Annotated in this window: 53 protein-coding genes (2 of these 53 cut by a window edge); 27 read left to right on the top strand and 26 right to left on the bottom strand. The window is 63.4% G+C overall.

Annotation, left to right across the window (positions count from 1 at the left end; all coding sequences use genetic code 11):
* Positions 1-212 carry the 3' end of a S66 peptidase family protein gene (locus ACN6NG_RS26645; RefSeq protein ID WP_063422771.1) on the top strand. It extends 730 nt beyond the left edge of the window, so only the last 212 of its 942 coding nucleotides appear in the window; the start codon falls outside the window, past its left edge; its stop codon occupies positions 210-212.
* 118 nt (positions 213-330) lie between these two features.
* Here the strand turns inward: ACN6NG_RS26645 and ACN6NG_RS26640 are convergent, their stop codons facing one another.
* The 5 genes from ACN6NG_RS26640 to leuS form a co-directional block, all read right to left on the bottom strand.
* Positions 331-1,647, bottom strand: a complete 1,317-nt coding sequence (locus tag ACN6NG_RS26640) for a lytic murein transglycosylase (protein WP_049275591.1) — start codon at positions 1,645-1,647, stop codon at positions 331-333.
* Between the two features lie 60 nt (positions 1,648-1,707).
* Positions 1,708-1,872, bottom strand: a complete 165-nt coding sequence (gene arfA / locus ACN6NG_RS26635) for an alternative ribosome rescue factor ArfA (RefSeq protein WP_016501800.1) — start codon at positions 1,870-1,872, stop codon at positions 1,708-1,710.
* Between the two features lie 117 nt (positions 1,873-1,989).
* Positions 1,990-3,027 (bottom strand): DNA polymerase III subunit delta, encoded by a 1,038-nt coding sequence (holA, locus tag ACN6NG_RS26630; protein WP_063422772.1) that lies wholly within the window; start codon positions 3,025-3,027, stop codon positions 1,990-1,992.
* 39 nt (positions 3,028-3,066) lie between these two features.
* Positions 3,067-3,672: an LPS-assembly lipoprotein LptE gene (locus ACN6NG_RS26625; protein WP_197864387.1), complete on the bottom strand. Its 606-nt coding sequence runs from the start codon at positions 3,670-3,672 to the stop codon at positions 3,067-3,069.
* A 61-nt stretch (positions 3,673-3,733) separates the two neighbouring features.
* The gene (gene leuS / locus ACN6NG_RS26620; protein ID WP_049276284.1) at positions 3,734-6,340 is read right to left on the bottom strand and encodes a leucine--tRNA ligase; all 2,607 of its coding nucleotides are present in this window, start codon (positions 6,338-6,340) and stop codon (positions 3,734-3,736) included.
* A gap of 228 nt (positions 6,341-6,568) precedes the next feature.
* Between leuS and ACN6NG_RS26615 the strand changes: the two genes are divergently transcribed.
* The gene (locus ACN6NG_RS26615) at positions 6,569-6,883 is read left to right on the top strand and encodes a hypothetical protein (protein WP_063422775.1); all 315 of its coding nucleotides are present in this window, start codon (positions 6,569-6,571) and stop codon (positions 6,881-6,883) included.
* Positions 6,884-7,018: 135 nt separating this feature from the next.
* Positions 7,019-7,780 (top strand): YdcF family protein, encoded by a 762-nt coding sequence (locus ACN6NG_RS26610; RefSeq protein ID WP_059394413.1) that lies wholly within the window; start codon positions 7,019-7,021, stop codon positions 7,778-7,780.
* A 129-nt stretch (positions 7,781-7,909) separates the two neighbouring features.
* Here the strand turns inward: ACN6NG_RS26610 and lnt are convergent, their stop codons facing one another.
* From lnt to ACN6NG_RS26590, 4 genes are read right to left on the bottom strand one after another with little or no spacing between them, the layout of a single operon-like run.
* Entirely contained in the window at positions 7,910-9,427 is a 1,518-nt protein-coding gene (gene lnt, locus ACN6NG_RS26605) for an apolipoprotein N-acyltransferase (protein ID WP_063422776.1), read from the bottom strand.
* A gap of 8 nt (positions 9,428-9,435) precedes the next feature.
* Complete coding sequence (locus ACN6NG_RS26600) at positions 9,436-10,275, bottom strand: HlyC/CorC family transporter (protein ID WP_016501793.1); 840 nt, start codon at positions 10,273-10,275, stop codon at positions 9,436-9,438.
* A gap of 25 nt (positions 10,276-10,300) precedes the next feature.
* The gene (ybeY, locus tag ACN6NG_RS26595) at positions 10,301-10,774 is read right to left on the bottom strand and encodes an rRNA maturation RNase YbeY (RefSeq protein WP_063422777.1); all 474 of its coding nucleotides are present in this window, start codon (positions 10,772-10,774) and stop codon (positions 10,301-10,303) included.
* Complete coding sequence (locus tag ACN6NG_RS26590; RefSeq protein ID WP_016501791.1) at positions 10,767-11,765, bottom strand: PhoH family protein; 999 nt, start codon at positions 11,763-11,765, stop codon at positions 10,767-10,769. Before ACN6NG_RS26590 ends, ybeY begins: the two co-directional genes overlap by 8 nt.
* Positions 11,766-12,040: 275 nt before the next feature.
* Here ACN6NG_RS26590 and ACN6NG_RS26585 point away from each other — a divergent pair, with 275 nt between their 5' ends.
* Positions 12,041-12,367, top strand: a complete 327-nt coding sequence (locus ACN6NG_RS26585) for a DUF1820 family protein (protein ID WP_041167902.1) — start codon at positions 12,041-12,043, stop codon at positions 12,365-12,367.
* A 3-nt stretch (positions 12,368-12,370) separates the two neighbouring features.
* On the opposite strand, the gene ACN6NG_RS26580 is transcribed toward ACN6NG_RS26585, so the two are convergent.
* The 4 genes from ACN6NG_RS26580 to ACN6NG_RS26565 form a co-directional block, all read right to left on the bottom strand.
* Positions 12,371-12,916 (bottom strand): tetratricopeptide repeat protein, encoded by a 546-nt coding sequence (locus ACN6NG_RS26580; RefSeq protein WP_049275629.1) that lies wholly within the window; start codon positions 12,914-12,916, stop codon positions 12,371-12,373.
* A gap of 283 nt (positions 12,917-13,199) precedes the next feature.
* Positions 13,200-14,483 (bottom strand): glutamate-1-semialdehyde 2,1-aminomutase, encoded by a 1,284-nt coding sequence (gene hemL / locus ACN6NG_RS26575; RefSeq protein ID WP_063422778.1) that lies wholly within the window; start codon positions 14,481-14,483, stop codon positions 13,200-13,202.
* A 17-nt stretch (positions 14,484-14,500) separates the two neighbouring features.
* On the bottom strand, positions 14,501-15,124 hold the full coding sequence (thiE, locus tag ACN6NG_RS26570) for a thiamine phosphate synthase (RefSeq protein WP_063422779.1): 624 nt from the start codon (positions 15,122-15,124) through the stop codon (positions 14,501-14,503).
* 13 nt (positions 15,125-15,137) lie between these two features.
* Entirely contained in the window at positions 15,138-15,935 is a 798-nt protein-coding gene (locus ACN6NG_RS26565) for a hydroxymethylpyrimidine/phosphomethylpyrimidine kinase (protein ID WP_049275631.1), read from the bottom strand.
* A 265-nt stretch (positions 15,936-16,200) separates the two neighbouring features.
* Here ACN6NG_RS26565 and ACN6NG_RS26560 point away from each other — a divergent pair, with 265 nt between their 5' ends.
* Positions 16,201-18,189, top strand: coding sequence for a sensor histidine kinase (locus ACN6NG_RS26560; RefSeq protein WP_474317026.1), 1,989 nt, complete (start codon positions 16,201-16,203; stop codon positions 18,187-18,189).
* A gap of 456 nt (positions 18,190-18,645) precedes the next feature.
* The gene (locus ACN6NG_RS26555; protein WP_474317023.1) at positions 18,646-18,942 is read left to right on the top strand and encodes a DUF3077 domain-containing protein; all 297 of its coding nucleotides are present in this window, start codon (positions 18,646-18,648) and stop codon (positions 18,940-18,942) included.
* Between the two features lie 112 nt (positions 18,943-19,054).
* On the opposite strand, the gene ACN6NG_RS26550 is transcribed toward ACN6NG_RS26555, so the two are convergent.
* Entirely contained in the window at positions 19,055-19,441 is a 387-nt protein-coding gene (locus tag ACN6NG_RS26550) for a hypothetical protein (protein ID WP_474317022.1), read from the bottom strand.
* Positions 19,434-20,840, bottom strand: a complete 1,407-nt coding sequence (locus ACN6NG_RS26545; protein ID WP_474317019.1) for a PAAR domain-containing protein — start codon at positions 20,838-20,840, stop codon at positions 19,434-19,436. Before ACN6NG_RS26545 ends, ACN6NG_RS26550 begins: the two co-directional genes overlap by 8 nt.
* A 266-nt stretch (positions 20,841-21,106) precedes the next feature.
* On the opposite strand from ACN6NG_RS26545, the gene ACN6NG_RS26540 reads away from it, so the two are divergent.
* The 3 genes from ACN6NG_RS26540 (at position 21,107) to ACN6NG_RS26530 (ending at position 25,047) form a co-directional block, all read left to right on the top strand.
* Positions 21,107-22,759, top strand: coding sequence for an acyl-CoA dehydrogenase family protein (locus ACN6NG_RS26540; RefSeq protein WP_474317017.1), 1,653 nt, complete (start codon positions 21,107-21,109; stop codon positions 22,757-22,759).
* Positions 22,760-22,893: 134 nt separating this feature from the next.
* Positions 22,894-24,408 carry an AMP nucleosidase gene (gene amn / locus ACN6NG_RS26535; protein ID WP_259375049.1) on the top strand — a complete coding sequence of 505 codons (1,515 nt, stop codon included), beginning with the start codon at positions 22,894-22,896 and terminating at the stop codon, positions 24,406-24,408.
* Positions 24,409-24,414: 6 nt separating this feature from the next.
* A complete protein-coding gene (locus ACN6NG_RS26530; protein ID WP_063422784.1) occupies positions 24,415-25,047 on the top strand; it encodes a pseudouridine synthase in 633 nt (210 codons plus the stop codon).
* A 115-nt stretch (positions 25,048-25,162) separates the two neighbouring features.
* Here ACN6NG_RS26530 and ACN6NG_RS26525 read toward each other — a convergent pair whose 3' ends face one another.
* Both ACN6NG_RS26525 and ACN6NG_RS26520 read right to left on the bottom strand, forming a co-directional pair.
* Positions 25,163-25,366 carry a DUF2788 domain-containing protein gene (locus ACN6NG_RS26525; protein ID WP_003249787.1) on the bottom strand — a complete coding sequence of 68 codons (204 nt, stop codon included), beginning with the start codon at positions 25,364-25,366 and terminating at the stop codon, positions 25,163-25,165.
* Positions 25,367-25,420: 54 nt separating this feature from the next.
* Complete coding sequence (locus ACN6NG_RS26520; RefSeq protein ID WP_016501780.1) at positions 25,421-25,897, bottom strand: Lrp/AsnC family transcriptional regulator; 477 nt, start codon at positions 25,895-25,897, stop codon at positions 25,421-25,423.
* Positions 25,898-26,293: 396 nt separating this feature from the next.
* Here ACN6NG_RS26520 and ACN6NG_RS26515 point away from each other — a divergent pair, with 396 nt between their 5' ends.
* A complete protein-coding gene (locus tag ACN6NG_RS26515; RefSeq protein WP_474317012.1) occupies positions 26,294-27,130 on the top strand; it encodes a DUF6515 family protein in 837 nt (278 codons plus the stop codon).
* Between the two features lie 123 nt (positions 27,131-27,253).
* Here the strand turns inward: ACN6NG_RS26515 and ACN6NG_RS26510 are convergent, their stop codons facing one another.
* Positions 27,254-28,123, bottom strand: a complete 870-nt coding sequence (locus ACN6NG_RS26510) for a cation diffusion facilitator family transporter (protein WP_474317009.1) — start codon at positions 28,121-28,123, stop codon at positions 27,254-27,256.
* Positions 28,124-28,149: 26 nt separating this feature from the next.
* Positions 28,150-28,569: a hypothetical protein gene (locus ACN6NG_RS26505; protein ID WP_016501777.1), complete on the bottom strand. Its 420-nt coding sequence runs from the start codon at positions 28,567-28,569 to the stop codon at positions 28,150-28,152.
* Between the two features lie 117 nt (positions 28,570-28,686).
* Here ACN6NG_RS26505 and hrpB point away from each other — a divergent pair, with 117 nt between their 5' ends.
* Positions 28,687-31,215 carry an ATP-dependent helicase HrpB gene (hrpB, locus tag ACN6NG_RS26500; RefSeq protein ID WP_474317007.1) on the top strand — a complete coding sequence of 843 codons (2,529 nt, stop codon included), beginning with the start codon at positions 28,687-28,689 and terminating at the stop codon, positions 31,213-31,215.
* Between the two features lie 36 nt (positions 31,216-31,251).
* Here hrpB and ACN6NG_RS26495 read toward each other — a convergent pair whose 3' ends face one another.
* On the bottom strand, positions 31,252-31,908 hold the full coding sequence (locus tag ACN6NG_RS26495; protein ID WP_474317005.1) for a hypothetical protein: 657 nt from the start codon (positions 31,906-31,908) through the stop codon (positions 31,252-31,254).
* A 167-nt stretch (positions 31,909-32,075) separates the two neighbouring features.
* Between ACN6NG_RS26495 and ACN6NG_RS26490 the strand changes: the two genes are divergently transcribed.
* The 5 genes from ACN6NG_RS26490 to ACN6NG_RS26470 all read left to right on the top strand — a co-directional run bounded on the left by ACN6NG_RS26490 (position 32,076) and on the right by ACN6NG_RS26470 (position 36,514).
* On the top strand, positions 32,076-32,840 hold the full coding sequence (locus ACN6NG_RS26490) for a DUF2076 domain-containing protein (RefSeq protein ID WP_474317003.1): 765 nt from the start codon (positions 32,076-32,078) through the stop codon (positions 32,838-32,840).
* Positions 32,841-32,998: 158 nt separating this feature from the next.
* Positions 32,999-33,478, top strand: a complete 480-nt coding sequence (locus ACN6NG_RS26485; RefSeq protein ID WP_016501691.1) for an NYN domain-containing protein — start codon at positions 32,999-33,001, stop codon at positions 33,476-33,478.
* A 9-nt stretch (positions 33,479-33,487) separates the two neighbouring features.
* Positions 33,488-34,093 (top strand): 3'-5' exonuclease, encoded by a 606-nt coding sequence (locus tag ACN6NG_RS26480; RefSeq protein ID WP_049275210.1) that lies wholly within the window; start codon positions 33,488-33,490, stop codon positions 34,091-34,093.
* 122 nt (positions 34,094-34,215) lie between these two features.
* A complete protein-coding gene (gene yedA, locus ACN6NG_RS26475) occupies positions 34,216-35,136 on the top strand; it encodes a drug/metabolite exporter YedA (protein WP_474316999.1) in 921 nt (306 codons plus the stop codon).
* A 55-nt stretch (positions 35,137-35,191) separates the two neighbouring features.
* A complete protein-coding gene (locus ACN6NG_RS26470; RefSeq protein WP_016501688.1) occupies positions 35,192-36,514 on the top strand; it encodes a DEAD/DEAH box helicase in 1,323 nt (440 codons plus the stop codon).
* Positions 36,515-36,549: 35 nt separating this feature from the next.
* Here the strand turns inward: ACN6NG_RS26470 and ACN6NG_RS26465 are convergent, their stop codons facing one another.
* The 3 genes from ACN6NG_RS26465 to pmrG all read right to left on the bottom strand — a co-directional run bounded on the left by ACN6NG_RS26465 (position 36,550) and on the right by pmrG (position 39,705).
* A complete protein-coding gene (locus ACN6NG_RS26465; protein ID WP_474316996.1) occupies positions 36,550-37,791 on the bottom strand; it encodes a TIGR03862 family flavoprotein in 1,242 nt (413 codons plus the stop codon).
* 148 nt (positions 37,792-37,939) lie between these two features.
* Complete coding sequence (locus tag ACN6NG_RS26460) at positions 37,940-38,854, bottom strand: histone deacetylase family protein (RefSeq protein ID WP_063422792.1); 915 nt, start codon at positions 38,852-38,854, stop codon at positions 37,940-37,942.
* A 164-nt stretch (positions 38,855-39,018) separates the two neighbouring features.
* On the bottom strand, positions 39,019-39,705 hold the full coding sequence (gene pmrG, locus ACN6NG_RS26455) for a lipopolysaccharide core heptose(II)-phosphate phosphatase PmrG (RefSeq protein ID WP_474316994.1): 687 nt from the start codon (positions 39,703-39,705) through the stop codon (positions 39,019-39,021).
* 179 nt (positions 39,706-39,884) lie between these two features.
* Between pmrG and ACN6NG_RS26450 the strand changes: the two genes are divergently transcribed.
* The 4 genes from ACN6NG_RS26450 to ACN6NG_RS26435 all read left to right on the top strand — a co-directional run bounded on the left by ACN6NG_RS26450 (position 39,885) and on the right by ACN6NG_RS26435 (position 43,149).
* Positions 39,885-40,454, top strand: coding sequence for a GNAT family N-acetyltransferase (locus tag ACN6NG_RS26450; protein WP_049274282.1), 570 nt, complete (start codon positions 39,885-39,887; stop codon positions 40,452-40,454).
* 96 nt (positions 40,455-40,550) lie between these two features.
* Positions 40,551-41,420: an acyl-CoA thioesterase II gene (tesB, locus tag ACN6NG_RS26445; RefSeq protein WP_043201433.1), complete on the top strand. Its 870-nt coding sequence runs from the start codon at positions 40,551-40,553 to the stop codon at positions 41,418-41,420.
* Positions 41,417-42,007, top strand: a complete 591-nt coding sequence (locus ACN6NG_RS26440; protein WP_016501683.1) for an HAD family hydrolase — start codon at positions 41,417-41,419, stop codon at positions 42,005-42,007. The genes tesB and ACN6NG_RS26440 overlap by 4 nt, the downstream gene beginning before the upstream one ends.
* A 131-nt stretch (positions 42,008-42,138) precedes the next feature.
* Complete coding sequence (locus ACN6NG_RS26435; protein ID WP_063422794.1) at positions 42,139-43,149, top strand: zinc-dependent alcohol dehydrogenase family protein; 1,011 nt, start codon at positions 42,139-42,141, stop codon at positions 43,147-43,149.
* A gap of 58 nt (positions 43,150-43,207) precedes the next feature.
* Here the strand turns inward: ACN6NG_RS26435 and ACN6NG_RS26430 are convergent, their stop codons facing one another.
* On the bottom strand, positions 43,208-43,909 hold the full coding sequence (locus ACN6NG_RS26430; protein WP_474316988.1) for a FadR/GntR family transcriptional regulator: 702 nt from the start codon (positions 43,907-43,909) through the stop codon (positions 43,208-43,210).
* Positions 43,910-44,170: 261 nt separating this feature from the next.
* On the opposite strand from ACN6NG_RS26430, the gene ACN6NG_RS26425 reads away from it, so the two are divergent.
* The 3 genes from ACN6NG_RS26425 (at position 44,171) to ACN6NG_RS26415 (ending at position 48,791) form a co-directional block, all read left to right on the top strand.
* Entirely contained in the window at positions 44,171-45,523 is a 1,353-nt protein-coding gene (locus ACN6NG_RS26425; RefSeq protein WP_353457044.1) for an MFS transporter, read from the top strand.
* Positions 45,524-45,542: 19 nt separating this feature from the next.
* The gene (gene gudD / locus ACN6NG_RS26420; protein WP_474316986.1) at positions 45,543-46,898 is read left to right on the top strand and encodes a glucarate dehydratase; all 1,356 of its coding nucleotides are present in this window, start codon (positions 45,543-45,545) and stop codon (positions 46,896-46,898) included.
* Positions 46,899-47,399: 501 nt separating this feature from the next.
* Positions 47,400-48,791, top strand: coding sequence for an amino acid permease (locus ACN6NG_RS26415; protein ID WP_016501678.1), 1,392 nt, complete (start codon positions 47,400-47,402; stop codon positions 48,789-48,791).
* Positions 48,792-48,858: 67 nt separating this feature from the next.
* On the opposite strand, the gene ACN6NG_RS26410 is transcribed toward ACN6NG_RS26415, so the two are convergent.
* The gene (locus ACN6NG_RS26410; protein ID WP_474316985.1) at positions 48,859-49,722 is read right to left on the bottom strand and encodes a LysR family transcriptional regulator; all 864 of its coding nucleotides are present in this window, start codon (positions 49,720-49,722) and stop codon (positions 48,859-48,861) included.
* A gap of 303 nt (positions 49,723-50,025) precedes the next feature.
* Here ACN6NG_RS26410 and ACN6NG_RS26405 point away from each other — a divergent pair, with 303 nt between their 5' ends.
* The 3 genes from ACN6NG_RS26405 (at position 50,026) to ACN6NG_RS26395 (ending at position 54,775) form a co-directional block, all read left to right on the top strand.
* Positions 50,026-51,567: an MFS transporter gene (locus tag ACN6NG_RS26405; protein ID WP_474316983.1), complete on the top strand. Its 1,542-nt coding sequence runs from the start codon at positions 50,026-50,028 to the stop codon at positions 51,565-51,567.
* Positions 51,568-51,756: 189 nt separating this feature from the next.
* Positions 51,757-52,242, top strand: coding sequence for a hypothetical protein (locus ACN6NG_RS26400; protein WP_474316980.1), 486 nt, complete (start codon positions 51,757-51,759; stop codon positions 52,240-52,242).
* A 139-nt stretch (positions 52,243-52,381) separates the two neighbouring features.
* On the top strand, positions 52,382-54,775 hold the full coding sequence (locus ACN6NG_RS26395) for a TonB-dependent siderophore receptor (RefSeq protein WP_474316978.1): 2,394 nt from the start codon (positions 52,382-52,384) through the stop codon (positions 54,773-54,775).
* 96 nt (positions 54,776-54,871) lie between these two features.
* Here the strand turns inward: ACN6NG_RS26395 and ACN6NG_RS26390 are convergent, their stop codons facing one another.
* The gene (locus tag ACN6NG_RS26390; RefSeq protein ID WP_474316975.1) at positions 54,872-55,519 is read right to left on the bottom strand and encodes a TetR/AcrR family transcriptional regulator; all 648 of its coding nucleotides are present in this window, start codon (positions 55,517-55,519) and stop codon (positions 54,872-54,874) included.
* Positions 55,520-55,641: 122 nt separating this feature from the next.
* On the opposite strand from ACN6NG_RS26390, the gene ACN6NG_RS26385 reads away from it, so the two are divergent.
* Positions 55,642-56,041: the 5' end (the start) of an oxidoreductase gene (locus ACN6NG_RS26385; protein ID WP_474316973.1), read on the top strand. The gene runs 1,637 nt beyond the window's last position; the window shows 400 of its 2,037 coding nt (coding positions 1-400); it begins with the start codon at positions 55,642-55,644; its stop codon lies off the right edge, out of view.

Raw genomic sequence — 56,041 nt, 5'->3', positions numbered from 1 at the left:
AGGGTGTGCTGGTAGGGGATTTTGCCGGGATCACCCCGGCGGCGTTGGCGCCGTTGCTGGAGGATACCTTCGCGCCCCTGGGTGTGCCGGTGCTGGCGGGGTGGCGCAGTGGGCATTGCGACCCGAATGTGTGCTTGCCGCTGGGGGCTCGGGTCAGGCTGGACAGTGATCGGCAGAGCCTGGTGCTGGAGCAGAGCCTGTTCAAGGTTTGAGATTGTCGGGGCTGCTTTGCAGCCCATCGCGGCACAAGGCCGCTCCTACAAGAGAATGCGATCCTCTTGTGGGAGCGGCCTTGTGTCGCGAAAGGGGCGCAACGCGCCCCCGGCAATCTCACGGCTGACGCAGGCTCTCAAGCAGCTTGTGGGTCGGGTAGCCATCTGCTGGCCACCCCAGCCCCTGCTGGGCGGTGCGAATGGCCTTGCGCGTATTGGCGCCGATGATGCCATCGGCATTGCCGGCCTCGTGCCCACGGCTGTTCAGCAAGTTCTGCAGCTCCATGCGCTCGCTGCGGCTCAATGGCAGGTCTTCTTTCGGCCAGCTGCCGGCAATGAAGCCCCAACCACTGAAGCGATCCCCCAGCAGGCTCACCGCCAAGGCATAGGACGACGAGTTGTTGTACTTGAGGATTGCGCGGAAGTTGTCCAGCACCAAAAACGCCGGGCCACGTGCGCCCGCTGGCAGCAGCAGGGCGGCTGACAGCTGGTTGCTGTTGGCGGGCAACTGCGTGCCTGCAGGCAGTGTCACACCCATCGCCAGCCACTCGCTGACCGGTTTGCGCAGCGCGCCATCGGCTTGCCAGAAATCGAAGCCAGCTGGCACTTGTACCTCGAAGCCCCATGGCTGACCACGCTTCCAGCCCGAGCTTTGCAGGTAATGCGCCGTCGAGGCCAGGGCATCCGGCGTACTGTTCCAGATGTCGCGGCGGCCATCACCGTCGAAGTCCACGGCATGGGTGTTGTAGGTGGTCGGGATGAACTGGGTCTGGCCCATGGCGCCGGCCCACGAACCACGCATGGCTTCAGGCTGGATGTCGCCATGCTGGATAATTTGCAGCGCGGCGATCAGCTGGTCCTGGGCGAACTGCGGGCGACGGCCCTCATAGGCCAGCGTGGCCAGCGAGCGAATCACGGACTTGTTGCCCTGGAACTGGCCAAAGTTGCTTTCCATGCCCCACACGGCGACCAGCACCTGGCGGTCGACGCCATAGCGTTGCTCGAGGCGGGTCAGCAGCTCGGCGTTCTGCTCCAGCAGCCTCTTGCCATTGCGCACGCGCAGAGGCGACAGGGCGCCTTCGAGGTATTCCCATACCGGGCGGGTGAACTCTGGCTGGCTGCGGTCAGCCTTGATCACGTCCATGTCTGGGGTGACGCCGAGGAAGGCGCTGTCGAACGTGCTCGGCGAGATGCCGGCTTGCAGGGCTTGCTGGCGGAAGCCTGCCTGCCATTGGGCGAAGGTTTGCAGAGGCTGGATTTCAGTGCTGACGTCAGGCGTTGTGCCGGGCACAGTCACCACTGGAGCGGGTTGGGCAGGGGCCAGCGGCAGTGCGTCGGCAGCGGTGGGTTTTTCCGCGCAGGCCACGAGCAGGATGAAGCTGGAGGCCGCGATCAGCTGGCGGGTTTCCCAACGGGGGAGAAGACGGAAGAGCATGCACAGATCCAGAATTGCAGGTCAGGTGACGACCATACCATGCCTGCGCTTGCGATGCTTTCATGCTGCCAAAAAGTAGGAAGCCTCCCAATCTCTCGATTGGAAGGCTTCGCGGCGGTAGCTGCCTTTGCCCTTGTCCGGTTGTTCCTGGCGGCAGCGGAACAGGGGTTGGGCGACGATGGACTTGGCCTTGTTGGGGCCGTGCTTTTTCGGCTTTTTGCTCATGGCGGGGTTCCCGGGTTGGGTGGGTTTCGGGGCGCACTGTAGGGCTTGGTGCGGGGTGGGGCCAATTGATTGTGTTTATGGTCAGGATCCCGGGCATAGCTCCCACAGTGGCCCTGGTTACTCGGGGGGGAGGGTAAGGCGCTGACCCGCCATCAACAGCGACAAGCGCGCAAGCCCCGTCCAAGGGGAGCCCTCGGCCTGGCCCTTGATCTGCGCATCGATACGCTGGGCATCCTGCAACAACTGCCCCCAGCGCTGCGCCGACAGGCGCTGCAGGGCTTTGCTGACCAGCGGCCGGCGTTTGTCCCAGATCGGCGGGCGGGCCTGGCTAAAGGCCTTGTCCAGCGGCACCCCTTGGCTGAACTGTTGGGCCAGCCCAGCCAGTTGGCGCAGCTCGCGGGCCAGAGCCCAGAGGATCACGGGCGGCTCCACGCCTTCACCACGCAAGCCTTCGAGCATGCGCAGGGCATGCGCCGCTTCGCCGTTGAGAATGGCATCGACCAGGCCGAAGACATCGAAGCGGGCGCTGTCGGCGACTGCTGCCTGCACGGTTTCCACGGTGATCTGGTTGCCGTCGGCAAGCAGCTTGAGCTTTTCGATTTCCTGCGCGGCGGCCAGCAGGTTGCCTTCCACGCGCGCAGCGATCAGGTCGACAGCGTCACGTTGCGCCGACAGGCCGGCTTGCTGCAGCCGCTGGTTGATCCACTGTGGCAGCTGGTGCACATCCACCGGCCAGATCTGGATGAACTGGCAGTGGGCACCTTCGATCAGCGCCTTGCCCCATTTGGTCTTCTGCGCGCTGCCGTCGAGCTTGGGCAGGCTGACCAGCAGCACGGTGTCTTCGGCGGGCCTGGCGCAGTATTCCATCAATGCGGCGGCGCCCTTGTCACCAGGCTTGCCCGAGGGCAGGCGCAGTTCCAGCAGGCGGCGCTGGGCGAACAGCGACAGGCTGGCGCCAGCCTGGAGCAGGGTGCCCCAGTCGAAGTTGGCGTCGGCACTGAATACCTGACGTTCGTCGAAACCTTGCTGACGTGCCGCGTTGCGGATGGCGTCAGCGGCTTCCTGGCACAGCAGCGGGTCGTCGCCGCTGACCACGTAGACCGGGGCCAGGGCGCCTTGCAGGTGCTTGTTGAGTTGGGCGGGGGCGAGTTTCATGGGAAACAGGCGGGGCACCCGAGGGTGCCCCACGCGGGCTTAGTTGCCCGGCACTTCCAGTGGCGACTGCTGCGGCGTTTCGGCCTGCTGACGGCGGGCGGCCTCCAGCGCGTCGGCTTCGGCCTTGGCGCGTTCGTCGGCTTTACGCTGCAGCTCGTCCAGCTGGGACGGGCTCAGCATCTGCAGGCGCACGACCATGGCGTTGACCAGGTCGCGGCGCATTTCTTCACGGGCGCGGTTGGCTTCCTGCTCGGAGCCGGTGATGTTCGAGCCGTCACGCACGTAGATCTTGCGCACTTCCAGCTTGTCGCTCAGCAGTTCCAGGTTGTTCAGGCCCTGGATGCTGTAGTTCAGCTCCGTGGTCAGCTCGTACTCGGCGGTACGGTTGCCGCTGTTGTAGGTTGCCGAACGCTCGCGCTCCTGCTCGTTGGTCAACACCAGGCGGTAAGGTGCGCCGGCATGCACGTTGACACCGCTACGCTCCAGTACCTCTCGGAGCTGGACCACGGTCGGGCCGTAGGCATTGCGTGCGCTGACGTCCATTTCCTTCACACTCAGCTCGGTGGAGCCGGTGCCGCGCAGCTGGAAACCGCAGGCGCTGAGCATGACCGCCAGGCCTATTACCAGCAAATTGCGTTTGATCATGTTGTTGCTCCCTTGTGGGCCTGTACCGCCCACCCGCAGCCACTGCGGGTGGGCGTTTTCATCAGTTGGCGACGATGTTGACCAGCTTGCCCGGTACCACGATGACCTTGCGGATGGTGAGGCCATCGATGAAGCGCAGGACATTTTCGTTGCTGCGGGCGGCGGCTTCGACTTCTTCGCGGCTGGCCGCGGCAGGCATCTCGACCTGGCCGCGCAGTTTACCGTTGACCTGAACCACCAGGGTAACGGTGTCCTGCACCAGTGCCTGCTCATCGACGCTCGGCCAGGCGGCATCGATCACCGACCCTGCGTGGCCCAGGTGCTGCCAAAGCGCGTGGGAGATGTGCGGGGTGATCGGCGACAGCAGCAGGGTGACGGCTTCCAGGCCTTCGTGCAGCAGGGCTCGGTCCTGCTCGCTGGCTTGCGGGGCCTTTTCCAGCACGTTCATCACGGTCATCACCTGGGCAATGGCGGTGTTGAACTTGTGGAACTGGCCTACATCGTTGCTGGCCTGCTTGATGGCGGCGTGGATGGCGCGGCGGATGACTTTTTGCGCGTCGTCCAGGGCGGCGACATCCAGCTTGCCCGGCAGACCCTGGCTGACGTGAGCCTGGGCCAGGCGCCAGACACGGCGCAGGAAGCGGCTGGCACCTTCGACGCCAGAGTCGGACCATTCCAGGCTCATGTCGGGCGGCGAGGCGAACATCATGAACAGGCGGCAGGTGTCGGCGCCGTAGGCTTCGATCATCGATTGCGGGTCGACGCCGTTGTTTTTCGACTTCGACATCTTCTCGGTGCCGCCGATTTCCACCGGCAGGCCGTCGGTCTTCAGGCGGGCGCCGATGATCTTGGCCTTGGCATCGCGCTCGATTTCGACATCGGCCGGGTTGAACCAGTCCTTGCCGCCATTGCTGGCCACGCGGTAGTAGGTTTCGGCGACCACCATGCCCTGGGTCAGCAGGTTCTTGAATGGCTCGTTCGAAGTGACCAGGCCCTCGTCGCGCATCAGCTTGTGGAAGAAGCGCGCGTACAGCAGGTGCAGGATCGCGTGTTCGATACCACCGATGTACTGGTCGACAGGCAGCCAGTGGTTGGCGGCTTTCGGGTCGACCAGGCCCTTGTCGTAATTAGGCGAGGCGTAGCGGGCGAAGTACCAGGACGACTCGACGAAGGTGTCCATGGTGTCGGTTTCGCGCTTGGCCGCAGTGCCGCATTTCGGGCAGGTGCATTCGTAGAATTCAGGCATGCGCGCCAGTGGCGAGCCGGCGCCGTCCGGTACCACGTTCTCCGGCAGGGTGACCGGCAGCTGGTCTTCCGGCACCGGTACGTCGCCGCAGGACGGGCAGTGGATGATCGGAATCGGGCAGCCCCAGTAGCGTTGGCGGCTGATACCCCAGTCGCGCAGGCGGAACTGGGTACGCGACTTGCCGAGGTCCTTGCGGATCAGGGCGGTTTCGATGGCGTCGAACGCGCCGGCGAAGTCCAGGCCATCGAACTCGCCGGAGTTGATCAGCTGGCCGTGCTCGTTGTAGGCAGCCAGCCATTCGTTGCCGACGTCATCGCCTTCGCTGGTGCGTACCACTGCCTTGACCGGCAGGTTGTATTTGCGGGCGAACTCGAAGTCGCGCTCGTCGTGGGCCGGCACGGCCATCACGGCGCCATCGCCGTAGTGCATCAGCACATAGTTGGCGACCCATACCGGCAGCTTCTCGCCAGTCAGCGGGTGCTCGACCAGCAGGGAAGTGGCCATGCCCTTCTTCTCCTGGGTGGCCATGTCGGCTTCGGCAACGCTGCCGCTCTTGCACTCGTCGATGAACGCCTGCAGCGCCGGGTTGCCTTGGGCGGCCTGGGTGGCCAGCGGGTGCTCGGCGGCGACGGCGACGTAGGTCGCGCCCATCAGCGTGTCCGGGCGGGTAGTGAAGACCTTCAGGGTGCCTTCGTGGCCGATGCTGGCCTGGTCGTACGGGAACTGTACTTCCATGCCGCGCGACTTGCCGATCCAGTTGCGCTGCATGGTCTTGACCTGCTCAGGCCAGCCCGGCAGCTCGTCGAGGCTTTCCAGCAGCTCGTCGGCGTAGTCGGTGATGCGGAAGTAGTACATCGGGATTTCGCGCTTCTCGATCAGCGCGCCCGAACGCCAGCCACGGCCGTCGATGACCTGCTCGTTGGCCAGTACGGTCTGGTCAGCCGGGTCCCAGTTCACGGTACCGTTCTTGCGGTAGATGATGCCTTTCTCGAACAGGCGGGTGAACAGCCACTGCTCCCAACGGTAGTAGTCGGGTTTGCAGGTGGTCACTTCACGTGCCCAGTCGATGGCAAGGCCCAGGCTCTTGAGCTGGGTCTTCATGTAGTCGATGTTTTCGTAGGTCCACTTGGCCGGGGCGACGTTGTTTTTCATCGCCGCGTTTTCCGCAGGCATGCCGAAAGCGTCCCAGCCCATCGGCTGCAGGACGTTCTTGCCCAGCATGCGCTGGTAGCGGGCAATCACGTCGCCGATGGTGTAGTTGCGCACGTGGCCCATGTGTAGCTTGCCGCTCGGGTACGGGAACATCGATAGGCAATAGTAGGTGTCTTTGCCTGGCTGTTCGGTAACAGCGAACGATTGTTGCTCGTCCCAGAAGTTCTGGGCGGCGGCTTCGATATCACGGGGCGTGTATTGTTCGTGCATGGCTACTTTTGGCTGAGAGAGAAGAGACCTTGTTCCAGGCAGCGGAACCTCGCTGCAACCGGTACTCCGGTGTCGTTTAGAGTGAACGCCGTAGCATACAGCAGCGTTGCGCATCGTGGGAAACCTTCGTTGCGAATGCCCGCTGGTCGCGGCAGGCGGCTGCTTTTCATTGCGCCGCTAAGCTCAGGTGTGGGGGGAGATATTCTTTATCTTCAATGAGGTGAACGGATGGGAGAGACGCAGCTACCCGCAATCAAGCCGGAGCTTTACGAACGTCTGATCGACCGGCTTGGCCTGGCGCTGGAAACCGCCAGGACCTCGGTGCGATTGCGCGACGAGATGCCGGCCGAGCTGGAATTGCGCGGCCTGAGCCACGCAGAGTTCGAAGTGATCAAGGCCTACCTGGAATCGCTCCCGGTGCGCCAGAGTGCCTGTGCCGGCAGTTACCCACAAGCGGAGCCGACATCGGCCAAGATCATCTGGCTCAAGGACAAGAAACGCCCCGCCAATACGGCGAGATCCAGGACGCTGCCACATCGCTAGCCGTTCAGGATGCCAGCCGCAGGCCATCGCGCGCCGGTTCTTCAATATCACACAGCTCACGATTGGCGCCGGTCGCACTCTTGTTGACCGGCGCCGATCCTTTTAGGCTGCACCCCTGCCAAGGAGGTGTGGCCGATGCCGATCCGATTCTTCATCAAACAATGGCTGATGCCGCCGGGCATCCTGTTGCTGCTGTTGCTTGCGGCGTGGTGGCTGCGTGCACGGCGGCCACGGCTAGCGGCGCTGTGCTTTGCCATGGGGCTTGGTGGCCTGTGGCTGATGAGCCTGCCGCTGGTAGTGCAGGAAACCGCCCGTGTGCTGGAAAGCGAGCCGCCGTTGGCCGTGAGCGACTGGGCCGGCCTGGCGAGCCGGGCGGATGCGATCGTGGTGCTGGGGGCCGGACGTGAGCGGGGCGACCCGGCCTGGGGCGGTAGCGACCAGCCCACGGCCACGGCGCTGGAGCGCATGCGCTTTGCCGCGCGGCTGGCCAAGGCCTCAGGTTTGCCGGTGCTGACCAGTGGTGGGCTGCACTATGGCACGCCGCCGAGCGAGGCGCGGTTGATGGCTGATCGGCTGCAGGAGGACTTTGCGGTCGAGGTGAAGTGGCGCGAAGAGGCTAGCCGCACGACCTGGGAAAATGCCCAGCTCACGGCCAAGGTGCTGCAACCGTTGGGCATTCGTCGCGTAGTGGTGGTGACCCAGGCCTGGCACATGCAGCGCTCGCGCTGGAGCTTTGAACAGGCGGGGTTCGAGGTGGTGCCGGCGCCGGTGGGGTTCCTGGGGGGCGATCATGCGCGGCCGTTTGCCGGGTTGCTGCCGGAGAGCCGGGCGATGTGGCAGAGCGGGCAGTTGCTCAATGAAGTGGTGGGGTTGGTGGGGTATCGGGTCTTTTATTGAACATTGTGCTGCCTGTGCCGGCCTCTTCGCGGGCTTGCCCGCTCCCACAGAATTAGCGCAGCCTTCGAGGCGTGTGCAGTTCCTGTGGGAGCGGGCAAGCCCGCGAAGAGGCCGGCGCAGGTAGCATCATCAGACGGTTTTGGCTATGCGTCCCGCCAGCAAAGCCCAGCCCAGCAGCAATGCACAGACAATCGCCAGCGGCCACGAGCGCCATTTCAGATAAGGCGTCAATTGCTGCATCGGCACCACTTCACCATACAGCACCGCCTGCTCGAACTGCGGCACCTGCGTGGTAATGCGGCCAAACGGGTCGATAAGGGCCGTCACGCCGTTGTTGGTGGCGCGGATCATCCAGCGGCCGGCTTCCAGGGCGCGCATCTGTGCCATCTGCAAGTGCTGCAAGGGGCCGATCGATTTGCCGAACCAGGTGTCGTTGCTGATGGTCAGCAGCAGGTCGCTGCGTGCGGCCAGGCCTGCGGCAAACTCGGGGTAGACCACTTCGTAGCAGATGTACGGCGCAATCTGATAGCCCTTGGCCTGCAGCAGCGGCTGATCTTCCGGCCCGCGGGCGAAGTCGGACATGGGCAGGTTGAAGAACTCGATCATCCCTCGCAGCATGTCCTGCAGCGGCACGTATTCACCAAACGGCACCAGTTTCTGCTTGAGGTAGGTGCCATCGCCTTCACCGGTGACGGTGATGCCGTTGTAGTAGCGGCGCTGATGATGCACCACTTCACGCACCGGCACGCCGGTGATCAGTGCCGAATGCCTCTCGGCAGCGAAGCGCCCCATCACGTCGATGTAGCCCTGTGCCTGGTCCTTGAGCACCGGCACTGCGGTTTCTGGCCAGATCAGCAGGTCCACAGGTTTGGAGCTGAAGCTCAGGTCACGGTACAGCGCCAGTTGCGCGTCGATGTGCGCCGGGTCCCATTTCAGGTCCTGCTCGACGTTGCCTTGAATGGCTGCCACTTTCAGCGGGTCACCTGCCGGTTTGGTCCAGGCATGGCCCTTGAGCGCCAGGCCCAGTACCCACGGGGCCAGCAACAGCAAGCAGGCCACGGCAAGGAACGAGGGACGGGCGCGCAGGCGGTGCAGGTTGCACAGCAGGGCCGCAGTGAGCGCCAGGGTGAAGGAAACCAGCCATACGCCGCCCAGTGGTGCCAGCCCGGCCAATGGGCCATCCAGCTGGCTGTAGCCGGCATAAAGCCAAGGGAAACCGGTCAGGAACCAGCCGCGGAAGGCCTCTTGCAGCAGCCAAAGGGCGGCGAAGCACAAGGCGTCGGCCAGTGGCGCTTCATTGCGCCTCAGCCAGCGTGCCCACAGCCAGGTGGGCAGGGCAAAGAACCAGGCCAGGGCGGCGAAGAACGCCAATAGCAGCAGGATCGCCAGCAGCGGCGAGGCGCCGCCGTAGGTGTTCATGCTGACGTAGATCCACCAGGTGCCGGCGCCATACAGGCCGAAACCGAACCACCAGCCCCGCCACATGGCCTGGCGCGGGGTGAGCTCGCGCAGGCCAAGGTAGAGCACGGCGATGGACAATATGGCCAGCGGCCAGATGTCGAACGGCGCCAGGGCCAGAAGGGTGGAAGCACCGGCCGCCAGGGCCAGCAGGTTACCGGGCCAGCCGGGGCGGGTGATCCAACGCATGTTTGTCCTTAACGGGTGATCGGGGTCAGGCGCAGCAAGTGTATCCGCCGGCTGTCGGCGTTGAGAATACGGAACTTGTAGGACCCGATCTCGGTGGTTTCGTTGCGCTTGGGCAGGTGGCCAAAGGCGCTCATCACCAGCCCGCCAACCGTGTCGAACTCGTCATCGGAGAACTGGCTGTCGAAGAACTCGTTGAAGTTCTCGATCGGGGTAAGCGCCTTGACCAGGAAGTCACCGCTTGGCAGCGGCTTGATGTAGCTGTCTTCCTCGACGTCGTGCTCGTCTTCGATGTCGCCGACAATCTGTTCCAGCACGTCTTCGATAGTCACCAGGCCTGCCACGCCGCCATATTCGTCGATGACGATGGCCATGTGGTTATGGTTGGCGCGGAACTCGCGCAGCAACACGTTCAGGCGCTTGGACTCGGGCACGAAGGTGGCCGGGCGCAGCAGGTCCTTGATATTGAAGCTGTCGCCGTTCTCCTTGAGGATCAGCGGCAGCAGGTCTTTGGCAAGCAGGATCCCGAGCACATCGTCGTGGCTTTCGCCGATCACCGGGTAGCGCGAGTGCGCGGCGTCTATCACCGCTGGCAGAAACTCGCGAGGCGACTGGCCGGCCTTGATGCTGTTCATCTGCGAGCGCGGCACCATGATGTCGCGCACCTGCAGGTCGGCGACCTGGATGGCGCCTTCGACGATGGTCAGCGCTTCGCTGTCCAGCAGTTTGTTCTGATGGGCTTCGCGCAGCAGCTCAAGGAGCTCCTGGCGGTTTTTCGGCTCATGGGCAAAAGCCTGGGTCAGTTTGCCCAGCCAGGACTTTTGCCCGTTGCTCGATCGATCTTCGCTCATGGCGGTTCTCGTGATCCTTCGTGTTTCAGTGTGTGATTGAGTCGGTTTCATCGTCGGCATACGGGTCGGGGTGACCCAGTTCTGCCAGCAATTCCCGTTCCAGGCTTTCCATTTCTTCGGCTTCCTCATCATCGATGTGGTCGTAGCCGAGCAGGTGCAGGCAACCGTGAATGACCAGGTGCGCCCAGTGGGCTTCGAGCGACTTGCCTTGTTCGGCGGCTTCGCGCTCGACCACCTGAACGCAGATCACCAGGTCCCCCAGCAGCGGAATATCGAGCAGTTCGTCGGGCACATCGGCCGGGAACGACAGCACATTGGTCGCGTAGTCTTTGTGCCGGTAGGTATGGTTCAGCTCACGGCCTTCGGCTTCGTCGACCAGGCGAATGGTCATTTCCGAGTCGGCGCTGCGCTGGCGCAGGGCCAGCTCGCACCAGCGGCGGAAGGCGACGTCATCCGGGGCGGCAGCGTCCGTGGCCCGTTGGATATCAAGTTCAAGCATCTTTGCCGGGCGCCTCGGGCTTGGCCTGGCGGGCTTCGAAGCGGTCGTAGGCTTCGACAATACGCTGCACCAGTGGGTGACGAACCACATCTTTGGGTTGGAAGTGGGTAAAACTGATGCCCGGAACGTCCTTCAGCACCTCGATGACGTGTGCCAGGCCCGACTTGGTGCCACGTGGCAGGTCGACCTGGGTGATGTCGCCGGTAATCACCGCGGTGGAGCCGAAACCGATGCGGGTGAGGAACATTTTCATCTGTTCCAGCGTGGTGTTCTGGCTTTCGTCGAGGATGATGAAGCTGTTGTTCAGGGTACGGCCACGCATGTAGGCCAGCGGGGCGATCTCGATCACCTGGCGCTCGATCAGCTTGGCAACGTGTTCGAAGCCGAGCATTTCGTACAGGGCGTCGTACAGCGGGCGCAGGTACGGGTCGATCTTCTGTGCCAGGTCACCTGGCAGGAAACCAAGCTTTTCGCCTGCCTCGACCGCAGGGCGCACCAGCAGGATACGGCGCACCTGTTCGCGCTCCAGCGCATCCACGGCGCAGGCCACGGCAAGGTAGGTCTTGCCGGTACCGGCCGGGCCGACGCCGAAGTTGATGTCGTTGGCCAGTATTTCCTTCACGTAGCGCTGCTGGTTGAGCCCGCGCGGTCGGATGTTGCCCTTGCGCGTACGCAGCGACACGCTGACCTCGTTGACGGCCGGGTTGTCGATGTTTTCGACAGCCGACTCCTGCAGGTACAGGTGCACGGTTTCCGGCGACAGGTCGGTGGCCTTGGTCTCGCGGTAGAGACGGCGCAGCAACTGTTCGGCCGCAGAGGTGGTCTTGGGTTCGCCGATCAGTTCGAACTGATTGCCGCGGTTGCGGATTTCGATGGCCAGGCGCTGTTCGATCAGGCGCAAGTGCTCGTCGAACTGCCCGCACAAGTTGGCGAAACGGTGGGCCTCGAAGGGCTCGAGGATGAAACGATGGGGTTCTATGGGTGCGTTCAAGGTCGTTTTTAGCCGCTCGACGGCAATGGGTGTGAACTCAAGAATAACCCTTGAATGCCAGTGGCGAAAGCACTGAAACGTTCAACGGTATGTACTGCCTGTTCTGGCCCTATCGCCGGCAAGCCAGCTCCGACAGGTACTGCACAGGCCTCAGGCTTGCCCAGTACCTGTGGGAGCTGGCTTGCCGGCGATGAGGCCGGTGCAGCAGGCGCAGATCTGCAGACCTGTCTGCTATGATGCGCCCCTTTTCTTACGCATGTGTTATCCCGCCAAACATGAGCAAACGCGAACCTGCCATCTATAAAGTGATCTTCCTCAACCAGGGGCAGGTCTTCGAGATGTATGCCAAGCAGATCTACCAGAGCGACCTGTGGGGCTTCCTGGAAATCGAGGAGTTCGTGTTCGGCGAGCGCTCGCAACTGGTGGTGGATCCGAGCGAGGAGAAGCTGAAGAACCAGTTCGAGGGCGTGATCCGCAGTTTCGTCCCGATGCACTCGATCGTGCGCATCGACGAAGTGGAGCGGCTGGGCACGGCAAAGATCAGCGAAGCCAAGGGCGGCGGCAATGTGATGCCGTTCCCGATGCCAATGCCGGAAAAGTAACCGTCAGGGGAGTGGCGAGAACGGCGTGCGCCCTTCGGCGTTCTGCAGTTCCAGCAGGTATTTGCGGAAGATCTGGCCGAGCACCTGGGTGGCATGCTCCAGTTCGTCGCGGGGCATTTGCTCGGTGACTTCGTCGGCCATGTCCAGTGCATCTTCGGCGCCGTTGACCGCGGCCATCTTCAGCAGGATGTAGGCCTGCACGTTGTTGGCCTTGACCCCTTCGCCATGGAAGAACATGGCACCCAGACGATACTGGGCGTCGGCCTGACCTTGCAGCGAAGCCTTCTGGAACCAGTCCAGGGCTTTGTCGAGGTTTTTCGGCGTTTGCGTGTAGTAGTACTCGCCCAGTTCGAATTGCGCCTGGGCATCCCCCGCGTTAGCCGTCTGCTCGCAGGCCTTGAGGGCGTTTGCCAGGTCTTCAGGCTGAACATTCAAGGTGCAGCGGCCCGTCGCCGGAATCAGCAACGAGTTACCGCCCTCCGCCAAGGCCAGCAGGGGCTGAAGAAGCAACAGGCAGCCCAGGGTCAGGGCGCGGCCGGTGCGGTTCATGGGGATCGACTTACCTCTGCAAAGCTGCGGCCAATGTCTGGTGGCACATTATGGGATAAGCAGCGCCAACCTTACAAAGTTTTACTCGAATTTCTGCTTGGTGGGGGAAGTCAGCTGATTGTGCATGCCTGATTATTGCCTGTACCGGCCTCTGTGGGAGCGGCCTTGTGTCGCGATAGGGCTGCGCAGCAGCCCCAGAATTCCAGCAGAAATGCATCAATTGCTGGGGCCGCTTTGCGGCCCTATCGCGACACAAGGCCGCTCCCACAAAGGGAGTAGCTACTTATTTCAGGGCAGCAAAGGCCTTCTCAGCCGCATCCAGGGTGATCTGCAGCTCCTTGTCGCCGTGGGCGATGGAGGTGAAGCCCGCCTCGAACGCGCTCGGTGCCAGGTACACGCCGCCTTCCAGCATCAGGTGGAAGAAGCGCTTGAAACGTTCGGCATCGCTGCTCATCACGTCTTCGAAGGTGACGATATCGTCGGCGCCGCTGAAGTACAGGCCGAACATGGCACCGGCCTGGGTGGTGACGAACGGTATGCCAGCGGCATCGGCACGTTGCTGCAGGCCATCGAGCATGCGGCTGGTGTAGTCGGTCAGCTCGGCGTGGAAGCCCGGGCGGCTGATCAGCTTCAGGGTGGTCAGGCCAGCGGCCATGGCCAGCGGGTTGCCCGACAGGGTGCCGGCCTGGTAGACCGGGCCGAGCGGGGCGATGCAGCCCATGATTTCGCGCTTGCCGCCGAAGCAGCCAACCGGCATGCCACCACCGACGATCTTGCCGAAGGTGGACAGGTCCGGCTTGATGCCGTAGTGGCCCTGGGCCCCGCCCAGCGAGACGCGGAAGCCGGTCATCACTTCGTCGAAGATCAGCACCACGCCGTGTTTGTCGCACTGCTCGCGCAGGCCTTCAAGGAAGCCCGGCGCCGGTGGGACGCAGTTCATGTTGCCGGCCACGGGCTCGACGATGATGCAGGCCACGGTCTGGCCGACGTCTGCCAGGGTTTTCTCGACCGCGGCGATGTCGTTGAACGGCAGGGTCAGGGTGTGCTTGGCGAAGTCTGCCGGCACGCCGGCCGAGCTTGGCACGCCCTGGGTCAGCAGACCGGAACCGGCTTTTACCAGCAGGCTGTCGGAGTGGCCGTGGTAGCAGCCCTCGAACTTGATGATGGCGTCACGGCCGGTGTAGCCACGGGCCAGGCGGATGGCGCTCATGGTGGCTTCGGTGCCCGAGCTGACCATGCGCACCATTTCCATGGACGGCACCAGCGAGCAGACCAGGTCTGCCATGTCGGTTTCCATGGCGGTCGGCGCGCCGTAGGACAAGCCGTGCTCAAGCTGCCTGCGTACCGAGTCCAGTACGTCCGGGTGGCCGTGGCCGAGGATCATCGGGCCCCAGGAGCCGACGTAGTCGACATAGCGCTTGTCGTCTTCGTCAACGACGTAGGCGCCTTCGGCATGCTTGAAGAACAGCGGCGTGCCGCCCACGCTTTTGAAAGCGCGCACTGGCGAGTTGACGCCGCCGGGGATGTGCTTCTGGGCTTTGGCGAACAGGTCTTCGGAACGGGACATGAAAGGCTCTCTCGAAATCAGGATGCGAACAAGGCATTGAAGGCGCGGGCGCGGCGGGTAACTTCCTGCGCGCTGTCGGCACCGAACAGGCCATGGATCACCGCCAGCAGGTCGGCGCCGTGGGCGACCAGCGGGGCGGCGTTGTCGAGGGTGATGCCGCCGATCACGGCAATCGGCAGTTTCACCTGGGCACGCGCCTGCTCCAGCAGTTCGACGTTGGCGGCGGGCGCGCCCGGCTTGGTAACGGAATTGAAGAAGCGGCCAAAGGCGACGTAGCTGGCGCCTTCGCTGGCGGCCTGGACGGCCAGGTCGAGGCTGGCGTGGCAGGTGGAACCGATGATCGCCCGGCGGCCGAGCAGGGCGCGGGCCGGGGTCAGCGGGCCGTCGGTCTGGCCCAGGTGTACACCGACGCCCAGGCGTGCGGCCAGTTCGGCGTCGTCGTTGATCAGCAGCTGGGTGCCGTAGCGCTCGCAGAGCTTCATCAGCCCTTCGGCTTCACGCAGGCGGCGCGCCGCGTCGTCACTTTTGTCGCGGTACTGCAGCAGGCACACGCCGCCTTCCAGTGCCGCCTCGACATGGGACAGGAACCGGCCGGCGAGCAGCTGGCTGTCGGTGATTGCATACAGACCGCGTAGCTTCATTGAAAGCCTCGTATCAGGAACAGAAGTCCAGGGGCAGGCGGCGCGGCACGTACTGGCCCCTGCCCAGCTGCTCGGCGTCACGCAGGGTGCGCCAGGTGTAGTCCAGGGCGCTGCGCACGGCGCTTTCCAGCTGCTCGCCGAGGGCCAGGCGGCCAGCCAGGGCGCTGGCCAGGGTGCAGCCCGAGCCATGGTAGCTGCCCGGCAGGCGTTGGCAGGTCCAGGTGTGGAGCTGGCCGTCCTGGGTGTACAGGCGGTTGTGAATTTCGTCTTCGTCGCCGTGACCGCCGGTAATCAGCAGGTGTCTACAGAACGGCAGCAGCTTTTCGGCACATTCGTCGGCGGTGCCTTCGGGCAGTTCGGCGAGGATGCGGGCTTCAGGCAGGTTCGGCGTGGCGATGGTCGCCAGCGGCAGCAGGCGTTCGCGCAGGGCGTAGCCCACTTCGTCCTTGCCCAGGCGGCCACCGCCGCCGGCACGCAGCACCGGGTCGCAGACCAGCGGCAGGTGCGGGTGGGCGGCCAGCAGTTCGGCGACGGTGTCGACCATCTCGATCGAACCGAGCATGCCCAGCTTGACGGCGGCCACCGTGGAGTCGGCCAGCACGGCATTGGCCTGGGCCAGTACCCACTCGCGGTCGAGCACGCGGAAGTCGGAAACGTTGACGGTATCCTGCACGGTCAGGGCGGTCACTGCGGGTGCAGCGTGACAGCCTTGGGCGATCAGGGCTTCGATATCTGCCTGCAGGCCGGCGCCGCCACTGGGGTCGTGGCCGGAGAGACAGAGGACAACGGGGCGGGAGCTGTAGGTATTCATGGTCGGCGAGCTTACCACCAAACCTGTTTGGGCGGATCGTCCGACAAACGAGTTTTACTGATCGATCGGTCAGATTCTAATTCTTTGATCTTCTGAAAGTATTGATTTAGAGCCTTTTCTTTGGTTTTTGATATGGCCGATTGCCAGGTTGCGAAGCTATGCTAGAGTGCTCGGATAACTCGACAAACGGGTTCTGCTGGATCACGTCGTCTCAAACGGATGGGAGGCTACCGCGACGCGACCGGACAGGCCATGCTGGGGCTGTATGCGCTATTTGCTGATTGTGCTTCTGGGCTTGCTGCCCGTGCTGGCCGGAGCGGTCGATTTCGACGACGCTACCCGGCATCTTCCATTGGGCAAGGCCATGCAGGTTTACGAAGACCTCGATGGCAGTGCCAGCATCGCCCAGGTCAGTGCCCCCGGGTTTGCCAAATTCTTCCGCCCCCACCATGAAGACGTGCTGAACGCCGGTTATTCCACCTCGGTGTTCTGGCTCAAGGTCGAGCTGCGCCCCGTTGCCCCGCCCGGCGCTGCCCCGCGGCAGTGGCTGCTGGAGCTGGCCTATCCGCCGCTGGACCACCTCGAGCTGTACTTGCCTGACGGTAGCGGTGTATACCGCCTGGCGCAGCGCACCGGCGATGCCTTGCCCTACGACAGCCGGCAGATACGGCAGAACAACTACCTGTTCAAGTTGCAGTTGCCCCCTGGCAAGGTGACCACCGCCTACCTGCGGCTGCACAGCCAGGGTTCGGTACAAGCGCCGCTGGCGCTGTGGTCCCCTGAAGCCTACCTGGAAGAGCAGCCCACGCGCCTGTATGTGCTGGGGATCATCTACGGCGTGTTACTGGTGATGCTGGTGTACAACCTGTTCATCTACCTCAGCGTGCGCGACGTCAGCTACCTCTACTACATCCTCTATATCGCCTCGTTCGGTTTCTACCAGGTATCGGTGAACGGTGCAGGCGTGGCCTACTTCTGGCCGGACAGTCCCTGGTGGGCGAACGCCTCGACGCCGCTGTTCATCGGTGCGGCGGGCCTGTTCGGCTGCCAGTTCGCCCGGCACTTCCTGCAACTGGGCAACATCAGCCGTGGTTTCGACCGGCTGCTGCAGCTACTGATGCTGGGCGGCGCGCTGGTCATGGTAATGGCGGTGAGCATGCCCTACGGCAATGCCCTGCGCATGGCCACGCTACTGGCGTTGCTGTTCACCGTGAGCATCTTCAGCGCCGGCTTGTACGCCTGGTGGCGTGGCTTGCGCGTGGCGCGCTGGTTCATCATCGCCTGGACGGCGTTCCTGCTTGGCGGGCTGGTCAACACCCTGATGGTGCTGGGCCACCTGCCAAATGTGTTCATCACCATGTATGCCAGCCAGCTCGGTTCGGCGCTGGAGGTAGCATTGCTGTCGCTGGCGCTGGCCGACCGTATCAACAGCCTGCGTGAGCAACAGGCGCAGACCTTGCGCGAGACAGGGCGCACGTTGGAGCAGCTGAACCTGCAACTTGCCAGGAGCAACCGCCTGAAGGACGAGTTTCTGGCCAGCGTGACCCATGAGCTGCGCACCCCGATGAATGGCGTGATCGGCTCGCTGGAGCTGATGCACACCCTGCCGATGGAAGCCGAAATGGCCCAGTACCACCGCACGGCGGTGGGGTCGGCGCAAGGCATGATGGACATGGTCGACGCCATTCTTACCCTGTCCGAGCTGCAGGCAGGCCGCCTGCGCGCGCAGCCGGCGCCGTTCAGCCTGCGCGCACTGCTGCATGGCTTGCGCGCCGGTTATGCAGGGCAGGCCCTGCGCAAAGGCTTGTACCTCAGCCTGGACATACCGGCCGACCTGCCGGACGGGCTGCTGGGTGACGGGAAGAAGCTGGCCCAGTGCCTGGGCTGCCTGGTGGACAACGGTTTGAAGTTCACCCATCAGGGCGGAGTGATGATCCAGGTGCGCGGCCGCCGGTTGGGGCCGGGCGACCTGGCCTTGACCTTTACCGTCAGTGATAGCGGTATCGGCTTCGATGACCTGGAGCAGTCGACCCTGTACCAGCGGTTCTTCCAGGTCGACGGTTCGATGACCCGGCGATATGGCGGCCTGGGGATTGGCTTGTCGATCTGCCGGCAGATGGGGGAATTGCTGGGGGCCAGGTTGGCGCATGAATCGACGCGCGGGTTGGGGAGCCGGTTCGAGTTGAGTTTGAACGTGGCGATTTCGCAGGTGCAGATGACTCCGAATATCCAACAGACGAGGCGTTCGCTGTAGGTTTTTATTGGGGCTGCTTTGCAGCCCTTCGCGGGCTCGCCCGCTCCCACAAGGATCGCGCACAGCTTGGGCTGAGCACAAAACCAGTGGGAGCGGGCGTGCCTGCGAAGGGCCGCAAAGCGGCCCCAAGAGATTCATTGGCTACGATGATTTCAGACTCTTCCTACGGCTCGGGGCTGGCAACTCCACCCTCCTGCGAAATACCCAACAACCTCTGTCGACACGCGTCTGATTGTTCCTGCAAATCCCGCCCTCTAGGCTTTGCCTGTCGCTGACGGTTCAGCGATCGGGTGTGGAAACCTGGCAGTACATATGGTGCTTGTTGTCATGACAGCTGTACGCGGGAGGCTTTCGCCTACCCGGTTTGCCATATGCCTGGATTTCCACTCCGTGTGCAGCTGTCACCCCAATGTGTGGAAACTGACGGGTGGCACATAACGATATGGTGCCCAATCGATGACCGACGAAACCAAAACCACCCCAGGCGTAACCTATTTCTACCAAGGCGAAGGCCAAACCCATCCTCTGTTCCGCATAGCCGAAGGCATCCCCTGCCGCAGCGCCCGCGAGCAGGCCTCCGAGTTGATGGGCTATGCACGGGACTTGTCGCTGACCGGTTTGATGGATGGCGACCAGCAAATGATGTGGGCATCGCATTACTTCGCAGCCATGGCCAAGGCGCTGCTGGATGATGCCGAGCTGGGCTTGATGCGCTGGCTTTTGTATTGGATGTACCGGCCCTTTCGCGGGTGAACCCGCTCCCACAGGAATTGGGCATACATTGAAAGATGCGCGATCCCTGTGGGAGCGGGTTTACCCGCGAATTAGCTGTGCGATCAGCTTTTTTCTGAAATATGTTTGTGTCTCATTTGATCAGCTTCATTAGGTAATATGCCGCTACCCAGGCAATGCCAATAGTATTTAGCGAAGATGCAATGAGTATTTTACTTCTTAAATACCTGGGGAATTGTGAGTGGTCTTGCTCATCCAACAGCCCACGGCGAATGCTGAAGGCGGGGGATCCAATGGCACCGGCGATTACAGAAATCACTAGAATTCTGGAACCAATTTTTTGCTCTCCCCACATCCCGGTCGCAAATGGAAGGCACGCGCTACGTTGGAGTGCTGAGGTCATTTCTTTATATTGGCGAGAGCAGGCGATGTGAAGGTCAGCTACAAGCCCGATTAAAGCGAGGCAGATAGGAGCGCCTAACAGAAATAATCTTATTTTTACGTCAAGGTGATCAATCATCTCCAAAGACCTCGAAGACTAATTCGCCTAGCTCCTCGCCCGCTTCCATACCACCGATGCTGCCGGCCAAGGCGCCTCCACCAGTGATCACTATTCCACATGCAACGGCGTAGGGTCCGACTCTCCAGCAAACCTTCGTAGAAATTCTGCCCGCAAGTTTTCCTGCCAACCAGCCACCCGCTAAGCCACCGGAAAAATTACCTGCCTCAGTAACGCTGACTTTTTTACAGGCATGTGTGTTGCCCTCTTTGCACACCTCAGAAATTTTCATTGCAGCTCCGCTACCGCCAATAGCAGTGCCAATACGTCCTCCGGTTTTTAAATATTTAGCCATTTTGGCCAGCTTGTCCAAATGTGTCGAGTAACCAGGGATGTGGCTCGGAGCCCCTGCTTTACTCCAGTGGTGTACTAAGCTTCTTGACGATATACCTAAATCCCGGCGGAGGTTTTCATAATTTCCAAGGTTAAGGCGTTTGTTTAAAACGGTCGCTTTTAAGTTCACACTCAGTTGCGTGAATAGTTTATTACGTTCCGCAAAGAACTCAGGGTGCCTAAGATGCCCATGCTTGATGAACTGATCTTTATGCAGGTCTTCAATTTTTCGCAGTATGTCGCTGAGTTCATCCAGCGACTTGCCAACCATCGCCTCACTTACCCCCATCGCCAGGCTCACATCGCTGAGCAAACCGGCAATCTCGGCCTGATGGCGCATCATGAACTCGGCCTCTTCTGGCGTCAGGCTCGCCAACGCTTCCCGCGCCTGCTTCGCCGCACTCATTGCAGTCAGTTCTTCGCGCGTGCACACCGGCCGCCGCAAACCGTCGCCGATAACAAAGATCTCACCTGCCTTGAACCCTCGCTGATAGGTCGGGTTCAGTCGTTCCAGAATCGAGTTAGGCAGGTTGGCCTGCGGCGCGCCGAGTTCTGCCAAGACTTCCTGATACGTCATGCAGCGCGGAACGATGTAGAAGCCAGGCTCCATGCCTTGCGCAGCTGTTGAGGGCTGATGTGCCCCAGGTTGATAGCTGCTGCTTACTTGGTTACTCGCTTGTGCCTGTGGTGGTGCCTCATGAACAGGCTCAGGTACAGGCGCCCTGCGCGGCGGCGCAGGTGCATATCCACTTGCAACCAGGCGATTGCTGCCCGATGGGCACCCGCATTGCACCAGCGCTCCATCCAGAGCTGTGGGTATGTCGTCCTGCCGCCAGCGGGATTCGCCCTCGATGATGGTGCCCGCTTGTCCACAGAGCGGGCAGGGTGTGGTCGGGTCGCCTTGAAGCAGCCAGTTGCGGCCATGCACGCAGCCCCTGGCCCGGCTGGCAATACAAACAGCGCCTGTGGTGGTTTGGTCGCCCTCAAGGCCCTGGTATCGGCCGAAGATGTTCATGCGCAGGCTCATGGCTTGCCTCTTTTTTGAGGATGAAAGCCAGGAACCTAGCAGCCTGTAGACGGGTATTTTCGGGGCAGGGAGGCTTTAGGAAACGTCCTACAGAGGATAGAGAGCTGGACTACAAGCCTTCCTGGGTGGCACCGTCTGTCAGCCCTGATGCATTCCCAAGGCATGCGCCACCCCCACCACACGTTTAGTCATTAATGCCCCTTTGACTACCCCGCAAGCAGTGCTTCACTGGGGACTTCAAGCCTACCCGGATCCAGGAGCCCCCGATGAACCTGCACCAGTACGCTGAAACCCACGAAGTCACCAACCAGCCGCCGTCCCTCGACGGTGCCAACCTGTACCGCCTCGATCTGCCATTGCAGGAGTGGTCACGGCGTTTCGGCGCGGGCTGGGCCGAGTCGCGGATAGATGCCTACGGCGCCCTGGCGGGCGGCCCGCTGATGCAGGCAGGTTTTCTGGCCAACGCGCACAAGCCGGAGTTCATCAGCCACGACCGCTATGGCCATCGCATCGACCTGGTCGAGTTCCACCCGGCCTACCACGAGCTGATGCGTACCGCCGTCGAACACGGCCTGCCTTCTTTGCCATGGGCCGAACCCCGCGCTGGCGCCCATGTGGCACGCGCGTCGATGACTTACCTGCACAGCCAGGCCGAAGCCGGTACTGGCTGCCCGCTGACCATGACCTTCGCTGCCGTGCCGGCGCTGCGCCTTCAGCCCGAGCTGGCCGAGTACTGGCTGCCGAAAATCCTTGCCTGTGAATATGACCCGCGTAATGTCGGCGACCGGCACAAGGCCGGGGTCACCCTGGGCATGGCCATGACCGAGAAGCAGGGCGGCACCGATGTGCGCGCCAATACCACGCGGGCCTACCCGGTAGGGGCACCTGGCCCAGGCCAGCCATATGAGCTGGTCGGGCACAAGTGGTTCTGCTCGGCACCCATGTGCGATGCCTTCCTCACGCTGGCGCAAACCGAAAAAGGCCTGAGCTGCTTCCTGCTGCCGCGCCATCGCCCGGACGACAACCGCAACCAGTTCTATATCCAGCGCCTGAAGAACAAGCTGGGCAACAGCTCCAACGCCTCCAGCGAGGTGGAGTTCCGTGGTGCGCTGGCATGGATGATCGGAGAAGAAGGGCGGGGCGTACCGACCATCATCGAGATGGTGGCCATGACCCGTTTCGACTGCATGGTCGGCTCCAGCGCCCTGATGCGCCAGGCGCTGACCCAGGCGGCCCACCACTGCGCGCACCGCAAGGTTGGCGGGCGGGTGCTGAACGAGCAGCCATTGATGCAGAACGTGCTGGCCGACCTGGCGCTGGAAAGCGAGGCGGCACTGGCCCTGAGCCTACGTATGGGGCAGGCGCTGGAGCAGCTCGACGACCCGCAGCAGGCGCATTTCGCCCGGCTGGTCACGGCGGTGGGCAAGTACTGGATCTGCAAACGGGCGCCGGCCATGATCAACGAGGCCGCCGAATGCCTGGGCGGTGCGGGTTATGTGGAGGACAGCATCCTGCCACGGCTGTACCGCGAGGCACCGGTCAATTCGACCTGGGAAGGCTCTGGCAACGTGCAGTGCCTGGATGTGCTGCGGGCCTTGTCGAAGGAGCCGGGCGTGCTCGATGCGCTGTTCACCGAATTGGGCGACGGGCATGGAGATCCGCGGCTGGCGGCGCATATCGGCAACCTCAAAGGGGCATTTGCCGACACCGGCGACATACAGTACCGCGCGCGGCAGCTGACCGAGGATATCGCGCTGGCGCTTCAGGCCAAGCTGTTGCTGGAGGCGGGCAATGCGGTGGTCAGCGATGCGTTTATCGGTAGCCGCCTGACGGGTGGTGGACGGGCGTATGGGGCGCTGCCACGGGGTGTGGATGTGCAGGCATTGGTGATCAGGGCAACACCTGCCTGGCCGAGTTGAGGTGTGTTTGAAGGCCCTATCGCCGGCAAGCCAGCTCCCACAGGTAATGCGCAATGTTCGATACCGGTGGAGGACTTGTGGGCGCTGGCTTGCCGGCGATGAGGCCGGTACTGACCGCCGGGGATGTAATTGCCATGAAACGCAGGCAAGATGGTTCACATGCATGTCCAGACAGGAAGCACAGTGTGAGCCACGCTTTTGTAGTCGTTGATACCCCCGAACAGGCCGTCGACCGTCTGGCGGCCCTGCATGAACAGGCCACCGGGGCCCTGAGCCAGGCCCTCAAGCGTTACCTGAAGGACCGTACCGAGCCGGGCGCCGATGAGCGCGACCTGTTCCGCTACCCGGCATTGCGCCTGACCTATTACAGCCACGGTGAGGTCGCCGCCACCACGCGGGCCTATGCCAAGGTGCAGGTGGCCGGCACCTACAGCGTCACCGTCACCCAGCCAGCCGCGTTCCGTGGCTACCTGCTGGAGCAGCTGCGCCCGTTGATGCACGACTACACCGTCACGGTAGAGGTGGGCATCAGCGAGCAGAACATTCCGTACCCTTACGTGGTCGACCAGGGTGACGAACTGGCCGGCAGCGGCATTACCGCCGCGCAGCTGGCGCGGGTGTTCCCCAGCACTGACCTGTCGGCCGCCACTGACAACATCGCCGATGGCCTGTACGACTGGGACCGTGCCGAAATTTTCCCACTGGCGCTGTTCGACGCCGCGCGCGTCGACTTTTCGCTGCGCCGCCTGGTGCACTACACCGGCAGCGACTGGCGCCATGTGCAGCCGTGGATCCTGCTGACCAACTACCATCGTTATGTCGACCAGTTCATCAGCCACGGTCTGGAGCAACTTCGCGACGACCCGCGCTTCGTGCGCATGGTGCTGCCGGGCAACGTGGTGATCGAAAAAGCCATGGACCACGGTGAAACCCAGGCCCTGGTCGCCAGCGTGATCTGGCACCGCTACCAGATGCCGGCCTACCACCTGATCGCCGCCGACGGCGACGGCGTGACCTTGGTCAACATTGGTGTCGGCCCGTCCAACGCCAAGAACATCACCGACCACCTGGCCGTGCTGCGCCCGCACTGCTGGCTGATGATCGGCCACTGCGGCGGCTTGCGACAGTCGCAAACCATTGGCGATTACGTGCTGGCCCACGCCTACATGCGTCGTGACGGTATTCTTGACCGGGTGGTGCCGCCGAACATCCCGATTCCAGCCCTGGCCGAAGTGCAGATGGCCTTGCAGGAGGCTGCTGCGCAGGTCACCGGCGAGCGTGGCGAACAACTCAAGAAGCGCCTGCGCACCGGTACCGTGCTGACTTACGACGACCGCAACTGGGAGCTGCGCTGGGCCCAGGAACGCCCGCTGATCAACCTGTCGCGCGCAGTGGCAGTGGACATGGAAAGCGGCACCATTGCCGCCCAGGGTTATCGTTTGCGCGTGCCGTACGGCACCCTGCTGTGCGTGTCCGACAAGCCGCTGCACAGCGAGATCAAGCTGCCGGGTTCGGCCAACGCCTTCTACAACCGGGCGGTCAGCCAGCACCTGAAGATCGGCATTGCTGCCCTCGACCTGCTGCGCACCGAGCTCAACTCGCTGCACTCGCGTAAACTGCGCAGCTTCGATGAGCCGCCGTTCCGCTGAGGATCCATGTCACTGCCACCCCGTAACAAGCCGCGCCGCCCCCAGGCGCGGCCTGCCGCCGGCCCGCGTCGCCAGCCCAAGGCGCCACCGGCCGAGCCGCGCCTGATCCTGTTCAACAAACCGTTCGACGTGCTGACCCAGTTCAGCGACGGCGAAGGGCGCGCAACCCTCAAGGACTTCATCGACATCGCGGGCGTATACCCGGCCGGGCGCTTGGACCGTGACAGTGAAGGCCTGCTGTTGCTGACCAACGATGGCGGGCTGCAGGCGCGTATTGCCGACCCCAAGCACAAGCTGGCCAAGACTTACTGGGTGCAGGTGGAGGGTGAGGCGAGCGACGAGCAAATGCAGCGCTTGCGTGATGGCGTGGAGCTGAACGATGGGCCGACTTTGCCGGCCGAGGCGCGGCGGCTGGAAGAACCCGACCTGTGGCCACGCAACCCCCCGGTACGCTTTCGCAAGAGCGTGCCGACCAGCTGGCTGGAACTGGTGATTCGCGAGGGGCGTAACCGGCAGGTACGGCGGATGACGGCGGCAGTGGGGCTGCCGACCTTGCGCCTGGTGCGGGTGCGGATCGGGGGTTGGGCGCTGGATGGGCTGGAGCAGGGTTGCTGGCGCGAAGTCCCTGCCAAGCTTTAGTTCAGGTCATGGGCCTGTTCGCGGGCACGCCCGCTCCCACAGGGACGGCGCAGTACTCGAAGGCAACGCCAAATCTGTGGGAGCGGGCGTGCCCGCGAATGGGCCCTGAAATTTTTTATACGCCTTCGAGAAACCCCACCACCACGCTCTTGATGATAAAGGCCAGCACCCCCAGCCCCAGCACGAAGAACAGGATCAACGTCCCGAACTTGCCTGCCTTGGACTTTTTCGCCAGGTCCCAGACGATGAAACCCATGAAACCGATCAATACGGTGACCAGGATGATCATCATCCACTCTTCGAATACGGCGGGATCCATCTGTGTTCTCCAGGCAGGCTGAGCAGCCGATTATACGCCGGCTACCGTGGGCATTTAACGCAGGTGGGTCAATGGCAGCTCGGTGCTGGCCAACACCTGGTTGAGCACGAAGCTTGAACGCACGCTGGTGACGCCTTCGATACGGGTCAGGCTGCCTAGAAGCAGTTTCTGGTAATGGTCCATGTCCGGCACCACCACTTTGAGCTGGTAGTCGGCATCCATCCCGGTGACCAGGCTGCATTCAAGCACCTGCGGCAGGATACGGATGGCCGCCTCGAAGGTTTCGAAGCGCTCCGGGGTGTGGCGGTCCATGCCGATCAGCACGTAGGCGGTGAGGCTCAGGCCCAGCTTCTTGCGGTCGAGCAGCGCCACCTGGCGCGAGATGTAGCCGTCGTCCTCCAGTTGCTTGACCCGACGCGAGCATGGCGAAGGCGACAGGCCTATGCGTTCGGCCAGTTCCTGGTTGGAAATGCGCGCATCGCGCTGCAATTCGGCGAGGATGCTCAGGTCGTAGCGGTCAAGTTTGCTCATGGCATTTGCCCTTTTCTGTTCGTATTGCGGCGAATTATCAATCCAGGGTGAAAAATTGCGCAAGTGCTATTTATCTGAGCAATCTTCGCAATCCTCTGCCGCAACCTGTCCGGTATCTTTATCAACAGAATCACTGCCCGGACATCAGTCCACGGCGACGCGCCCTAGGCGGGCGGTCGCGGCCAGCCATCCAACAGGATGCACTCGGCCCCCGGGCTACACACCTTCCAGAAGACGGTGTGAGGTGAGCCGGCGCCACAAGTGCCGAGCACGGACGACAATTTCAGAAGGGAGGCCCTGTGGCCTCCCTTTTTTCTGTCTGGAAATTTAATTGGCCTGTGGTGCCGTCACGGTAGACTGGCTCTAGTTGCCGTATTTTCTACCGTGAGGAACACCATGAAGTCGCGCATCTGGCAGTTGGCAGGTGTTGGTTTGCTGGGTTTGAGCATCAGCCTGGGGGCCTTGGCCGAAGGGCCGGGTGAGGGGCATGGCGAACGAGGCCAACAGGGGCAGGCAGAAGGCACGCCCGGCCGCTCATTGAACTCGCGCGACGAAGTGCGCCAGACCCAGCCGCCAAGGCAGGGTTACTACCAGGACATTCCCCGGCGCCACGGCGATAACCATCAATGGGAAGCTGGCGGCCCGGGGCAACGCCCCGGTGGCGACTGGCAGGGGCGCCCGGATGGCCACGGCAATGGCTGGGGGCCTGGGCCGCAGTATCGACCGGGTCACACTGTCGATCATTTCCCTGACCGCTACTGGAAAGTGCCCTACCGTGGTGCTGACTACTTCTACTCCGGTGGCTACTGGTATCGCCCGCATGGGGGCAGTTACATCGTGGTGACGCCGCCTTACGGGGTGCGGGTCAATTACCTGCCGCCCTATGCGCAGGAGGTCTGGCTGGGTGGTGCGATGTTCTTCCTGGTGGCCGACACCTATTACCAGTACCTGGCTGACAGCCAGGAGTATGTGGTGGTCAACCCGCCTGTCACCGGCCCGGCCCCCGTACCGGTGGCGCCGGCAAACGGCGGGTATGACGTGGTGGCTTACCCGATGAACGGGCAGGGCCAACAGCAGCAGGAGCAGGACCGCTACCAGTGCCATCGCTGGGCGGTGAGCCAGTCGGGGTTCGACCCGGGGACGGCGACCTACGCACCGGCGGCCAATGTGCTCGACACCTATCGCCGGGCGCTGGGTGCCTGCTTCAGTGGCCGGGGTTACAGCATCAACTAACCCAGATGTGCTGTCGGTCCCGGCCCTGTCGCCGGCAAGCCAGCTCCCACAGGTATTGCACATGCCGTCAGGCCGGTGCACCCCTGTGGGAGCTGGCTTGCCGGCGACAGGGCCCTTGTTAATTCACACCGGGTCGGCGTGCACCATCACATCCGCCAGTGGATAACGCTGGCGGATCACCCGCGAGGCCTCCACGCACAACCCATGCGCATCATGCAGCGGCAACTGCCCCGGCAGCTCCAGGTGCAGCTGCACGAACCACTGGTTGCCCGACACCCGCGTACGCAGGTCATGCACGCCTTTCACCCCGGGTATGGCCAACACCAGTGTGGTCATGTCCTCGCCAACATCACCGGGCAGCTCCTTGTCCATCAGGATCGCCGTACTCTCGCGGGCAATCTGCAACGCACTCCAGAGGATGTAGAAGGCGATGCCCAGGCCGAACAGTGCATCCAGTTGTGGCCAGCCCAAGCGTGCCAGCAACAGGGCCAGCAGAATGCTGCTGTTCAACAGCAGGTCCGAGCGGTAATGCAGGGAGTCGGCCCGCACTGCGGTGGAGCCGGTCAGGCGAATAACCTTGCGTTGCAGTGCCAGCAAGGCAAGGGTCAGCCCCAGCGATAACAGCATCACTGCAATGCCGACGCCGGTATCGCCCAAAGGTTGTGGCGTGTGCAGGCGTTCGGCCGCCTGCACGCCGATCAGCACCGCACTGACGCCGATGAACAGCGCCTGCGCCATACCGGCCAAGGCTTCGGCCTTGCCATGGCCAAAACGATGGTCGTCGTCGGCCGGGCGCAAGGCGTAGTGCACGGCGAGCAGGTTGATGAAGGAAGCGACAGCATCCAGTGCCGAGTCGGTCAACCCCGCCAGCAGGCTCACCGAGCCGCTCAGCCACCAGGCCAGCGCCTTGCTCAGCACCAGGATACTGGCCACCGCCAGTGAAGCGCGGGTGGCAAGGCGTAGCAGGCGCTGGTGTTCAGCCGAGGTGATCATCCGTGGTCCAGGTCCGTGAGTGGGTGTCAGGCTGCCGGCACCAGGCCCAGGCTGGCCAGCTGTTCGACACTGCCGCGGTGCTGGATCAGCCGTGGGTCGTTCAGCGGCAGGCGCTGGCCCAGTTCGCTTTCGATGATGGCCTGCAACTTCAGGTTGTCGACCTTGCCGTCGGGGCTGACCGCTTCTTGCAGCTTGGCCGGGTCGACCTGGGCGGTGCGGCCACCCGGGTAGTAGATGGCGCCAGTGGCGAAGTCGATGCCGAAGGCAATCAGCCCCGGGATGACGTAGAACAGAATGCCGATGGCGTCCATTGCGGCTACCACGGGGTCGATCTTGCCACCGATCTGGCCGCGCCGGTCCGGGTAGAAAATGGTACCGCAGGCCGTCAGCTGGGTCAGCAAGGTGGCGATGAGGGCGCCGCCGATGACGCGGGATGGGATGCGCATGTAAATCTCCGAGAAGGTATTCAGCAGGGCAAGCGAAGCGCCTGCGCCTGAAGCTTAAGACCATGATAGAGCAGGCTGGGTTCGCCGTTATACTCGCCAGATTGTTCGAGGACCACCATGATTTCATTACCGATCGATGCCGTCTTGCCTGCTTTGCGCCAAGCCCTGGAAAAACGCGACGAAGCCGTGCTCGAAGCGCCCCCCGGCGCCGGCAAGACCACCCGCGTGCCGCTGGCGCTGCTGAACGAGCCGTGGCTTGCCGGGCAGACCATCCTCATGCTCGAACCGCGGCGCCTGGCGGCGCGTGCGGCAGCCGAACGGCTGGCCAGTGAACTGGGCGAGCAGGTGGGTGAAACGGTGGGATACCGCATCCGCCTGGACAGCAAGGTCGGGCCGAAAACCCGTATCGAGGTGGTGACCGAAGGCATTCTGACCCGCCGCCTGCAAGCCGACCCGGCGCTGGAAGGCGTGGGCCTGCTGATCTTTGACGAATTCCACGAACGCAGCCTGGATGCCGACCTGGCCCTGGCGCTGAGCCTCAACGGCCGCGCGTTGCTGCGTGACAACCCACCGCTGAAGATCATGCTGATGTCGGCAACCCTGGAAGGCGAGCGCCTGTCGCGGCTGCTGGACGACGCCCCGGTGGTCAGCAGTGAGGGCCGCATGCACCCGGTGGACATCCGCTGGGGGCGGCCCTTCCAGCCGGGCGAGTTCATCGAGCCACGGGTAGTGGACAGCGTGCTGCAGGCGCTGGCCGACCAGACGGGCAGTGTGCTGGTGTTCTTGCCGGGCCAGGCCGAGATCCGCCGGGTGCACCAGAGCCTGCAGGAAGCACTGGGCGAGCGGCCGGAGATTCTGCTGTGCCCGCTGCATGGCGAACTTGACCTCAATGCCCAGCGTGCAGCCATCGACCCGGCGCCCAAGGGCCAGCGCAAGGTGGTGCTGGCCACCAACATTGCCGAAACCAGCCTGACCATCGACGGCGTGCGCGTCGTGATCGACGCAGGCCTGGCCCGGGTGCCGCGTTTTGACCCTGGCAGTGGCATGACCCGGCTGGACACCCAGCGTATCTCCCGCGCCAGCGCCACCCAGCGTGCCGGGCGTGCCGGCCGCCTGGAGCCGGGCGTGTGCTACCGGCTGTGGTCCGAAGCCCAGCATGACCAATTGGCTGCCCATGGCAGCGCCGAAATCCTACAGGCCGACCTGGCAGGCCTGGCCCTGCAACTGGCGCGCTGGGGCGTCGCCCCCCATCAGTTAAGCTGGCTCGACCAACCGCCCAGCGCAGCGTTTACCCAGGCGCAGGACCTGCTGGCGCGCCTGGGGGCATTCAAACCGGGCAGCCGCGACAACCTCAGCGATCACGGCCAGGCCATGGCCGAGCTGCCGGCTCACCCACGCATCGCCCATTTGTTGCTGCGTGGTCAGAGCCTGGGGTTGGCCGCCATGGCCTGCGATGTGGCGGCGTTGCTCGGTGAGCGGGATATCCAGCGTGGCGGCGGTGCCGACCTGCACAGCCGGCTGGCCTTGGTCAGCGGCGAGAGCAAGGCCAGCCGTGGCGGCCAGGGTGGCGTGCAGCGCGCCCGGCAGCTTGCGCGCCAGTACCGTGGGCTGTTGCGCGGCAAGGCGGGGGCCGCCGTCGCCGACCCCGACCATCCGCGTTGGCTTGGCGCCTTGCTGGCGCTGGCCTATCCTGATCGGGTCGCGCAGCAGCGGCGTGCAGGGGGCGCCGAGTATCGCCTGGCCAACGGCCGTGCTGCCTTGTTCGGCGAGGTCGATGCGTTGATGAAGCACCCGTGGTTGGTGATCGCCGACCTGGGCAGCCGCCAGGGCCAGCGCGAAGAGCGCATCTACCTTGCGGCAGAATTTGACCCGGCGCTGCTTGATGATGTGCTGGCCGAGCAGGTCGAGCGTGTCGATCTACTCGACTGGGACGAGCGTGAGCAGGTGCTGCGTGCCGAACGCCAAACCAAAGTCGGTGAGCTGATACTAAGCCGTGAACCACTGACTGGCCTGACTGACGAAGCGCGCGCCAAGGCGCTGCTTGGCCTGGTACGGCGCAAAGGCCTCAACCTGCTGACATGGACCCCGGAACTGCGCCAGTGGCAGGCGCGGGTGGCACTGTTGCGCCAGCTGGACCTGGACAGGGACGGGCAAAGCGAATGGCCCGACCTGGGTGACGAGGCGCTGCTCGCCAGCCTGGAAGACTGGTTGCAGCCCTACCTAGGCAAAGTGTCACGGCTCAGCCACTTCAGCGCGCTGGACCTGCCGTCGCTGCTGCGCAACCTGCTGCCCTGGCCGCTGCCGCAACGCCTGGAAGAACAGGCCCCCGCGCATCTGGCCGTGCCGTCCGGTTCGAACATTCGCCTGGACTACAGCGAAACCCCGCCGATTCTCGCCGTGCGCCTGCAAGAATTGTTCGGCCTGGCCGATACCCCGCGCATCGCCAATGGCCGGCAGCAGGTCAAGTTGCACCTGCTGTCGCCGGCACGCCGACCAGTGCAGGTGACCCAGGACCTGGCCAACTTCTGGCGCACGACCTATGCCGAAGTGAAGAAAGACCTGAAAGGGCGGTACCCCAAGCATTACTGGCCGGACGACCCTCTGGTGGCCGAAGCTACGGCGCGGGCCAAGCCTCGGGGTACCTGATTACGGTGCTGCCTGGCCGAAACGCGGGCCTGGGCATCACGCCCCGGCTTCGCCCTCCAGCAGCATGAACAGGCGGTACAGCACCACGGTGCTGAACAACTGCAGGAAGCCGCTGAGGCTGTCCATGGCCAGCTCCATGCCGGGCGATGGCTCGGGGAAGGCCATCAGCAGCAGCCCGTCGATCAGCCAGATTGGTGCCAGCACGGCCACCACGCAAATCATGATGCGCATGAAGTGCCCGGTGGTCATGCGTGCGCTTTCGCGCATTGCCTGCACCACCGGCAGGCCGCGCAGCACCAGCAGGTACTCGGCGAACACCAGGTTGATCATGATCCACACGCCCGGGAAGATGAACAGCGCCAGGCCGGCCATGATCAGCAGCGAGCTGATCAGGATCAGCAGGGCCAGTTGCGGCCATAGCTGCAGGGCGCGGGCGAACAGGTCGCGCTTGCCGATGTCCTGGCCGATGCTGCGCGTGTGCAGGTAAAGAATCAGTGCCGCGCTGTACAGCGGGTAGAACAGCAGGCTGACCAGCATGCCGTAGGCCGGCGAGGCCTGGTCGCCCATCTGCCGGTACAGCAGCTGGGTGAGCAAGGCCTCCAGCACCACCAACGGCAGGCACAGCTGGAGAATGCTCGGCAGGTGGCGGCGGAAGAAGTACAGGGAGTCGCGCAGAACGCTCAGCGGATTCATCAGTCAACATCGCATGGCAGTAAAATCAGGGGCATAACTTTAGCCCAAAGCGGGCGTGGGGCTGTCACTTGCTGAAAAAAGTTTCACGGCGCCAGTGATTGAATCCCGTGCCGCTACACCCCATCTTTGACGCTGTCCGTTGTCCCGCTACCCCACGAGGTCGCCCCATGAACACTGAAGAACAAACCCTGATCGACGGCCTGTTCGGCCGCATCAGGCAAGCCGAAGACCCAAGCCAGCCGCGTGACGCGCAGGCCCAGGCGTGCATCGAGCAACACCTGCGCCAGCAGCCGGCGGCGCCTTACTACATGGCCCAGGCGATTTTGGTGCAGGAGGCGGCAATCAAGCGTCTCGACGAGCAGAACAAGCAGCTTGAGGCCGAGTTGAAGCAGGCCCGCGCCCAGGCCGAGGCGGCACAGGCCGGTAACGGCGCACCGGGCAGCGGCGGCGGTGGCTTCTTGTCCAGCATCTTTGGCTCGGGCGGGCGCAATGCGGCCCCGGCTGTGCAGCCTCAGCGCCCTTCGGCGCCGCCTGCAGCATCCGGTGGTGGCTGGCGCGAGCCGTCGGCACCGGGCTTCTCCCAGGCTCAGCCGCAACCGCAGCAGCCAGGCTTTGGCGCTGCGCCGGCGCGCGGCGGTGCCAGTAGCTTCCTCGGTGGGGCCATGCAGACTGCAGCCGGTGTGGCCGGTGGTGTGTTGCTGGCCCAGGGCATCAGCAGCCTGTTCAACCACAATTCACAGCCCGAGGAAGTGGTCGAGGTAATCAAGGAAGAGCCAGCACCGGCCAGCGACAGCGGTGGCTGGAACGACCAGGGCGGGCAGCAGCAAGTGGCTGACAACGGTGGTTGGGGCGGTGACCAGGGCGGTTATGCCGACACCGATTACGGCAGCGACGATGGCGGGTTCTTCTCGGACGACGATTCGTACGTCTGACAGGTCTGGCATACTGCAGGCAATTTTGGGGGCGCTTTGCGCCCTTCGCGGGCACGCCCGCTCCCACGGTGACCTGTACGACACCTGTGGGAGCGGGCGTGCCCGCGAAGGGCTGTGCAGCAGCCCCCGGTATTCCAGGCCAGACATGAGGTTCCCAGGTGAAAAAGATCGCGCTGTTCGCCGATGTGCAGAACCTCTACTACACCGTGCGCCAGGCCCACGGCTGCCATTTCAACTACACCGCGTTGTGGGCCGACGTCAGCCGTGAAGGCGAAATTGTCGAAGCGGTGGCCTATGCCATCGACCGTGGCGACAGCAAGCAACAGCAGTTCCAGCAGATTTTGCGCAACCTGGGTTTCGATGTGCGCCTCAAGCCTTTCATCCAGCGCAGCGATGGCTCGGCCAAAGGGGACTGGGATGTGGGTATTACCCTGGATGTGATCGATGCGGCCAGCCGGGTCGACCAAGTGGTGCTGGCCTCTGGCGATGGCGACTTCGACCTGCTGCTGGAACGGGTGATCCAGCGCCACGGTACAGAGGCCGTGGTGTATGGCGTGCCTGGGCTTACCGCATTGTCGCTGATCCGTGCGGCCACCCGTTATGTGCCCATCGAGGGTAAGCTGTTGCTCAAACATTGAGGCCCCTTCATGGAACGTATTGCTGTCATCGACTTTGAAACTACCGGCATCAGCCCTGGCGCCGGCTGCCGCGCCACCGAAGTGGCAGTGGTGATGCTGGAAGGCGGGCGTATCGTCGAGCGCTACCAGAGCCTGATGAACGCTGGCGTGCCGGTACCGGCCTTCGTCGCCGGGCTGACCGGGATTACCACCGCCATGCTGCGCAGCGCTCCACCGGTGGACAAGGTGATGAACGAAGTGGCCGAGTTTGTCGGCGACACTCCGCTGCTGGCGCACAACGCGGCGTTTGACCAGAAGTTCTGGGACTACGAACTGAGTCGCATCGGCCGTAGCCGCAGCCAGTCGTTCGCCTGCTCCCTGCTGTTGTCGCGGCGCCTGCTGCCGATGGCACCGAACCACAAGCTGGGCACCCTGACCCGCTGGGCCGGCCTGCCGGACACCGGTACCGCCCACCGGGCCATGGCCGATGCCGAGATGGCCGCCAACCTGCTGCAGCACCTGGTGGGCGAACTGCGCCAGGCCCACGGTATTCAGCAACTGTCCCATGGCCTGCTTTGCCGTCTGCAGAAAGTGCCTGCCGCAAAGGTACGTGAAACCCTGGCCAAGTTCCGCTAAGGCTACTGTCCAAGCCGTGCGCACCAAAAGTGTGCCGCTCATTTGAGCCTGTTCTGTAACGTAACTCCACACAGGCAGGCCGTTAAACTGAATCACCCGTAAACGGATTTCGAGTTTTTCCCATGCCTGCCGCCCGTCGCTTCCCGTTGCTGCTCATTGGTGCTTTCCTGGCCTTGTACCTGGTCTGGGGCTCTACCTACCTGTTCATTCGTATTGGCGTGGAGAGCTGGCCACCCATGCTCATGGCTGGTGTGCGCTTCGTGATTGCTGGGGGGCTGCTGTACGGTTTTCTGCGCTGGCGCGGTGTGCCGGCGCCGACCTGGGCACAGTGGCGGGCAGCAGGGGCAATCGGTTTTCTGCTGCTCAGCTGTGGCAATGGCGGCGTGACCGTGGCCGAACATGCGGGGGTGGCATCGGGCGTGGCGGCGCTGGCGGTGGCGACAGTGCCATTGTTCACCTTGCTGTTCGGCCTGTTGTTCGGGCACCGCAACTCGCGGCTGGAGTGGGCGGGGATTGCCCTGGGGCTGGTGGGTATCGGCCTGCTGAACCTGGGTTCGAACTTGCAGGCAAGCCCGATGGGTGCTGCCCTGATCATTTTCGCGGCGGCGTCGTGGGCGTTCGGCTCGGTGTGGAGCAAGACCTTGCCATTGCCCCAGGGGCCGATGGCCAGCGCGGCGGAAATGCTGGTGGGTGGCGCGGCGCTGTTGCTGGGCAGCGTGCTGTCTGGCGAGCGTATGACGCAGATGCCGACCGCGGCCGGCTGGGGTGCGTTGGCCTACCTGGTGTTCTTTGGCTCGATCCTGGCGTTCAGCGCCTACATGTACCTGCTCAAGAACGTACGCCCGGCGGCGGCCACCAGCTATGCCTACGTCAACCCGGCGGTTGCCGTGCTGCTGGGCATCGTCTTTGCCGGCGAACAGATTGGCGCAGAGGAGTGCGTGGCCATGGCGGTGATTATCGGTGCGGTGGTGCTGATCGGCCTGCCACAGTGGCGCAAGGCACCTGCGCCTGCGCAGCCGCTGGAAGGCGAAATCTGCAAGTAGGCCGGGGTGATGCGGTAAACTTGCCGCCTTCGCTGAACCCCCTGACGGTATTGCCATGAATTTCGCCAAACTCGGCCTGATCGAACCGCTGCTGCGCACCCTGCAGCAGCTGGACTACACCACCCCGACCCCGGTGCAGGCCAAGGCCATCCCCGCCGTGCTGGCCGGCCGCGACCTGATGGCCGCAGCCCAGACCGGCACCGGCAAGACCGCAGGCTTTGCCCTGCCCGTGCTGCAGCGCCTGGCGCTGGAGGGCGAGAAGGTGGCCAGCAACTCGATCCGCGCGCTGGTGCTGGTGCCAACGCGCGAGCTGGCCGAGCAAGTGCACAACAACGTGCGCGAGTACGCCGAGAACCTGCCGCTGAGCACTTACGCGGTGTACGGCGGCGTCAGCATCAACCCGCAGATGATGCGCCTGCGCCGTGGCGTCGACCTGTTGGTGGCCACCCCGGGCCGCTTGCTCGATCTGTTCCGGCAAAACGCGGTCAAGTTCAACCAGGTGCAGACCCTGGTGCTGGACGAAGCCGACCGCATGCTCGACCTGGGCTTTGCCGAAGAACTGCAATCGGTGTACGCCGCGCTGCCCCGCAAGCGCCAGACGCTGTTGTTTTCCGCCACGTTCTCTGACCAGATTCGCGTGCTGGCCGGGCTGGCCCTGAACGACCCGATCAGTATCGAAGTGAGCCCGCGCAACGCCACCGCTACCAGCGTCAAGCAGTGGCTGGTACCTGTGGACAAGAAGCGCAAGGAAGACCTGTTCTGCCACCTGCTGCGCAAGCAGCGCTGGACGCAGGTGCTGGTATTTGCCAAGACCCGTAACGGTGTGGACCAGCTGGTGGCGCGCTTGCTGGCCGAAGGCGTGAACGCCGACGGCATCCACGGTGACCGCCCGCAGGCCACCCGCCAGCGTGCGCTGGACAGCTTCAAGGCCCGCGAGATTCAGGTGCTGGTGGCAACCGACGTGGCGGCCCGTGGCCTGGATATCGACGACCTGCCGCTGGTGGTCAACCTCGACCTGCCGATCGTTGCCGAAGATTACGTGCACCGCATCGGCCGTACCGGGCGGGCGGGTAACAAAGGCGAGGCGATTTCGCTGGTGTGCGCGGATGAAGTGCAGTTGCTGGGGGCTATCGAAGTGCTTACCCGGCAGACGCTGCCACGTCATGAAGAGCCGGATTTCATCCCCGATCACCGGGTGCCGATGACCGACGCCAGTGGCCAGGTGATCAAGAAGCCGAAGAAACCCAAAAAGCCGAAAGAGAACAGCGCCAAGCGCGGGCTGGGGCGCTGGATGGACAGTGGGGACCCGGAGCCTGCTGTGAAGGCGGTGCGCAAGGTGCCGAGCTTCAATGGTGGGCCGCGTAAGCGTAAGCCTTGAGATTTTTGGGGCCGCAAAGCGGCCCCAAAAATCTGTCAGGAAACCCGCGTAACCCAATCCGCCGCCGCCCGCCCGGCGCGCAACCCGCTGGCGAAGCAAGCCGTCAGCAGATACCCTCCGGTCGGCGCCTCCCAGTCCAGCATCTCGCCGGCACAGAACACCCCCGGCATGCCCTTGACCATCAACCCCTCATCCAGCCCCTCGAAGCGTACCCCGCCGGCACTGCTGATTGCTTCATCCAGTGGCCGCGTACGCACCAATGTGATCGGCAATGCCTTGATCGCCCGCGCCAGCACCAGTGGGTCGGCAAAGGTCGCCTGATCGGTCAGCTCGCGCAGCAGCGCCGCCTTCACGCCATCAATGCCCAGCTGGCTGTGCAGATGCTTGGCCATGGAGCGTGAACCGCGTGGCTTGGCCAGTGCCTGGGCAATCTTGTCCACAGGCTTGTCCGGCAGCAGGTCGAGCAGCAATACCCCTCGGCCTTCGCGGTTGATGGCCTCGCGTGACGGCGCCGACCAGGCATACACCAGGCTGCCTTCCACACCTTGGGCGGTGAGGATGAACTCGCCCTTGCGCGGTGCACTGCCCGGTATGCTGAGGGCAATGTTCTTCAATGGCGCGCCGGCGAACTTGTCCTTCAGCAACGCGCTCCAGCCTTCTACCTCAAACCCGCAGTTGCTGGGCTGCAAAGGCGAGATATCCACAGCCCGTTCGGCCAGCAATGGCTGCCAGGCGCCATCCGAACCAAGCCGCGCCCAACTGCCGCCACCCAGCGCCAGTACCACGACTGCAGCCTTCACCGCGCGCTCGCCCTGTGGATAAGCGATCCGCAAGGCACCGTCGGCGTTCCAGCCCAACCAGCGGTGGCGGGTGTGGATAACTACCCCGCTGTCGCGCAGGCGCTTGAGCCAGGCGCGCAGCAATGGCGCGGCCTTCATGTCGGTGGGGAACACCCGCCCCGAGGTGCCGACGAAAGTTTCGATGCCCAGGCCGTGAATCCACTGGCGCAAGGCGTCGGCGTCGAAGTCGCGCAGCAGCGCATCGACTTCGCCCTGGCGCTCGGCATAGCGTGAAACGAACGCTGGGTATGGCTCGGAGTGGGTGATGTTCATGCCGCCAACCCCCGCGAGCAGGAACTTGCGCCCTACCGAAGGCATGGCGTCGAACACCTCTACCGCCAGGCCCGCCTGGGCCAGCGCTTCGGCGGCCATCAGGCCGGCGGGGCCGCCACCGATAACGACGGCGAGGGGAGGGGAGGCGGGGTTCAGATCGGGCATGGTGGGCAGCAGGCTGTGGAAAAGATGCGCATTCTAGCGCAGCGCTGCCCATGGAAGCACTGGTCAAAAAACGATCAGAGTTCTGCAGGCCCTGTGTGCAAAGGGCTACAGCGCCTTTCCCGCAGGTTATCCACAAGCGGTTCCACAGTCATTGTGAACAACCGATGACGCGTGCCGCGCTGTGGTGCAGGATGCCATGGCGCCTGGCCAACGCTTCGCGGTCCTTGCTGTAGCCGCCGCCGATTACGCCAACCACCGGGATGTCTCGGCCCAGGCAATGGCGCAGCACCGCTTCGTCACGGCCAGCCAGGCCGGCGTCAGTCAGTTGCAGGTAGCCCAGGGCGTCGTCCTTGTGCACATCGACGCCGGCGTCATACAGCACCAGGTCGGGTTGATAGAGCGGCAGCAGGTAGTTGAGGGTGTCGTCCACCACCTTCAGGTAGGCCGCATCGCCCATGCCACGAGGCAGGGGAATGTCCCAGTCGCTCTGCGCCTTGCGGGCCGGGAAGTTCTGTTCGCAATGCAACGACACGGTTATGGCCTCCGGGGTGTCGTGCAGGATGCGCGCGGTGCCGTCACCCTGGTGCACATCGCAATCGAAGATCAGTACCCGGTGTACCCGGCCAGCCTCCAGCAGGTAGCGGCTGATCACGGCCAGGTCGTTGAAGATGCAGAAGCCGGCGGGGTGGTCGTAATGGGCATGGTGGGTGCCACCGGCGAGGTGGCAGGCGATGCCATGTTGCAGCGCCATCTCGGCGGTCAGCAGCGAGCCACCCACTGCCCGCACCGTGCGCCGGGCCAGGGCTTCGCTCCAGGGCAGGCCGAGGCGACGCTGGTCTTCGCGGGACAGGTCGCCGTTCATGTAGCGCTCGATGTAGCCACGGTCGTGGGCCAAGGCGAGGATGTCGTCGGGGCAGATGTCCGGGCGCAGCAATGCCTGGTCGGTGGTCAGCCCGCTGTCGACCAGGTGGTCATGCAGCAGGCGGAACTTGTCCATCGGGAAGCGGTGTTCGGCGGGGAACTCCGGGCTGTAGTCTTCGTGGTAGATCAGCGGCAACGGCATGGATGGGGTCGCAATCAGGGCCAGTGCTGATCTTGCCATGGCCGGGGCCGCTTTGCTGCCCAATCGCCGGCAAGCCAGCTCCCACAGGTAATGCACAAGCCTCGAAGGCCATGGGGAACCTGTGGGAGCTGGCTTGCCGGCGATGAGGCCGGAGCAGGGGAATGCTATTTGCCGGCGCTGGCCAGTACCCGTTGCCAGTCAGGTTCGTTCAGTCGCCCGAGGATGCGTGCCTTGCCATTGCCATCCACCGACACGAACAGGGCGCTGGCATAGCTACTCTGGCGCTCGCTACCGGTAACGTTCTGCTGGCGGGCGAAGTGGTCGATGCAGCCGTTGTGGGTCACCAGCACCAGGTTGTGGCCGGGGCGCTTGCGTGACAGTGCTTCACTGGCAAACTGGTTGTCACAGCCTTCCAGCCAGTCTTCGCTGGCCACCGCCTGGCCGAGGATGAAATGCGCGGTTTGCCGGGTGCGCAGCTTCGGGCTGCTGAGCATGTCGGCGTTGTTCAGGCCCAGTTGGTGCAGCCCCTGGCCAACGCGGCCAGCGGCCTGGCTGCCGGCCACGGTGATGCCGGTGGGGTCGTCCAGGCAGGGCCCGGGGGCGCTGTCGCAGCGTTCGGCGTGGCGGATCATCACGATCACAGCGCCGTCGGCCCAGTCCTGCAACAGGCCGCTGTCACTCAGTTGTTGCTCGTTACCAAGGTCCACGATATGCGTCCTCGTCGCCAGCCAGGTGGTCAACGCCGTCACGACCATGCACAGGCCAAGGGCGGCACCGAGGGCCTTGCGTGACAGGCGCCGCTTGCGCCGGGCATGAATGGCAGGGTGCCCCAGGGTGTTGCTCGATAGCATGCGTTGCTCCGTTGGCAGTGCCGCGGCTAGCGCGGAGGTGGATGGCGGCATCCTGCCAAGCGGCCTGTCGGGGGCCGGTGAAGGGCGTGTGAAAATTGCATTTGGCTGCTGCCGGCTGGGTGAAACCCGCGCCCGCGCCTACGCTGTAAACTGCAAGGCGGTAAACCGGAGCAGGCCCCATGACCCCCATCCTCCAACTGGAAAGCGCACGGCTGGTGCTGCGCCAATGGCATGACGATGACTTGCGCGAGTTCGCCGCGCTGTGTGCCGACCCCCAGGTGATGCGCTACTTTCCGGCGCCGCTGACGCGCGTTGAGGCGGCTGCGTTGATCGGCCGTGTGCGCGGGCATTTCAATGAGTACGGCTTTGGCCTGTGGGCGCTGGAGCGCAAGGACAGCGGCGCGTTCATCGGCATGACCGGGTTGCTCAATGTCAACTTCGAGGCACCCTTTGCCCCGGCGGTGGAGATCGGCTGGCGCCTGGCACGTCGCCACTGGGGCCTGGGCTTTGCCAGCGAGGCGGCGTGGACCTGCCTGCGTTGTGCTTTCGCCCAATTGCGCCTGGAAGAAGTGGTGTCGTTCACTAGCGAGAGCAACCTGCCGTCGCAGAAGGTGATGCAAGCCATCGGCATGCAGCAGGACCTGAACGGTAGCTTCGAACACCCCCGCCTGGCCGAGGGCCACCCGCTGCGCCCGCACGTGCTGTACCGCATCGACCGCGCACACTGGGAGCGCACCCTGCGCGCCTGAATGCACGGCCATGCCCGGCGCGAATGACAAACCCTGTATCATTTGCCTTCATAACGAGCGCTGTAGAGACGTGTTGCCTTGCGAGGAGAACCCCCAATGAGTCATGTGTTGGACGACCTGGTCGACCTGTTGAGCCTCGAATCCATCGAGGAGAACCTGTTCCGTGGGCGTAGCCAGGACCTGGGCTTCCGCCAGCTGTACGGTGGGCAAGTGCTGGGCCAGTCCTTGTCGGCGGCCAGCCAGACGGTCGAGGACGCCCGCCATGTGCATTCTTTGCACGGCTACTTCCTGCGCCCGGGCGATGCTAGCCTGCCGGTGGTGTACTCGGTGGACCGCGTGCGCGATGGCGGCAGCTTCAGTACCCGGCGGGTAACGGCGATCCAGAAGGGGCAGACCATATTCACCTGCAGCGCGTCGTTCCAGTACGACGAGGAAGGTTTCGAGCACCAGGCACAAATGCCAGACGTGGTCGGCCCGGAAAACCTGCCGAGCGAGGTGGAGCTGGCCCGCGCCATGGCCGACCAGTTGCCCGAGCGTATTCGCGACAAGGTGCTGTGCGCCAAGCCGATCGAGATCCGCCCGGTCACCGAGCGCGACCCGTTCAACCCCAAGCCTGGCGACCCGGTGAAGTACGCCTGGTTCCGCGCCGACGGCAACCTGCCCGACGTCCCCGCCCTGCACAAGTACCTGCTGGCTTATGCCTCGGACTTCGGCCTGCTGACCACGGCGTTGCTGCCCCATGGCAAGTCGGTGTGGCAGCGCGACATGCAGATCGCCAGCCTCGACCATTCGCTGTGGTTCCATGGCAACCTGCGCGCCGACGAGTGGCTGCTGTACGCCACCGACAGCCCTTGGGCCGGGAATTCCCGCGGTTTCTGCCGCGGCAGCATCTTCAACCAGGCCGGGCAACTGGTGGCATCGTCGAGCCAGGAAGGCCTGATTCGCCATCGCAAGGATTGGGCATGAGCCTGGGCGAGGTGCGCAACTGGGTGTTCGACATGGACGGCACCCTGACCGTGGCCGTGCATGATTTCGACGCCATTCGCGTGGCGTTGGACATCCCCGCCGAGCACGACATCCTCACTCACCTGGCGGCCTTGCCCGCAGAGGTATCGGCAGCCAAGCATGCCTGGTTGCTGGAGCACGAACGCGACCTGGCAGTTGCCTCCACGGCGGCCACCGGGGCGGTGGAGCTGGTGCGCGAGTTGGCCGGGCGCGGCTGCCGGTTGGGCATCCTGACGCGCAATGCCCGCGAGCTGGCGCATGTGACGCTGGAGGCCATCGGCCTGGCAGACTGCTTCCCGGTGGAGCACATTCTGGGGCGTGACGAAGCGGCCCCCAAGCCGAGCCCGGACGGGCTACTGAAGATTGCCAGTGCCTGGGGCGTGGCGCCAAGCGAGCTGGTAATGGTGGGGGATTACCGGTTTGACCTGGACTGTGGGCGTGCTGCAGGCGCACGCACGGTGCTGGTGAATCTGCCGGATAACCCGTGGCCGGAACTGGTGGATTGGCATGCGGCCGATTGCCGGGCACTGAAGGTGATGCTGGGCTGATTCTTGTGTCGGCAACGCGGGCCTCTTCGCGGGCATGCCCGCTCCCACACGCATTGTGCAAGTCTCAGGTCTGTGGTGCCGGACCTGTCTATGCTCAACCCCATTCTTTCCTCTGATACGGAGACCCACCCATGACCAGCAAGGCCATCTACGTACAACCCGGCGGCGGCTACGACAAGGTCGAGGTCGGCACCAGCGAGGCCCAGGCCCCCAAGGCCGGCGAAATCACCGTGCGGCTGCACGCCAGCTCCCTCAACTACCATGACTTTGCCGTGGTCAGCGGCATGTGGGGCCCGAGCGAGCGGCGTATCCCCATGGCCGATGGCGCCGGCGAAGTGGTTGCGGTGGGCGAAGGCGTCAGCGAGTTCCAGGTCGGCGACCATGTGGTCAGCACCTTCTTCCCCGACTGGCTCGACGGCCAGGCCAATGTCGAGGGCTTTGCCCGGGTGCCCGGTGACGGCCTCGACGGCTATGCCCGCGAACAGGTGACCGCCCGCGCCACCGCGTTCACCCTGGCGCCCAAAGGCTTCAGCCATGCCGAAGCCGCTACCCTGACCACCGCTGGCCTTACCGCCTGGCGTGCGCTGATGAGCGACGACCACCTCAAGCCTGGCGACACGGTGCTGGTGCAGGGCACCGGTGGTGTGTCGATCTTCGCCCTGCAGTTTGCCAAGCTGGCTGGCGCCACGGTGATCGCCACGTCGTCCAGCGACGCCAAGCTGGAGCGCCTGAAAGCGTTGGGCGCCGACCACCTGATCAACTACAAGAGCACCCCGGCCTGGGGTGAGAAGGTGCGCGAGCTCACCGGTAACCGCGGTGTCGACCATGTGATCGAAGTGGGCGGCCCGGCGACGCTGGAGCAGTCGATGATCGCCGCGCGCATCGGTGGGCATGTGTCGCTGATCGGCATTCTTACCGGCGTGGCCGGTCAGCTGCCGCTGGTGCAGGCGCTGGTGCGGCAGATTCGCCTGCAAGGTGTGCTGGTGGGCAGCCGCGCCCAGCAGCAGGCGATGGTGCGGGCGATCGATGCCAACGGCCTGCGGCCGGTGGTGGACAAGCACTTCGAACTGGAGCAGATCGTCGAGGCGTTCCGCTACCAGGAAAGCAACCGGCATTTCGGCAAGATCTGCCTGACCTGGTAATGCCCATACGCGGTACCTGTGGGAGCGGGCGTGCCCGCGAAGGGCTGCGCAGCGGCCCCTAGTCCGGCAGCATCCGGTCGCGGCTGTTGGACAGGTGCAGGCAGACCGCCGCCCGCGCTGCATCCGGGTCTTGCCGGCGGATGGCATTGAGGATTGCCTCATGCTCCAGGTTGGCCAGGTACGCCTGCCGCGCCAGCTTCGCCCCGCCGCGTTCGGCCAGGGCCATGCGGTTGCGCGGGATCAGGCTGTTGCCCAATTGCAGCAGCATCTCGGTGAAGTACAGGTTGCCGGTAGCCTCGGCAATCAGCAGGTGGAAGCGTCGGTCGGCCTCGATGCAGCTGTCGCCGGCGGCTGCCAGGTCCTGATAGTCATCCAGCGCCTGGCGCATGCGCACCAGGTGCCCCTCGTCACGGCGCAGCGCAGCCAGGGCGGCGGCCTGGCCTTCCAGGCCAATGCGCAGCTCCAGCAGGTCGCGCACATTCGCCGCGCTTTCCGCCGCGATGCGCAGCCCGGCCTGGGCCTGGCGCTCCATCACGAAGGTACCGATACCGTGGCGCGGCTCCACCAGCCCGGAAGCCTGCAACTTGGACAAGGCTTCACGCACCACCGTGCGGCTGACGCCATGCTCGCGCACCAGTGTGTTCTCTGAGGGCAGCTTGTCACCCGGCTTGAAGGTGCCCAGCAAAATCTGCTGGGTCAGGCTGGATACCAGGTCATGGGCGCGGCTGTGGCCGCGTTTGCGGGCGTGTTCGGGTTCCATGGTGTGATCCGTTTCGCGCTGTACTTGTACGACAAGTTAATCCATAAAATTATTTTTTGCCGATTTTTTCTGCCTCCAAGCTGGCATTTGAGTTCTCTACTTTTGAAAGATCGCAGCACATTGTCATTGTGACAGCTTGTATTTTGCCATTTTGCCGACACTGTTGATCTTGTTGTACAACCTCGTCGCGAATATGCTCAGCCCCACTGCCATGTCAGACAACCAAGACCCGCACAAAAACAATTAGTGGGAGATTCGCACGTGAACGACACCCTCGCTCCGTCTGCCCGGAATGACGGCGACGCCCTGGCCAGTGCTGTAGCCAAGGTCAAGCGCCATGTCCTGCCGCTGTTCGTCATCATGTTCATCGTCAACTACCTCGACCGCGTCAATATCGGTTTCATCCGCCCGCACCTGGAAAGCGATCTGGGCATCAGCGCCGCAGCCTACGGCTTTGGCGCCGGCTTGTTCTTCATCGGCTACGCGTTGTTCGAAGTGCCTTCGAACATGCTGCTGCAAAAAGTGGGGGCGCGGCTTTGGCTGACCCGCATCATGTTCACCTGGGGGCTGGTGGCCACGGCCATGGCCTTTGTGCAGAACGAAACCCAGTTCTACGTGCTGCGCTTTCTGCTGGGTGTTGCCGAGGCGGGCTTCTTCCCTGGGGTGATCTACTACTTCACCCGCTGGCTGCCAGGCGCCGAGCGCGGCAAGGCGATTGCCATCTTCCTCAGCGGTTCGGCGCTGGCTTCGCTGATTTCCGGGCCGCTGGCCGGGGCGTTGATGCAGATCCAGGGCCTGGGCATGCATGGCTGGCAGTGGATGCTGTTCATCGAAGGCATGGCCTCGGTCGCCTTGTGCTTCTTCGTGTTTTTCTGGCTGGACTCCAAGCCGCAGGATGCCAAGTGGTTGAGCCAGGCCGAGCAGGACGCGCTGGTGGCCACCATCGACCGCGAGCAGCGTGAGCGCGAAGCCGTGGGTACGGTCAAGGCTTCGGCCTGGAGCCTGCTCAAGGACCGCCAGATCGTGCTGTTCTGCGTGATCTACTTCTGCATCCAGTTGACCATCTACGCCGCCACCTTCTGGCTGCCGAGCATCATCAAGCGCATGGGTGACCTCAGCGACCTGCAGGTCGGCTTCTTCAACTCGATCCCGTGGCTGATCTCGATCCTGGCCATGTACGCCTTCGCAGCGGGCTCCGCGCGCTGGAAGTTCCAGCAGGCCTGGGTAGCCGGTGCCCTGGTGGTCGCCGCAATCGGCATGTTCATGTCCACCACCGGTGGCCCGGTGTTCGCCTTTGTCGCCGTGTGCTTCGCGGCCATCGGTTTCAAGTCGGCATCGTCACTGTTCTGGCCGATCCCGCAGGGTTACCTGGATGCCCGCATCGCGGCGGCAGTGATCGCCCTGATCAACTCGGTCGGCAACCTCGGCGGCTTTGTTGCTCCCACCACGTTCGGCCTGCTGGAGCAGCAGACCGGTTCGATCCAGGGTGGGCTGTATGGCTTGGCTGTGACCTCGGTGCTGGCGGCCATTGCCATCTTCTTCGTTCGCACTCGCCCAAAGGGCGCCCCTTCCGATGACCTAAAGGCCCCCTCGGCCCTGGGCCAGACCCACTGAATACTGCGAGACAACAATCATGAATATGCAGACCAACCCCGCCGTTCATACCAGCACCCCGGTGGTCACCGACCTGCGGGTGATCCCAGTGGCCGGCCATGACAGCATGCTGCTGAACCTCAGTGGCGCCCATGGCCCGTATTTCACCCGCAACGTGGTGGTACTGCGCGACAGCGCTGGCAATACCGGGCTGGGCGAGGTGCCTGGCGGTGAACAGATTCGCCAGACCCTGGAAGACGCCCGCAGCCTGGTAGTCGGCCAGCCGGTCGGCCACTACCAGCGCGTGCTCAATGCCATGCGCCAGACCTTCGCCAGCCGCGACTCGGCGGGCCGTGGCCTGCAAACCTTCGACCTGCGGATTACCGTGCATGCGGTAACGGCCATCGAGTCGGCGCTGCTCGACTTGCTTGGCCAGCACCTCAACGTGCCCATGGCGGCCCTGCTGGGCGAGGGGCAGCAGCGCGATGCGGTGAAGATGCTGGGTTACCTGTTCTACATCGGCGATCGTCAGCAGACCGACCTGGCCTACCGCAACGAGGCCGATGCCGATGACGACTGGTTCCGCGTGCGCCACGAGAAGGCCTTGACCCCGGAAGCGGTGGTACGCCTGGCCGAAGCGGCCGAGCAGCGCTATGGCTTCAGCGACTTCAAGCTCAAGGGCGGCGTGCTGCGTGGCGAGGAGGAGATGGAAGCCGTGACGGCGCTGGCCGAGCGCTTCCCTGAAGCGCGAATCACGCTTGACCCCAACGGCGCCTGGTCACTGAAAGAGGCCATTGCCCTGTGTCGCGACAAGCATCGCGTGCTGGCCTATGCCGAAGACCCCTGCGGCGCCGAGAACGGTTACTCGGGCCGTGAGGTGATGGCCGAGTTCCGCCGTGCCACCGGCTTGCGCACCGCCACCAACATGATTGCCACCGACTGGCGGCAGATGGGTCATGCGATCCAGTCGCAGGCAGTGGATATTCCGCTGGCCGACCCGCACTTCTGGACCTTGCAGGGTTCGGTGCGGGTGGCGCAGATGTGCAATGACTGGGGGCTGACCTGGGGTTCGCATTCGAACAACCACTTCGACATTTCGCTGGCGATGTTCACCCAGGTGGCGGCTGCGGCGCCGGGCGAGATCACCGCAATCGATACCCACTGGATCTGGCAGGACGGCCAGCGCCTTACCCGTGAACCGCTGCGCATAGTGGACGGGCATGTGTGGGTACCGGCCCGGCCGGGGCTGGGGGTTGAGCTGGATGAGGACCAGTTGGCCAAGGCCCATGAGTGCTACCGCAACATGGGGTTGGGGGCGCGGGATGACAGCGTGGCGATGCAGTATCTGATCTCGGGCTGGCAGTTCGATAACAAGCGGCCTTGCCTGGTGCGTTGAGGCGATTGCAGGTGCAGTGTGTGCAGAGAGAGCCCTGGGTGACCGGGGCTTTTTTGTGGGTGGCTGAAAATACCTGGGCCTGTGCTGGCCTCTTCGCAGCACAAGGCTGCTCCTACAGGTACCCCGCTGCCGTTGAGACTAGTGCGGTCCCTGTAGGAGCAGCCTTGTGCTGCGAAGAGGCCGGCACTGGCAACACACATCCAAATGAAAAACAAAAGCGCCAGATGGCCCGATGGCGCGATCGGGCATGCCATTCGCGACATCTGGCGGTATTGGAACTGCCCTGTCGTGATCGAACAGTTCCGGGGCGTTCTCGTGTAATTTCCCGCAGCCCTGCGAGGCTTAAATGAAGCCCGAACCGCACGGACACGTTGCTCTGTGATGCGCGCCAAAGATCAACAACAGCGCGCGAGCAACCTGTCGACTAACTGATTTGAAAGGAGATATTTTCGCCTACGCCTGCCCGTCCATCCTTGTGTCAGCAAAAAGAGAACAACATCAATGAGCACCGTGGGATCTGATGGCAACCTTGCACAAGGTTTCAAGCCTCGTCATGTAACGATGCTGTCCATCGCCGGCATCATCGGCGCCGGACTTTTCGTAGGCTCTGGTCACGCCATCGCGGCGGCCGGGCCAGCAACCATAGTTTCGTATTTCGTGGCCGGAACCCTGGTGGTACTGGTCATGCGCATGCTCGGCGAAATGGCCGTGGCACACCCTGATACCGGATCGTTTTCCACCTACGCCGACCAGGCCATCGGCCGCTGGGCCGGCTACACCATCGGCTGGTTGTACTGGTGGTTCTGGGTACTGGTAATCCCTATCGAAGCACTGGCTGCCGGGCATGTGCTGAACGCCTGGTTCCCGCAGGTGGACAGCTGGATCTTCGCCCTGGCCTCGGTACTGCTGCTGGCCTGCACCAACCTGTTCAGCGTGGCCAAGTACGGTGAGTTCGAGTTCTGGTTCGCCATCCTGAAAGTTACGGCGATTCTGGGTTTCATCGGCCTGGGCTTTGCCGCACTGATGGGCTGGCTGCCCAACCGCGAGGTCAGCGGCCTGAGCGGGCTGATGGCCGAGTACGGCGGCTTTGCGCCGAAGGGCTGGTCGGCAGTGGTCGGTGCGTTCATCACCGTGATGTTCAGCTTCATCGGCACCGAGGCGGTGACTATCGCCGCGTCCGAATCCAGCGACCCTTCGCGCAACATCGCCAAAGCCACCCGCTCGGTGATCTGGCGAATCAGCACCTTCTACATCCTGTCGATCTTCGTGATCATTTCGGTGGTGCCGTGGAACGACCCGCAGTTGGCGGTGGTGGGCTCGTACCAGCGTGCGCTGGAAATCATGAACATCCCCAACGCGGCCTTCATGGTCGACCTGGTGGTGTTGGTGGCTGTGACCAGCTGCATGAACTCGTCGATCTATATTGCTTCGCGGATGATGTACTCGCTGGCCAAGCGGGGTGACGCCCCGGCCTTCCTCAACAAGACCTCCAAGGTTGGCGTACCGCGCGCTGCAGTGTTTGGCAGCACCCTGATCGGCGCAGCCATCGCCGTGCTCAACTACTTCGCACCGAAGGGCGTGTTCGAGTTCCTGCTGGCCAGCTCCGGGGCCATCGCCCTGCTGGTGTACATGGTCATCGCCATTTCGCAGCTGCGCATGCGCCGCCGCCTGGAGCGGGAGAACACCGAGCTGAAGTTCCGCATGTGGCTGTTCCCGTACCTGACCTGGGCGGTAATCATCTTCATTGCCGGGGCGCTGGCAGTGATGATGTACACGCCTGAGCACCGGGTGGAGGTCAGCTCTACATTGGGCCTGGCGATCGTGATTTCCTTCCTGGGGATCGTGACCTCGCGCGGCCATGCGCAACCGGTGGGGGCGCGGTCGATGGGGTGATTGAGTTCACCATGCGGTAAGGCGAAGGGCACCCGTGGATGGTGCCCTTTGTTTTTCAGGGCGACTGTCAGGCCTTCATCATCTCGATGTACCTCATCACTGCCGGCGCTTTTTCGAACCGCCGGTGGATCAGGCTTAGCCACGAGCTGGCCTGGCAATCGACGACCCGCCGGTAATTCACCTGCGGCAGGTTGATGCGCTGCACCACCGATTCCGGGACTACAGCAATGCCTTGCCCAAGTGAGACCAGGGTAATCACGGCCACCAGGCTGCCGGGTTGTGGGCCAAGCCTGGGCACGAAACCACCTTGCGCGGCCACTTCCAGCGTGCCGGAAATTTGCTCGGGGAGGATGAAGGTTTCGTTGGCCAGGCGCGAGGCCGGGATCTGCGGCACTTCGTTGATCCGCGAGCTGGCGGGCAGGGCGAGGACGAAACCTTCCTGATGCAAGGCGATGGCTTGCAGTTCGTCAGGCAGCTCCATCGGTGAGCGCACGTAGGCAAGGTCGAGCAAGCCGTCGCGGACCATGCCGGGTAGTTCGGCCATGGGCAGTTCACGGATATTCAGGCGTACGCCAGGGCAGGTTTCGCTGTAGCGGCTGACTTGCTGCTGGAGCATGCCCGAGTAGGCGGCCGAGGCCACGTAGCCCAGTTCGATACGCCCGCTTTCGCCACGGGCGGCCTTCTGTGCGCCCAGTTGCGCCGCATCGAACTGGCGCACGGCGTGCTCCGCCTCGATCAACAACGCCTGGCCGGCGGCGGTCAGGTTGACCTCGCGCTGGCTGCGCTCGAACAGGCGTACCCCCAGTTCGCGCTCCATGTCCTGGATCTGCCGGCTGAGGGTAGGCGGGGCGATGCCCAGTTGCTCGGCGGCACGGGTGAAATGGCCGTGGCGGGCGACGCACAGGAAGTAGCGGAAATGGCGGATTTCCATGGGTGTTACCTACAGGGTAATGACGCAGGCCGCCGGGGCTAACAAAGCTATGGGTTGGCGGCGTTATGGTTGAGGCCAACACTACAAGGCTGGTGGCTTGGCGGCAAAGCATGCCTGTGCAATTGCAGGGACCGCTGTGCGGTCCATCGCCGGCAAGCCAGCTCCTACAGGTATTGCGCAACCTCGAACACGACGCGGCCCCTGTGGGAGCTGGCTTGCCGGCGATGGAGCGCGCAGCGGTCCCGGCGATCCCGCAGGTTAAAGGCACTTCAAACCAGCCAGCTCAGCTTCCGGAGCCCCATCATGCCCTCTGCACGTTTTACCCTGCTCACTGCCTCTCTGGTTTGCGCCCTGATCATTCTCGACACCAACATCGTCGCGGTCAGCCTGCCCAGCATCGCCCGCGACCTGTCCGGCTCTTTCGCCGATATCGAGTGGGTGGTCAGCGCCTACCTGCTGGCCTTCGCCGCCTGCCTGTTGCCCGCCGGCAGCCTGGCCGACCGTTTTGGCCGGCGGCGCATGCTGCTGCTCGGCCTGGTGCTGTTCGGTTTCGCCTCGCTGGCGTGTGGTGCCGCGCCCAACCTGCTGTTCCTTGACCTGGCCAGGGCCGCCAAGGGTGTTGGGGCTGCGTTGTTGCTGACCTCGGCCCTGGCCGCGATCGGCAACCGCTTTCATGAGCCGCAGGAGCGCATGCGCGCGTGGGCGTTCTGGGGTGCCTGCATGGGCGCCACCATCACCTTTGCGCCGTTACTGGGCGGGGTGATCGCCAGCACCCTGGGTTGGCGCTGGATCTTCTACATCAACCTGCCGCTGGTAGCGCTGCTTGCAGTGATGGTGATGCGCAGTGTCGAGGAGTCCCGCGACAGTGCTGCAGCCCGGCTCGACCCATGGGGCAGCCTGACCTTCGCCGGCAGCCTGGGCTACCTGATCTGGGCGATGATCGATGCCAACCAGGTAGGCTGGGGCAGCGCGCAAACCCTTGGGCGGCTGGTGATCAGCGCCTTCCTGTTCGGCCTGTTCGTGATGGTGGAGCGCAGCCAGGCACGGCCGATGATCGACCTGCGGCTGATGCGCAGCGGGCGTTTCGTCGGCGCCTTGCTGGGCATGTTCGCGTACGCCGCTTGCGCCCAGGTGATGATGACTTTGCTGCCGCTGTACCTGCAAAACGGCCTGCAACTGTCCGCATTGGCAGCCGGGGCCGGCATGCTGCCGTTTGCTGTGGCCATGTTGCTGACACCGCGCTTGGGCATGCGCCTGGCGGCGCACTTGAGCCCGGCGCAGGTGTTTGCGTTGGGCCTGGTGCTGGTGGGGGTGGGCAACCTGCTGTGTGCCTGGGCCGCCGGGTTTGGCGGCTATGCAGCCTTTGCCCTGGCCAGCCTGGTGCTGGGGGCGGGTGCCGGGCTGCTAAATGGCGACACCCAGAAAAACATCATGGCGTGTGTGCCACGCCAGCGTACCGGGATGGCTTCCGGGTTGAGTACAACTACGCGCTTCGGGGCCATCGTCCTGGCTATCGGTTTACTGGGTGGCGTACTGGCCGCCCGCAGCGGGCAATTGCTTCACGAAGCCCTGGTTGCCGTAGCGCCATCGCAAGTGGGCCAGGTTGCTGCGATGGCCACGCGGGTAGCGGCGGGCGACCTGCAGGCGGCCCTGGCGCTGCTTGATCCGGGCTTGCGTGAAGCGGTGGCACCCTTGGCCCGCCAGGCGTTCATGGGTGGCTTCGAGGCCGTGTTGCAGGTTGCGGGCCTTGCAGCGCTGGTGTTCGCGGTGGTGGTGGGCGTGCTGCTGAGCCGCCCGCTGCCCGCTACGCAGGAAACGCTACTGGGGCAAAGCCAATCCCTGTAAAAGGCATGTATCCACACCGGCAAAACCGCTTTGAAACCGCACTCGGATGAGTAGGTAGCTGACCGCAGTTATTTCACCCTTGCGCGCAACTAATACAACCGGAAAATGTCATTTCACTGCGCGCCAGCAATGGCGCGTGGATGAGGCTGGCGCTGGCCAGTAAAACTATGCCGAGGCAAGGAGCTTCCCGTGCAAAACGACGACTATTCCGACCAGCTATCAATCCCGGCGGACCAACTACCGCCAGGCGTTTTCCCGCCGATGCCGGGCTTCACCATCGCCGACCTGCTGTATGTTGCTTATCAACCCACTGAAACGCTACTTGAAAAGCGCGATATCGACCCAGGCCTGATTCGCGAAACCAGCATCGCGTTTGCCAGCCATCTGTATCAGGCGCTGGAAAGAGAGGATATCCAGTATCAGATCGCGAGCTGGTACCAGAAGCCCTATGACCACCCTGAAAAGCGTGTGCACAGTGTGGAAATCATCGCTGAACAATCCGGGATCATAACGTTAAAAGCTGTCGCTGACTCATTGAAGGGCTCACCGCTGCGGCAACTGGGTAAAGACTTCTATATGGAATACATCGAGCTGGCCGGTTATGCCATCAAGAACCACATCCTGAAGTTGAACGACCCCGAGTTTGACCCGTTTGCGAGCCGCGATAGTGAATAAGGTTTAAGCGCTGGAGGCACCCGCGATGTGGTGCCTCCAGCTACCCGAAAAATAAATGAGGTGTTTTCTCATTCTCGTTCGGCTTGTAGAGAAGGCCGGAATACAGGCCAGCCCGCCGACCCCTCTACGGAGCGAGAAAATGAGTTTGACCCCGGTTTCACAGCGCCATCCTTTGAGCCGTGCTGTGCACGCTGCTTTCCTGGGCCTGGTTGTCAGCAGCTCTGCGCTGCCTGCGTTTGCGCAAGCTGCTACCGCTGAGCACAACAACCAGGTCCAGCAATGGAATATTCCTGGTGGCCCACTGGCGCCGGCGCTTGACCACTTTGCGCGCCAGGCCGGTATCAGCCTGTCCTTCGACGCACAGAGCGTAGCCAACCGCAACACGGCGGGCGTGCAAGGCGCGTTGGGCACGTCGGCTGCACTGTCGTCGTTGTTGCAGGGGACCGAGCTTCAAGCTGAGCAGCAAGGCCCGAGTGCTTACCTGGTGGTACCGCAGCCAAAGCCAGCTGGCCCGCTGGAGCTGGGCGCGACCGAGGACTACCGCCTGGCGCCCGTCATCATCAACGCCAAGGTCAAGGCCAGTGCCGACGATGACACCAATTCGGTGGTTGCCAAGGAACTGTGGGTGGGTGGCAAGGTGGCGACCAGCATCCTCAACACGCCAGCCTCCGTGTCGGTAGTGACCAACAAGGAAATGCAGCAGCGCAGCGTCAGCACCACGGAAGAGGCGCTGCAATACACCCCAGGTGTGGTCAGCGACTTCTACGGCTCGGACGACCGCAACGACTACTTCCAGATCCGCGGCTTCCAGGCCACCACTTACCGTGACGGCCTGACCTTGAGCTCGATGCGTGGTGTGCGCGAAGACCCGTTCGCCTACGAGCGCATCGAAATTCTGCGCGGCGCCAACTCCACCCTGTTCGGCCCGGCAGACCCAGGCGGCTCGGTCAACTTCGTGACCAAGCAGCCGCGCTTCGAAAAATTTGGCCAGGGCTATGTCACCTACGGCTCGTATGACCATGCCGAAACTGGTATCGATGTAGGCGACGCCCTGAACGACGAACAGACGCTGGCCGGCCGCTTTACTGCCAAGATGCAGAACAGCGACCGTGAGTACGACCACTCGCAGGACGATAACCGGTTCGTGATGGGCGGCCTGACCTGGGCGCCTACCGACTTCACTTCGGCTACCGTGATCCTCGACTACCTGAAGACCAACAGCTCGCCAAACAGCGGTGGCTACCCACTGGACAAGGAATACGACCGCAGCGATTTCTACGGCGAGCCCGGCTACAACTTCCACGATGTCGAGCGCACCAGCCTCAGCGGCAACATCACCCACGACTTCGACAACGGCTTCACGCTGCGCGGCAACCTGCGCTACAGCGAGCTGAGCGATGACTTTGGCTATGTCTACCTGAGCGACAGCGCTTCGCGGGTTGGCACCACCATACCGCGCTACGTGTTCGGCACCGACAGCGATGCCGATCAGCTCAACGGCAACCTGATGCTGCAATACGATGCCCAGTTCGAGCACATCGACAGCAGCACCCTGGTGGGTGTGGAATACCTCGACTCCACCACCAAACAGAGCTCCGTATACAGCCTGGCGCCCTCCATCGATATCGCCAACCCAGTGTTCACCGGCGTGCCTGGCGGCATCACGCCCTATACCCGCAAGAAGAACGACGCCACCACCAAGGCCGTGTTCCTGCAGCAGAACCTGTCCTTCTATGACCGCTTGATCGCTACAGCAGGTGTGCGTAATGACTCCATGGACCTGTCCAGCACGGAGTACGTCGGCGGGGTGAGCAAGCAAAGCGACAACTTCTCTGAAACGTCCTACCGTGGCGCGCTGACTTACATCGTGAACGATGAAGTCTCCACTTATGTGAGCATGGTGGAATCGGTTTCGCCTCCGCAGGTTGGCGTAACGCCGCAGACCGGGAGGCAGTACGAAGTGGGTGTGAAGTACTCGCCACTGGGCATGGATGCGTTGTTCTCTGCCGCCGTTTATGACCTGACCCAGGAAAACGTCACCATCGCCGTCGTGCTGCCGAGCGGCATCATCGAACAGCAGACGGTGGGCGAGTCACGTGCCCGCGGCCTGGACCTGGAAGCCAAGGCGCAAGTCACGCAAAACCTCAGCCTGATCGGTGCCTATTCCTACATGGAAACTGAGGTGCTGCGCGGCGCGCTGTATGACGGCAGTTCGCTCAAGGGCAAGGAATTCACTGTGGCGCCGAAGCATACGGCTTCGCTGTGGAGCTACTACGACATTGCCAACACTGATGTGAGCGTTGGTCTGGGTGCCAGGTACGTTGGTGGTTATTACATGGATGCTGCCAACACCAAGAAGAGCGACGGTACCACGCTGTTTGACGCGGCCTTGAACTACAAGATTGCCAAAGGGACTGACCTTGCCCTGAATGTCAGCAACCTGTTTGACGAGCAGCATGTGGTGGGGTCGGGGACGGCGAATTACTACAACCCGGGGCGTGAGGTTACGGCGAAGGTGAGTTACAGCTGGTAATACGGCTAGGGGATGGCACGGGTTGCGCCCTGTTCACGGGCAAACCCGTGCCCACAGGTGCGCAAATCCTGAAGCTTGCAAAGGCCTCGGTGTTTGTCAGGCGCTCAAATCGGCACTACTAAAACCGTTGCGCTGATAAAAGCGCTCCAGCTCACGGGCCTCCGGCTCCCTGCCGGTGAAAATCTTCAGGTACTCGGGGATGTAGCGCATGCGCTGTGCCAACGGCTCCCGGGTTTTCATGCTGATGTAGCCGATTTGCGTAAGGTAGATCGAACGGGCGCGGGTGATCGCAGCATCGTCTTCAAAGCCGAAACGGTCAAACATCTGCCGCAATGCCTCGACGCGCTGCGCGTCTGCCTCGCCGATTTCCTGCGCCACTTCCGGTGACTGCAGCGCCCAGCTGCGCATGGCGAACTCGAATTGCGAGTCGAACAATTCGCTGTTCAGCCAGCAGTCGAAGACGTTGAGAATCGCCTCGGTGATGGACTCGGCATAGGCCTGGGACTGGGTCACCAGATTGAAGGTGTTCTTGTTTTTCCACTGCTCGATCAAGGCTACGAGCAGGGCATCGCGGTCTTCGAAAAACCAGTAAAAGCTGGTGCGCGACAAATTTAGTTTTTTTGCCAGCGGCATCACGCGCACGGCATCGACACCTGACTCGGTCAGGCTTTCATAGGCCGCATTCAGCCAGCCTTCCAGTGAGCCTCGGCCTGCGGGTTCCGCTTTTGAGGTGGCGCCTTTCATGGGCATTTCTCCCTTTTCAATCTGCTATTTCTGGCAACTGTACACCATCGTCAAGAGTATTGACACCTGTGTACAGAGGGGCATATTGTCGGCTTGCCTGATGACCTGTTTGCGAGACCGATATGAAAAACGATCCGCTACTTCAGCCTTATCGCCTCAAGCATCTGACCCTGCGCAACCGCATCATCACCACTTCCCACGAACCGGCTTACCCGGAAGACGGGATGCCGAAAAAACTCTACCGGGCCTACCACGTCGAGCGTGCCAAAGCGGGTGTGGCCATGACCATGACCGCAGGCTCCGCCGCGATCTCCCGTGACAGCCCGCCCGTGTTCAACAACATTCTGGCCTACAAGGACGAAGTGGTCGGCTGGATGAAAGACCTGACCGATGAGTGCCACGAACATGGCGCGGCGGTGATGATCCAGCTCACCCATCTGGGCCGGCGTACCCGCTGGGACAAAGGCGACTGGCTACCGGTGGTGTCGCCCTCCCATAATCAGGAACCCGCACACCGCGCCT

The sequence above is a fragment of the Pseudomonas sp. TSO6 genome, from assembly GCF_056098905.1.
This window is presented reverse-complemented; position numbering and strand designations above follow the sequence as displayed.

Coding starts and splice junctions, on each gene's coding strand:
- ACN6NG_RS26640 (WP_049275591.1), bottom strand. CDS start 1,647: ATGCTCTTCCGTCTTCTCCCCCGTTGGGAAACCCGCCAGCTGATCGCG.
- arfA (WP_016501800.1), bottom strand. CDS start 1,872: ATGAGCAAAAAGCCGAAAAAGCACGGCCCCAACAAGGCCAAGTCCATC.
- holA (WP_063422772.1), bottom strand. CDS start 3,027: ATGAAACTCGCCCCCGCCCAACTCAACAAGCACCTGCAAGGCGCCCTG.
- ACN6NG_RS26625 (WP_197864387.1), bottom strand. CDS start 3,672: ATGATCAAACGCAATTTGCTGGTAATAGGCCTGGCGGTCATGCTCAGC.
- leuS (WP_049276284.1), bottom strand. CDS start 6,340: ATGCACGAACAATACACGCCCCGTGATATCGAAGCCGCCGCCCAGAAC.
- ACN6NG_RS26615 (WP_063422775.1), top strand. CDS start 6,569: ATGGGAGAGACGCAGCTACCCGCAATCAAGCCGGAGCTTTACGAACGT.
- ACN6NG_RS26610 (WP_059394413.1), top strand. CDS start 7,019: ATGCCGATCCGATTCTTCATCAAACAATGGCTGATGCCGCCGGGCATC.
- lnt (WP_063422776.1), bottom strand. CDS start 9,427: ATGCGTTGGATCACCCGCCCCGGCTGGCCCGGTAACCTGCTGGCCCTG.
- ACN6NG_RS26600 (WP_016501793.1), bottom strand. CDS start 10,275: ATGAGCGAAGATCGATCGAGCAACGGGCAAAAGTCCTGGCTGGGCAAA.
- ybeY (WP_063422777.1), bottom strand. CDS start 10,774: ATGCTTGAACTTGATATCCAACGGGCCACGGACGCTGCCGCCCCGGAT.
- ACN6NG_RS26585 (WP_041167902.1), top strand. CDS start 12,041: ATGAGCAAACGCGAACCTGCCATCTATAAAGTGATCTTCCTCAACCAG.
- ACN6NG_RS26580 (WP_049275629.1), bottom strand. CDS start 12,916: ATGAACCGCACCGGCCGCGCCCTGACCCTGGGCTGCCTGTTGCTTCTT.
- hemL (WP_063422778.1), bottom strand. CDS start 14,483: ATGTCCCGTTCCGAAGACCTGTTCGCCAAAGCCCAGAAGCACATCCCC.
- thiE (WP_063422779.1), bottom strand. CDS start 15,124: ATGAAGCTACGCGGTCTGTATGCAATCACCGACAGCCAGCTGCTCGCC.
- ACN6NG_RS26565 (WP_049275631.1), bottom strand. CDS start 15,935: ATGAATACCTACAGCTCCCGCCCCGTTGTCCTCTGTCTCTCCGGCCAC.
- ACN6NG_RS26560 (WP_474317026.1), top strand. CDS start 16,201: ATGCGCTATTTGCTGATTGTGCTTCTGGGCTTGCTGCCCGTGCTGGCC.
- ACN6NG_RS26555 (WP_474317023.1), top strand. CDS start 18,646: ATGACCGACGAAACCAAAACCACCCCAGGCGTAACCTATTTCTACCAA.
- ACN6NG_RS26550 (WP_474317022.1), bottom strand. CDS start 19,441: ATGATTGATCACCTTGACGTAAAAATAAGATTATTTCTGTTAGGCGCT.
- ACN6NG_RS26545 (WP_474317019.1), bottom strand. CDS start 20,840: ATGAGCCTGCGCATGAACATCTTCGGCCGATACCAGGGCCTTGAGGGC.
- ACN6NG_RS26540 (WP_474317017.1), top strand. CDS start 21,107: ATGAACCTGCACCAGTACGCTGAAACCCACGAAGTCACCAACCAGCCG.
- amn (WP_259375049.1), top strand. CDS start 22,894: ATGAAACGCAGGCAAGATGGTTCACATGCATGTCCAGACAGGAAGCAC.
- ACN6NG_RS26530 (WP_063422784.1), top strand. CDS start 24,415: ATGTCACTGCCACCCCGTAACAAGCCGCGCCGCCCCCAGGCGCGGCCT.
- ACN6NG_RS26525 (WP_003249787.1), bottom strand. CDS start 25,366: ATGGATCCCGCCGTATTCGAAGAGTGGATGATGATCATCCTGGTCACC.
- ACN6NG_RS26520 (WP_016501780.1), bottom strand. CDS start 25,897: ATGAGCAAACTTGACCGCTACGACCTGAGCATCCTCGCCGAATTGCAG.
- ACN6NG_RS26515 (WP_474317012.1), top strand. CDS start 26,294: ATGAAGTCGCGCATCTGGCAGTTGGCAGGTGTTGGTTTGCTGGGTTTG.
- ACN6NG_RS26510 (WP_474317009.1), bottom strand. CDS start 28,123: ATGATCACCTCGGCTGAACACCAGCGCCTGCTACGCCTTGCCACCCGC.
- ACN6NG_RS26505 (WP_016501777.1), bottom strand. CDS start 28,569: ATGCGCATCCCATCCCGCGTCATCGGCGGCGCCCTCATCGCCACCTTG.
- hrpB (WP_474317007.1), top strand. CDS start 28,687: ATGATTTCATTACCGATCGATGCCGTCTTGCCTGCTTTGCGCCAAGCC.
- ACN6NG_RS26495 (WP_474317005.1), bottom strand. CDS start 31,908: ATGAATCCGCTGAGCGTTCTGCGCGACTCCCTGTACTTCTTCCGCCGC.
- ACN6NG_RS26490 (WP_474317003.1), top strand. CDS start 32,076: ATGAACACTGAAGAACAAACCCTGATCGACGGCCTGTTCGGCCGCATC.
- ACN6NG_RS26480 (WP_049275210.1), top strand. CDS start 33,488: ATGGAACGTATTGCTGTCATCGACTTTGAAACTACCGGCATCAGCCCT.
- yedA (WP_474316999.1), top strand. CDS start 34,216: ATGCCTGCCGCCCGTCGCTTCCCGTTGCTGCTCATTGGTGCTTTCCTG.
- ACN6NG_RS26470 (WP_016501688.1), top strand. CDS start 35,192: ATGAATTTCGCCAAACTCGGCCTGATCGAACCGCTGCTGCGCACCCTG.
- ACN6NG_RS26465 (WP_474316996.1), bottom strand. CDS start 37,791: ATGCCCGATCTGAACCCCGCCTCCCCTCCCCTCGCCGTCGTTATCGGT.
- ACN6NG_RS26460 (WP_063422792.1), bottom strand. CDS start 38,854: ATGCCGTTGCCGCTGATCTACCACGAAGACTACAGCCCGGAGTTCCCC.
- pmrG (WP_474316994.1), bottom strand. CDS start 39,705: ATGCTATCGAGCAACACCCTGGGGCACCCTGCCATTCATGCCCGGCGC.
- ACN6NG_RS26450 (WP_049274282.1), top strand. CDS start 39,885: ATGACCCCCATCCTCCAACTGGAAAGCGCACGGCTGGTGCTGCGCCAA.
- tesB (WP_043201433.1), top strand. CDS start 40,551: ATGAGTCATGTGTTGGACGACCTGGTCGACCTGTTGAGCCTCGAATCC.
- ACN6NG_RS26440 (WP_016501683.1), top strand. CDS start 41,417: ATGAGCCTGGGCGAGGTGCGCAACTGGGTGTTCGACATGGACGGCACC.
- ACN6NG_RS26435 (WP_063422794.1), top strand. CDS start 42,139: ATGACCAGCAAGGCCATCTACGTACAACCCGGCGGCGGCTACGACAAG.
- ACN6NG_RS26430 (WP_474316988.1), bottom strand. CDS start 43,909: ATGGAACCCGAACACGCCCGCAAACGCGGCCACAGCCGCGCCCATGAC.
- gudD (WP_474316986.1), top strand. CDS start 45,543: ATGAATATGCAGACCAACCCCGCCGTTCATACCAGCACCCCGGTGGTC.
- ACN6NG_RS26415 (WP_016501678.1), top strand. CDS start 47,400: ATGAGCACCGTGGGATCTGATGGCAACCTTGCACAAGGTTTCAAGCCT.
- ACN6NG_RS26410 (WP_474316985.1), bottom strand. CDS start 49,722: ATGGAAATCCGCCATTTCCGCTACTTCCTGTGCGTCGCCCGCCACGGC.
- ACN6NG_RS26405 (WP_474316983.1), top strand. CDS start 50,026: ATGCCCTCTGCACGTTTTACCCTGCTCACTGCCTCTCTGGTTTGCGCC.
- ACN6NG_RS26395 (WP_474316978.1), top strand. CDS start 52,382: ATGAGTTTGACCCCGGTTTCACAGCGCCATCCTTTGAGCCGTGCTGTG.
- ACN6NG_RS26390 (WP_474316975.1), bottom strand. CDS start 55,519: ATGAAAGGCGCCACCTCAAAAGCGGAACCCGCAGGCCGAGGCTCACTG.